The organism is Virgibacillus sp. Bac332 (assembly GCF_003667785.1).
GTDB classification, from domain to species: Bacteria; Bacillota; Bacilli; order Bacillales; family Amphibacillaceae; genus Virgibacillus; species Virgibacillus salarius.
In genome coordinates, this window is sequence record NZ_CP033046.1 from 2363457 (window position 1) to 2421127 (window position 57671).

Genomic DNA, 57671 nt, shown 5'->3' on the forward strand with positions numbered 1-57671 from the left:
TAAATAGAAACATTGCAGTGATAAACAGATTTTTGTTGGTAAAGCGTTGAATAAAGAACGCACTAGCTGGTATGAGAATGCCATTTACTAGCATATATCCGGTAGACAGCCATTGTACTGCCGACGGACTCACATCAAACTCTGTCATAATGGAAGGTAAGGCTATATTTAACAATGTTTCATTTAATATGGCAACGAATGCACCAACAAATAATATGGCAATCATCCCATAGGGTGGTTTTTGTTCAGGAGAATGTGTTTCCAATTCTTCATTCCTTCTTTCTTCAATGATAATAAATGGTGGTTGATTTAATACTTACTCATTTTATACCTACAGTACAATAAAATCAATATGTTTATTTTCAACTATTTTAAAATAGTATCATGTCAGTGTTTAATGGTGTTTTAATAATTGTACTTCGATTATAAAATGATGTTTCGTCTATGTGGATTTCGACGTTCTAAAATAAATAAATGAAAAAAACTAACTTTGTTTAATAATTCAATAAAAAAGGAAATATAAGATGTAGAACAAAAAATGGAGGAATATAATGAAAAAGCTAATTCGAAAATTAATTAAATATGGACCAATTATTTATCCGGTAATAAGAAAATACATGAATAAAAGAAAAACAAAAAAGTCAAGTCACGATTAAAAGTAAGTGAAGGTGGTTATAAAAGGATGGGCGTGGGACAACTGTATTTCATCATAATCCGAACAATTTCCATGCAGGTTGTATGGGTCATACCATGAGCAAGAAATAAAAAGGCTATCCATGTTAATACGTCGCCTAACCTGGAGACCCTACCTCCTAGCAAGTAAAATCTTAATTTATGATTCTTAAACAATGTAAACATGGTGCACTCCTAAAAACCACCTAAGGACATTAGCTGGTAAAGGTCTCCTGAAAAATTGCTAAAAAAGGTGCAATTTGTTATTAGGGTATTGACATTTTGAGGTTTAGAAACAGATTTCTTGATGTTTCCGCTTATTTTTGATAACAATGAATAGTGCAATTAACTCAAAACTACAGGAGGAATACGATATGAAAATTGTTGCAATGGTTGGTAGTAATCGCCAAGACTCATACAACATGAAGCTAACTCGCTTTTTACAAAAAAGGTATACGAATAAAGTTGAAATTGAAATTTTGCCAATTGATCAACTTCCTTTCTATAATCAGGACGAGGAATTTAACCCGCCTACAATTGTAAAAGAGATTAAAGATAAAATTCTGCTAAGTGATGGTATTCTTATCGCTACACCAGAATATAATGGTTCGATTTCTGGCATGTTAAAGAATGCTTTGGACTGGTTTTCTCGTGTAGACCAAGTAATGGTGAAGAAGCCTGTTATGATTGTAGGAGCTTCTATGGGCGCAATGGGAACGATTCGAGCACAAATGCAGCTTCGTCAGATTTTAAATGCACCTGGTATTGGAGCACTTACATTACCTGGAAACGAAGTGTTCATAGGATCAATCCAAAATAAAATGGACGAGCAAGGTAATCTTACCGATGAACCTACAATTGAGTTCGTGGATTCTGTTATAGACAACTTTGTGGATTGGACAGAAAAAACAAAAGTTTTTAGCTAATTACTTACTATTTGAAACTTGCTTTCAAGAGAATACTCTTGAAAGCAAGTTTTTTTAAAAAAGATAAGAAAGTATAAAATTTCTAATCGGGCGCTTGCGCTTTTCCTTAGGAAAAATACTGACATTTACCTCCTCCAAAAATGAGGCAAGCATTGAATTCATATAAATGAGATAATTAATTAAACGTATTAGCCTCCTCTTAAGCTGGTTGACACTCTGTCATGATAGGAGACAACAGGAGTGGACGAATGTATAGTTTGTTTGGTGAGGTGCGAATTTGCTTAAACATGCGTTGAAAGAGAGGGATGACGTTGACAATTAATGGTATTAATCATTTGCTTTTTTCAGTATCGGATTTAGGTAGGTCTATTAGCTTTTATGAACAGGTCTTTCAAGCAAAGCTTCTAGTGAGGGGGAAGCGTACAGCATATTTTGATTTAAACGGTCTATGGCTGGCTCTAAATGAAGAAATAGGAATTCCTCGTACGGAAATTCATCATTCCTATACACATATCGCTTTTTCTATTGAGGAAAAGGATTTTTTAAGTGTTTATCAAAGATTAAAGAGCCTAGGTGTAACTATTCTAAATGGAAGAAAAAGAGATATACGTGATCAACAATCCATTTATTTTACTGATCCAGATGGTCATAAGTTTGAATTCCATACAGGTACGCTTGCGGATCGATTAGACTATTATAGGGATGAAAAGCAGTATATGGAATTCTTTGATTGACAAGAGGCGTTGTGAGGGGAATACTAAGTTTTGGCTTATGAGAAGTTAAAAGCGTAACTTTGGACAGGGGTGTATATATTAGGAGCTGACCTTTAAACGTTAGATCAGCTCCTAGCTTTTTTTATAAGTTAAGAAAGTATAAAATCAGTGCAATGACTGCGTTAAGCGAAGTAGTTATTTTGAAATGTTTGATGTATATTGGCAATGCTCCGACTAATTACTTCGCTTTCCGTGGACACGGCCTCAACTAACTTTGCAAAGAAGAACACGTTGCAAAGTGGATTTTTGGCTCGCGCTATTCCCGCAGGAGTCTACGTAATTCGTCTCCGCTATGAGAAGGTGCAACAATTCTTGTCATAAGTAATAGTTGACTTTTTTACAATGGATAAAGTGAAAATCGCTATCCGTGAGTATAAAAGCAGCTGTGTTACTTCATGCTAGCGTTGTAGAGCCTGATAATAGCGAAGGTCAGCCACTTCAACTCCTGTGGGAAATGTTTGACCTGAAGATCCACTTTTTTGAGCGGGTTTTGCTAAAAAAGTTAGCTGAAGGACAAACCCCACGGAAAGGGAAGTGGGCAGCCGGAGTGATTCCATAATAGCTACTAGAGGAAGCGTAAATCTGAGCATGTAGTGATAAGGACTGAGCGAATTTTGCTCCGTTTTTCTTAGTATAGCGAAGTTCTGGCGTTACTATCTATTGGTCAAGAGCTTCAATTTGATTTTTAAGATCGGTGATATTTTCTATGGTTTGATATAAATCCGATTGTTTTAATTGTTCCACTGCTGTCTCGCCACTGTCGATGATATTATTTGTTGTATCTAACAGTACTTGGCTTTTGTTTTCTAATTCTTGATGAATATCTGTGGCAATGGTAGGTGGATCAATTGTCGTAAAATCTTCTATGGTACCTTTTAAAGATTCTAGATGAGATAATAGTGCTTGCCCTTCAAGTGAAGAGGTTTCCTCAGCAAAGTTGCTTAGTGTATTGATATAATCACTTGCTTCATTTGCATAATTCAATGAATGAGTCGTTTCTTCTAACAACGAACATCCACTAAGGAATACTAATGTAACAGTAATAAGTAATAGGAAGCTTTTTTTCATTTGCTTCTCCTTTCAGTACAATTGTGTCTTTAATTAATTTACGTTGAAATGCCTGTTTAAGTTTCAAGCATATATGTATAAATGTTTTTCTAACTAATGGGGAAACTATTTGCTTGAGAGCAACTAGAAAGGGTGTTAAAAATGAAAAAAATAATGTATTTCCTAGCAGTGCTTGTTTGTTTGGTTAGTATTGGAGGGAATGCTGTCTCTGCTGAATTTCTTGATATGCGAGTAACGGAGACAAATGATATAAAGCAGCATAAAGATGTTTATAAAGCTTTACTGTTACAAAAAGCAAAAGAGTTAGGTATTGAAGTAGAAGGGAAATCCATAGAAAAGATTAAAAAGCAAGTTGTTCAGACCAGTATAACCAATACTGCTAAGGAATTAGGGATTGCAACAGAAGGTAAGAATATAAACGAGTTAAAAAAGGAAGTCCATCATGCTAAAGTAATAAAAAAAGCGAAGGAACTAGGTTTAGATGTACAAGGAAAGGAACCAGATCAGCTAGCAAAAGAAGTCCATGAAACAATGATTAAGAAAAAGGCAGAAAAATTAGGCATAAGTGCCGAGGGAAAGGATATTCAAGAGCTTCAGAAAGAAATTATCAAAACAAAGGTAACAAAAGAAGCTGAAAAGTTTGGAATTGAGACAGAAGACGAGGATATTCGTGGCTTAATCCAAGCTATTCATGAGGCAAAATTATACCATACTGCTGAAAAATTAGGCATACTTACAACCAATAAAAGCGCAGATGAACTAATGGAAGAGATCATCGTTAACCATTCTACAGAGGCAAAAGAGCTAAACTTATATCCATTTCAGAATGGTAAGTTACATGTTCATCCTCACCATAAACTTTATTAGCTATGTAAAAAGAACAAGCGATAGAGATTAGAGGGTCTCCATCGCTTGTTCTTTTTAAGTTATAATTATGATGTGATAAGGTGGGAATCCAGCAATCCTTACAAAATGACAGTCAAACTTAACCTTTTGCTTTAAATTCGATTAATTGTTTTAATTAGAGTAAGTCGTTATTTAATATTCTTTTTCTGTACCAGTTGCAAACGTAATGTCTAAATCCAGTAAGGCATCTTCTGGAATGTTAAAAGCTTTTCGAACCGCTGCTAATACTTCCTCTTTTGAACTATTCTCATCAAAGTCAAATTGAGCGAAGTGATCATCTAACTCATGTAGCGCCTCATCGTTAGAAAGTCTTATTCCTTGATTTTTATCGTTATAACTCGCTTCGACCCGGTCAGGTACAAATTCGTATTCCACTTCAACAGCGTCTTTTATATTTTCAAAGTCAGCTTCTAAATCAAATTCTATAAAGCTGTAAGGCGCCTCGGATACGGAGGTAGTCTCACCGTTATTCTTATCTTGCTGCATATCAGCCGGTTTTTGTTCGGTTTCTTGTTGCGTATCATCTGCTCCGCAAGCAGTTATTACATTGAATAATACGATTAAGGCTAGTAATGCTATAACTCTAACCATAGCTAGTTTTTTCTGCATATGTATCGCTCCATTCTACATAAGATGCTAGTTATCATTTTAACCCTTTGTGATGGATTTCAAACCAAAAATATGTCATTTTTTATTTATCTATCCTATGACAGCTATTGAAACTTTTTAGTTTGTGTTGGTATTCGATTATGGTAAGATGATATCTATGACTAAAAATTGAAGTCTGCTTATGGAGTTATAATACAAGCAAAAAAGTTGAATAAAAAGCGATTGCTGAGGAATCCATAAGATATCAGATTATAAAAGAAAGAAGGAAGTTTTATGGTGGATAACAACATTTCAGAAGTAAATAGTCCAACTTCTGTAAATAAGGTACCGCTAATGATCGTACTGATATCCGGTGCTTTTGTTGCCATTTTAAATCAGACATTATTAGCTACAGCCCTGCCGCATATTATGATTGATTTGCAATTGGATGCAAATACAGCGCAATGGCTGCAATCTATTTTTATGCTCGTCAATGGAATTATGATTCCGATTACTGCATTTCTTATTGAACGATTTACAACGAGAGGACTATTTTTATCAGCATTAACGATTTTTGCGATAGGGACAATTATTTGTGCATTAGCACCGAATTTCGCTGTGTTAATGGCTGGACGTGTAGCACAAGCAGCAGCTGCTGGTATTATTATGCCGCTTATGCAAACCATTTTATTCCTTATTTTTCCGATTGAAAAACGTGGGTCGGCAATGGGAATGTTTGGTTTAGTTATTGCATTTGCACCAGCGATAGGACCAACATTATCTGGATGGCTTGTTGAACATTTTCCGTGGAGAAGTCTTTTTTTCGTTATATTGCCAATTATTATTGTCGATATTATTGTTGCTTATTTCATATTAAAAAATATTACAAATCGTACATTCCCCAAATTGGATATATTATCGATTATCCTTTCAACCTTAGGTTTTGGAGGACTATTGTACGGATTTAGTACTGCTGGAAATAGCGGTTGGGGAAGTTTGCAAGTAATTCTCTCCTTAGTTATAGGTGCAATTGCACTTACGCTGTTTATTTGGAGACAAATGAAATTAGAACAACCAATTCTTGAATTTCGTGTATTTAAAAATAGCATTTTTACACTTACAACAGTCTTAGGGATGGTTGCGTTTATGGCTATGATTGGGGCTGCAGTGGTCTTACCATTATTGGCGCAGAATATGCTTGGGTTTACTGCATTGGAATCAGGATTAATGCTATTGCCAGGCGCTGTTGTAATGGGAATTATGAATCCAATTACAGGTAGATTATTTGATAAGTTTGGTGCACGTTGGTTAGCGATCATCGGATTAACGATCGTAACAGTTACTACTTTTATGTTCACCGATTTATCAACAGATACGACATTTACTTACCTTGCTACAATTAATGCAATTCGGATGTTTGGTATTGCGATGGTAATGATGCCGGTTACGACTGCTGGTTTAAATCAGCTTTCCGTAAAATTAATTCCGCACGGAACAGCTATGAATAATACGATGCGACAAGTGGCTGGGGCAATTGGTACTGCTCTATTGGTTACGGTTATGACAAACAGTGCAGTACCTGATGAAGGTATAAATGGAATGATTCATGGAGTAAATGTTTCGTTTATTGTTGCAGGCGTGTTTGCGATTATTGCATTAATCCTCTCTTTCTTTATCAAGCGTTCACAACCTGATTCTGTACACATTCGTAGATAATCGGTAGTGATTTTGCAAAAACAGTTGACATTAGTAACATTTCTATCCATAATATTAAAAAACATATGTGAACGGAAAAGAAGGAATAGTATGTAATCGAATGAGTGCCAGAGAAGTGAGGTATTTGCTGGAAGCTCACATACTCTTTAGTTACAGAACGTGCCTTCTGAGTCCTACTTGAAGTAGGCGCTTTGTGTGGCGTTAAAGCAATAAGCGGGATGTTATTCATCCAATTTAGGTGGTACCGCGGAAGAAAAGGCTCTTTCGTCCTTATTCATAGGGCGAATAGGGCTTTTTTATCCTACATATAAGTGGGGTAAGACTCCCACTTCAAGCAAAAAGGGAAATCAATTCAGATAAGTGGGGGATCGCCTGCCAGTAATTGTCCGATTGGTTCAAAGGTCTTTAGATCATACCCTTGTGGTACTAACCATCCGTGGGAGATGAAAAAACCTCCAAGGGATTGAAGTTTTACTTTATAAATGGAGATGCTAGCTATTTTTTAACTTTAAAAGTCTGATGATTAAGAATTAAACGTCAGGTGATTGGGCTTAAGAAATGAGGTATATGAAAATGAGTAAAAAGAGAATTGTAGTTAAAATTGGGAGTAGTTCATTAACGAATGCGCAGGGGGAAATGGATGTGGCGAAGTTAACGGAACACGTTCAAGCGATAGCAGCGCTGCGCCAGCATAATCATGATGTTATTCTCGTTTCTTCAGGAGCTGTTGCTGCAGGATTTTCTAAAATTGGGTACGGCTCTCGTCCAGTTACCTTGAAAGGAAAGCAGGCATCAGCTGCAGTAGGTCAAGGTTTACTTATTCAAACATATATGGAAAAGTTCGCAGAACATGATTTAAAAGCTGCACAACTTTTATTAACACGCGATGATTTTACGAACAGAAGCAGATATAAAAATGCCTTTAATACCATCATGGAGCTTATAGAGCGGCGTGTCGTTCCAATAATTAATGAAAATGATACGGTGTCCGTTAATGAATTGACTTTTGGGGATAACGATATGCTTTCTGCTTTGGTTAGCGGAATAGTTCATGCTGACGAATTGATTATGCTTACAGATATTAATGGCATATATAATGGCAATCCCCGTCATCAATCAAACGCAACAAAATATGATTATTTAGAAACAATTACTCCAGAAATGATTGCTGCAGTTGATCATACACGCTCAACGGTTGGTACTGGTGGAATGAAGTCCAAATTGGAAGCCGCAAAAATGGCATTATCTTTAGGAGTAAGTGTATTCATTGGAACAGGAAAAGGAGAAAATAAATTACTGGAAATTTTAAATGGGAATGGTGATGGTACATATATTCGAAATCGATCAAAAGAAACCATTACTACAAATAGACAATGGATTGCTTTGCACTCTGAATCTATGGGGGAAATTTATGTAGATATAGGAGCAGAAGAGGCAATCTTATATCATGGTGCTAGCCTGTTATCAGCAGGCATAAATAGTGTAAAAGGACATTTTGATAAGGGGGATGTTGTAGAGGTATATGGACATAATGGTTTGATTGGAAAAGGTGAAGTAAGCTGCTCCGAGGAAGTAATTGTAAAAGAAATCGAAGCTAGAAGTCTAAAGCAAAGCTTCCAATCTTCAAGAGTCATTCATCGTGACCGCTGGGTGCGGTTAAAGTAAAAATGTAAAAAGGAGAGGAGAACAGATGGAAGAGATACAGACGAAAGGAAAATTGGCTAAAAGAGCAAGCTTTCAATTAAATGCAGTAAGTACAGATGATAAAAATAAGGCGCTGGAATGTATAGCGAAGCAAATTCTAATGGAAGAGGATTTGATATTAAAAGAGAATCGTAAAGATCTACAAGAGGGAGAAAATAAAGGATTAACAGCTTCTATATTAGATCGAATTATGTTAAATAGCGATCGATTACAAGCAATGCATGATGCTATTTTTCAACTTATACAAATAGCTGATCCTATTGGTGAAGTGCTCGAATCAATTGACAAAGAGAATGGCTTACGTATCTCGAGAAAGCGTGTACCTATTGGTGTGATTGGCATGATTTACGAGGCTAGGCCAAATGTCACTATTGACGCAGCTACGCTGGCATTGAAGACAGGTAATGCGGTAATTTTAAGAGGAAGTTCATCCGCCAAACACTCTAATCAAGCGCTCGTTTCTGTTATTCATCGAGCTTTAGCGAACAGTAGGTTACCAATTGATTCTGTTCAGCTAATCGAAAATACAAGCAGAGAATCAGCTAAGGAGCTTTTTACATTAAATAGCTATTTAGATGTTTTAATTCCTAGAGGCGGAAAAAATTTAATTGATACTGTAATACGTGAATCAACAGTCCCAGTAATTGAAACAGGAGCAGGTAATTGCCATTTGTTTATCGATGAATCTGCAGATTTCCAAATGGCGCAGGATATTGTATTGAATGCAAAACTCCAAAGGCCCTCGGTATGTAATGCAATGGAATCCTTATTAATTCAGGAGCGGTGGTTTGAAAACTATGGTGGACAGTTACTCGAGCAGCTGCATAAAAACGATGTAGATGTCATTGGGGATAAACAAGTATGTTCCAAATTTTCCTTTGCAAAACCAGCGACTGAAAAGGATTGGCAGACAGAATATCTTGATTTAGCTGTTAGTGTTAAAATAGTTAAAAGCTGTGAAGAAGCGATCCATCATATCAATTTATACGGCACGAAGCATTCTGAGGGGATCATTACAGAAAATGTAGAACATGCTGCTCTTTTTCAACAACAAGTAGATGCAGCGGCAGTCTATCACAATGCCTCTACTCGTTTTACGGATGGATTTGAGTTTGGTTATGGTGCAGAAATTGGAATTAGCACACAGAAATTACATGCGAGAGGTCCCATGGGACTTCCAGCATTAACATCAAGCAAATTCTTTATTCAAGGAAATGGACAAATTCGTAGCTAATAGAGCTTGGATAGTAGTAGAACGGCTGCATCGTGTAGCCGTTTCTATGACCTTTTTATTTCGGCCGTTTGTCCCCCATCCTCACATAAATCTGCTATTCTCATGAGTAGTTCAATAGTTCAATAGCTGTAAAGGAGTATTTACGTGTACCGACCTTGCTTCTATCAGGAAATAATAAACCTCATTCTTCGTAATACCTCATTTTTCGTTCAGACAATCCAGTAAGCCCATGTACAATTCCAATGGATCTTTATATGATGTCATTTCAACCATCCTAAAGCTATGTTTATTCTAGTATCTCATTTTGATGTTAGAGAAACTAACATATTGCTTAGACAAATGAAAAATATCAAAGGAATGTCCCAAAAGGTCGCTTTAATTGGAGTATTTCCATTCTCCGTGGGTGACGCTTCAGCATTAAACAAAATTTACTCACATCAAGCTGTGCATACGATTGTTCCCATAGTGTCTTGTATATTCCAGTCTTTTGTACTTTTTCGCTGATGAGACATCCCCCGAAACTTCTATAATTGATAAAATTCAACCATTCTTTGGAGTTCGCTTAGCGTCAATGCTTCTAGGTCGCTATCGCTTTCTAGCACTCCGGCTTTTTGTAATTTTTTTATATAGTAGCGTTTCACCTCTTCAATTCCTTCACGTAGCAGATTTTTGCTCATGTGCAAAGCACCTCCATCATTTGCAGTTGTACTTATTAAACTATGAGATAAAGGAAAGGATTGGTACGACTAAAGCTAAAAATAAGGCAGATGTCGGCATTGCGATGCTACCCATTGCCCCTTCTTCCTCACCCCGAACGAGCGAATGGTTTGCGCCAAGCATTTGTGCAGATGCTCCATAGCAAAACCCTTAGATTCCATCAATAAGATAGTAATAGAATGAGGCTGAGACAAAAGAATGAAGAAACAATAAAAACGAACCTAATTAATTTCATCAAATAATTATCGTTCGTTTTTTGATCAGAATCATCATTACAAATTACTATTTTGACAGGAAAACAGGAATCAAATGTAGAATTAGTGTAAGAGGAGTAAAAAGGAATTGGAGGGGATAGTAAATGGCAACTATTCAAGATTTTTTACAAATAGATATGCGCATCGGTACGATAAAGAAAGCGGAATCATTTCCGGAAGCTAGAAAGCCAGCAATTAAACTTTTTATTGACTTTGGGGAGTTGGGGATGAAACAATCTTCTGCTCAGCTAACAAAACGGTATACCCCAGCTGAATTGGTTGGGCGTCAAGTTGCAGCGGTAGTTAATTTTCCACCGATGCGAATTGCTGGGTTTAAATCAGAAGTCCTCGTGTTAGGTGGCGTACAAGAGGAAGGAGATGTCGTCTTATTAAGTCCTTGTGAAGAGGTGGAAAATGGCACGCGAATTTCATAACTCTTACGAGAAATACATACATTTAGATAATTATTTATAGGTAGAAGTTTCACTTTATAAAGAGTTAAAAGGCTAAGAATATCGTAGTTCGTATACATCTGAGTAAATCATCAAGGAGGGAAAAAGTAATGACGAATTATAAACCTGCAGGCTTTTGGATACGGGTTTTGGCAAGTTTGCTCGATTCTTTGTTAATTTCTGTATTAGCTGCTATGATTGCTGCTATGATTAATGATCAAGATTTTGTTTTCTTTTATTCCCAAACGGAAATAGATCCCTCTACTTCCGATACTTGGGCTTCCATTATTTATATCATTGTATTTATCATTATATTTACTGCAACAAAATGGAAGGGGAGTCCGGGAAAAATTATATGTAATATTCAAGTCGTAAATACAAACATGACCCAAATTAGTATATGGAAATCAATTGGAAGATACTTAAGCTATTTCGTTTCGGCGCTAACACTGTTTATCGGTTATTTACTGGCAGGCTGGAATGAGGAAAAAAAGGCGCTGCATGATATGATTTGTCAAACGAGGGTGGTATATCGGAATTGAAGAGCTTTTTATATGTGACGATTTGTTGTCTTGGATTAAAAAAGATACTTCCTATTGGAGCCGGCATATGAATAGGATTTTCGTAATAAATTTCCTATAGATAAAACAAATATTTTCCAAAAATGCTAATGCAATAATTCACAGATATTTTCAGCGATCCACATGTATTAAGCTGTAGGTAGTGCATGGAATGACTCGTTTACTAAAAAGAAGGAGAGAGAGGATTGACAATACTCGATGCATTAAAAAAGATACTTCCGTCTGAGCATATAAGTGATAATGACACGGTTCTTGAACAGCATAGTTCCGATGAATCGTATCATACTCCTAAGTTACCGGATGTTGTGGTATTTCCGCAAACCACTGAAGAGGTTAGCCAGATAATGAAAGTAGCTTGTGAATATAAGACACCTGTTGTTTCTTATGGGTTGGGAACAAGTCTAGAAGGTAGCGTGATTCCATACGAAAAAGGAATTGTAATCGATTATACGTTGATGAACAAGGTGTTAGAAGTACGACCAGACGACTTTCTGGTTAAAGTTCAACCTGGTGTGACGAGGAAACAACTCGAAAGGGAGTTGAAAAAATATGGACTGTTTTTCTCAGTTGATCCAGGGGCGGATGCAACGCTTGGTGGTATGGCTGCTACGAATGCAAGTGGAACTACATCGGTAAAATATGGAATTATGCGAGACCAGGTACGAGATCTAGAAGTAGTGCTCGCGGATGGGACGATTATACATACGGGAAGTATGGCAGCTAAGTCTTCTTCAGGATACCACTTGAATGGTTTATTTGTAGGATCGGAAGGTACATTAGGTTGCTTTACAGAGCTGACGTTAAAAGTACACGGTATTCCAGAGCAAATAATGGCAGGGAGAGCTGCTTTTCAAACATTAGATGAAGCTGTTGCTGCAGTGATTAGTATTTTACAGGCTGGAATACCGATAGCGAGGGTTGAATTAGTAGATGATCAATCAATGAAGCAAATCAATCTTTTTAGTGACACAACTTATAGAGAAGTTCCTACGGTATTTTTAGAATTCCATGGAAATGAAGCGGGTCTAAAGCAGGATGTGGCATTTACGAAAGATTTATTAGAAGACCACCGGTGTCAAGTGTTAGCCTTTGAATCAAACACGGCAGCTAGAAATCGATTATGGGAAGCAAGGCATAATACAGCCTATGCATTTCTTCATAGCTATCCAGGTAAAAAGCAAATGGTGACGGATGTATGTGTGCCAATTTCGGAACTAGCTGGAGCAATTAAAGATGGGAGAAAGGCAGTAGAGGCCTCAGGACTTACTGGTGGAATTGTGGGACATGTTGGCGATGGCAACTATCATATTCTGCTAATGGTTGATGCGGATGACCCAACAGATATAGAAAAGGCTAATCAAGTGAATAGGCAGATTGTTGAATATGCTTTAAAACGTGGAGGAACTTGCACAGGAGAACACGGAGTAGGAATTGGTAAGGCGAAATACCAAGAAGCAGAGCATGGTAACGCGCTTGAAATCATGCGTAAAGTAAAAAGTGTGTTGGATCCGAACAATCTTTTGAATCCTGGTAAGGTTCTATACGATTAGAGAATTCGTTTATAATTTAGTATAAAATGTCTCTTAAAGTTCATTGTAGTGCAGGGGCTTAAATAGATGATACTCCTGTGAGCAAGCAAAGGTGTGGAAAAACGGAGTAGTGGATTTAATTCATAGGGAAGCTGAAGATTAAAAAAGCTGAAAAAGTTTTATTCACCAAATAAATAAGGCGCTCTTCGATGGAAAGCTGGCGTGATTTTAATGACCCGGCTTTTTAGTCTAGGAAATTATAATATTTGCTTATGTGGATAAATAGGGGTGTGTTGGGCCGTGTCCAGCTCCAGCGCCCAGAACTAGGCGACTTCACGAATCGCCATCATCGACTCGCGAACACATCGTAATTCCTTTATCTCTGCTGGCTCGCTCCAGTCGCTACGTTTCAAATAGGGAGTTTGCGCTTTTAATCTGGTGCAGTAGCTATACGATACATAGTTTCTGCAAATAATGGGATTATATAAACAGATGTCATTTTATTTATTTGATAGGAGGGTAGCGATGTCACAACAAAACCAACATCAAATGATTGAAACATGCACGATTCAAGTAAAACAGGCTTATCAAATGATTGAACAAGCGAAAACGAATGGGGATATGCGACAGTTACAAGAGGCTGAGCAGGAGTTACGTCAAGCTGAAGAAAATTTGCATGCAGCTCAGGAACGCTTTGGAACAGCAGCTCTCGAAAATCCGCAGTTTCAACAAACGCAGGAGCACTTACATGATGCTCGTCAAGAAATTGAACATTTTAGACAGAATCACAAATAAGGAAGCTCTGCTCAAGGGCTTTCTTTTTATTGTTCGGAAATAAAATGTAAATAAGTGTAAATTGTTATTGTTTTTATGATTACATTAGGATTTATTTTATATTTTTTTGGATAACTTAATTAAATTGTAATTTTTTTTATAAAAAACGAATATTTCATTGTAATTGGAATGAGGGTTTTTTATAATAGAATCATTCACATGAAAAATACTAAACAACATGGGAGGACTTTTTTATGACAAAGAAAGTTTATTTAAATCACGACGGCGGTGTTGATGATTTAATTTCATTATTCTTATTACTTCAAATGGAAGAGGTTGAATTATTAGGTGTTGGTGTCATACCTGCGGATTGCTATTTGGAACCAGCGATGTATGCAAGTCGGAAAATTATTGATCGATTTGGTAATGGTGAGGAAATAAGTGTAGCTGCATCTACATCACGAGGAAAGCATCCATTTCCAAAAGACTGGAGAATGCACGCATTTTTAGTTGACGCATTACCAATTTTAAATGAATTTTTACCAATTAAAACAAAAGAAGCCAATATACCGGCTCATAAACATTTGATTCAAACGCTACGCCAAAGCGAAGAGCCAGTTACATTAGTCTTTGTTGGCCCTTTGACAGATTTAGCTAGAGCTTTAGAGGAAGCGCCTGATATTGAAGCAAAAATAGAAAAATTAGCGTGGATGGGCGGAACTTTCTTGGAGACAGGTAATGTAGAAGAACCGGAACATGATGGGTCAGCGGAATGGAATGCATTTTGGGATCCAGAGGCAGTGAAAACCGTTTGGGAAAGCAACATTGAAATAGATTTAGTAGCACTGGAAAGCACAAATATGGTTCCACTTACACTAGACGTTAGAAATAGTTGGGCTTCAGAAAGAAAGGATTTAGGAATTGATTTTCTAGGGCAATGCTATGCAATGGTTCCGCCACTTGTTCATTTTCAAACAAACTCTACGTATTTCCTTTGGGATGTTCTGACAACAGCAACAATTGGGAAAAGTGATCTCGTTAAGAAAAAACAAGTGAATAGTATTGTTCATACGGAAGGAAAAAGTCAAGGTAGGACAGAATTATCAGAACATGGTCGACCAGTGAACTTAGTATATGAAGTGAACCGTGATCAATTCTTTCAATACATTACAGACTTATCAAGACAAAACTGAATAGGAGTTGTAGCATCATGAGACGAGTTATTATTGATACGGATACCGCTGGCGATGACACAATCGCATTACTAACTGCTCTTTATCATTTTAAGGTTGAAGGTGTTACGATTACTGGCGGAAATGTTGATTTTGATCAAGAGGTAGAGAATGCTTTATACACCATTCAAGTATTTAATCCAGATTATAATGTACCTGTCTATAAGGGACATGAGAGGCCAATTTTGTCGATTGGGGAAACTGTTCATCGCACAGTAGAGGATGTTCATGGCAAAGATGGTATGGGAGATTCCTTTTTTGAAAAGGCAGATCAACGTCCTGAAGATGGACATGCGGTTAACTTCATCATTGAAAAAGTTAAAGCGAACCCTGGTGAAATTGAATTTTTAGCGATTGCACCATTAACAAACATTGCCATGGCCATAAAAAAGGATCCAACAATAGTAAAGGATATTCCACATATTTATATCATGGGTGGAACAAATAATGCATTAGGAAATATTACTGCTGCAGCTGAGTATAATTTTTGGGTAGATCCAGAAGCCGCAAGAATTGTTTTACATGCTGGCATCCCAATCACGATGGTGGGATGGGATATGTGTACGGATTATTCTGTAATGAATGATACCGATCACCAGGAAATTGCGGCAATCGGTACGGCACGTTCAAAATTTTTTATGGATATTAATCGCGTAGTCATGAAATTTAATAAGGAAGTTCATAAAATCGATGGGACAACCCATCCTGATACATTGTTAGTTGCTATTGCAGCAAACGAAGAACTAATGATAGCATCTAATGATTATTTTGTTGATATTGAAACAAAAGGTGAACTAACAAGAGGCTACAGTTTAGTGGATAGGAATAACCGTAGTGAAAAATCACCAAATGTGCGTGTGTGCGAAGGTGTTGATAGAGAAAAGTTTAGAAATACGCTCATCAAAGTTTTATCAACGAATTCATACTGACAACGAAGAGAGGTTTGCTACAATGGAAATTTTATGGGGAATGACTGGAATTATAATCATATTATTTATTGCATTTCTACTTTCTAAAAGCAAGAAATCAATAAACTTTCGTACAGTTATCGGTGCACTAGCCATTCAATTTATTTTTGGCTTTATCGTATTAAAATGGGAATTGGGAAGAAACTTTTTTAAAGGGATCACTTCTATTGTTGAGCAAATTATTAATACATCAAACGATGGTATTAGCTTCCTATTTGGAGGCTTGCTTGGTATGGAAGGAGTTGGAATGATATTTGCGTTTCAAGTGTTGCCTGTCATTATCTTCTTTTCTTCACTAATTTCTGTTTTATTCTATATCGGGGTTATGCAAGTGCTAACAAAGGCGATCGGTGGCTTTTTATCACTTATCTTAAAGACAACAAAGCCAGAGTCATTATCAGCAGCAGCAAATATATTTGTAGGCTTGACAGAGGCTCCACTTGTCGTTAAACCATATTTGGAAAAAATGACAAAATCAGAGTTATTTGCGGTGATGACTGGAGGAGCAGCTTCTGTTTCAGGTACAGTACTTGTCGGTTACTCGCTACTTGGTGTGCCATTAGATTATTTACTTGCGGCGGCATTTATGGCTGCACCTGCAGGTTTGTTAATTGCTAAAATGTTAGTACCAGAGACAGAAGTGCAAGAAGAGCAACTAATTAAGATTGATGCAGAAAAAGATGCACAAAATATTGTTGATGCAGCTTCTAACGGTGCTTTAGTTGGACTTAAACTTGCATTGAACATTGGCGCATTGTTATTGGCGTTTATTTCACTTATTGCATTGGTGAATCTTGGGCTAGACTGGGTTAGTGGCCTGTTTGGATTTGAGGCAATTACCATTGAGCAAATACTTGGATACGTGATGGCACCCCTAGCTTTTATTATCGGAGTACCTTGGGATGAAGCGGTACAAGCCGGTTCTTTTATTGGTCAAAAGTTCGTTTTAAATGAATTTGTTGCGTTTAGTAACTTTGGAGCAGAAATTGAACATTTCTCAGATAAAACAGTAGCAGTTATTACGTTTGCCTTATGCGGATTTGCTAACCTAGCAAGTATGGGGATGCTCATTGGAGGAATTGGTGGGCTTGCTCCATCGCGAAAAAATGATTTAGTAAGGCTGGCATTTCTAGCCATTATTGGTGGAACGCTAGCAAATTTATTGAGTGCAGCAATAGCAGGAATGCTAATTTGATAAATATGAATGAATTAGTGGTGAGCAGAAAGAGGATGAGGAAATGGATAAGATAATTCTGGATGTTGATACCGGAGTGGATGATGCCCTTGCTATTTTAATGGCAGTAGAAAGTGGACAATTAGAAATAGCAGGAATAACAGCTGTTAATGGGAATGTACCACTCGAACAAGTTATGGTAAATAGCAAAAAGGTATTACAATTGGCTGGAAGAAGTGATATCCCAGTTTATCGTGGAGCTGGCCAACCACTTTTGAAAGGAGCCTTCCATGAGTTTGGTGTTCATGGAGATGATGGAATAGGTGGATCGCTTCAAAACATCGTTCCACGAGTAGAGGATCCAGTATTATTTGCTCCTGATTTTATGATTGAACAGGCAAAGAAATTTCCAGGAGAATTAACATTAATTATGGTTGGCCCGTTGACTAATCTTGCTTTAGCTTTACGTAAAGAGCCAACTCTCCCTCAGTTAGTGAAGCAAGTTGTTGTGATGGGGGGGCTTGTTTCTGAAAGCGGTAGAGGAAATACGCTACCAACTTCAGAATTTAATATCTTTGCAGATGCAGAGGCGGCAAAGATTGTATTTCATTCTGGAATGCCTATAAAATTAGTCAGCTTAGACGTAACCATGAAAACCTTTCTTACGAAAGAACACATTGAACAATTGCAAGGGTCTTTGTATTATGATTTTGTAATGAAAAGCACGGAGGTTTATCGTAAGTATAGCATGGATAATTATGGACAGAATGGTTGCGCACTTCATGATCCATTAACCGTCGGGGTTGTTCTTGATCCTTCGCTTGTTAAAACGGCAAAATACTTTGTGGACATTGAAACAAAAAGTGAGTTGAGCTACGGACAAACCATTTGTGATTTTCTCCACCTATGGAAAAAAGAACCAAATATTGAAGTGTGCTTTGCAGTAGATGCAGATCGATTTACTACTCTCTTTTTAGATACGTTAAAGAAGCAATTGTGACCCGTGAGCTTGGGGAAATATATGTATTTGTCTTAGAATAGGGTTGGAATATAGCTAAAACGGTCCATTAAAAAGGCGAACAATGTAATACGCTATCACTTGAAATATATGTAGACGCCTTGAAAAAAATGCGATGTATCGCTGCCCTTCCATATATGAGGGAGAAAAGGCATCGGTGAGTCTCCAAAGTAAGTTAGGCGAGGAGACTCACCAGCCATTCGCAGCACAGCGAAGTATATTTCCGGAATAGCTTAGTTATATTTTTCTTTAATGAAAACACGTTTGATTCCGTCTTTTTTACTTAATCATAAAAAGTCATATACGCTTTGACGTTTGTACTGTGAAGTTTTTTTTACATAAAATTCCGCTTCATTATTAGATCCATCCACATATCCACCAATATTCCTAAAGATTGCACATTCATCATGAGATAAATACCTTTCGCCTACAAAGTCGTCTCCAACAGGATCATCTTCCCATAATTTATACCACCCCGATGGCCCAGCTGTTAAGCAATACTTAAAATCACCACCAGTGGACTCGGCAATGCCAGTAGTATTAAAAAATATGGAAGAACCAATATAATCCCATGTTCCAGTAACGTTTGATTTTGCTGAAATCAATGAAAGCGATGCAAAGAAAATTGTTGCAAATGCTATCAGAATCGCTACTACTTGTTTCATAAATTCTCTTTACATTATTAAAATGAATGGTAAAATGTTTCGGACGGATATTATAATTTTAATTATTTTCCGCCTATTTAGTTATAATAATAGACAATTAACTAGATTATTGACAGAAGATATAGATTATGATATTTAAACTATGATATTATTAATTATTCAGAACCGATTAAAAAGGAGAGAAGCTAAAATGGAAAAGAAGCAATTCAAAGCCGAATCTAAGAGATTACTAGAGTTGATGGTGAATTCGATATATTCCCAACGTGAGGTGTTTTTGCGTGAGTTAATATCCAACGCTAGTGATGCCATGGATAAAATGTACTATCGAAGTTTGACGGATGAGAATTTATCTTTTAATAAGGATAGTTATTACATACAGATCATTCCAAATAAAGAAGAGCGTACACTGAAAGTAATAGATACTGGAATTGGAATGACAAAGGATGAATTAGAAACAAATCTTGGTACGATTGCTAAGAGTGGATCATTCGCTTTTAAAAATGATACAGAATTAAAAGATGGGCATGACATTATTGGTCAATTCGGTGTGGGTTTTTATGCTGCATTTATGGTTGCTGATGTAGTAACAGTCATTAGTAAAGCCTTGGACAGTGAAGAAGCATATAAATGGGAATCAACTGGTACAGAAGGATATTCAATTACTTCATATGAGAAGGAAGAGATTGGAACCGAAATCATTTTAAAGATAAAGGATAATACGGAAGACGAGTCGTATGATTCCTATCTAGAAGAAGCTCACTTAAAAGAAATTATTAAAAAATACTCTGACTTTATTCGTTATCCAATCAAAATGGATGTAACAAAAAGTAAGCCAAAGGATGAAGAAAGTGATGAGTATGTTGATTATGTAGAAGAAGAAACGATAAATAGTATGGTTCCAATTTGGAAGAAGAATAAAAATGAATTAACAGACGAGGATTATGAAAATTTCTATCAGGAAAAGCGATATGGCTTTGACAAGCCTTTAAAATCCCTTCATATAAATGTAGATGGTACTGTTAGGTATAATGCTATTTTATTCATACCTGAAAATACACCTTTTGATTATTACTCAAAAGAATTCGAAAAAGGGTTAGAGTTATATTCCAATGGGGTACTAATCATGAATAAATGTGCGGACCTTCTGCCTGACTATTTTAGCTTTGTTAAAGGAATGGTAGATTCAGAGGACTTATCACTGAATATTTCTCGGGAAATGCTACAGCATGATCGTCAATTAAAGGTAATAGCGAAAAATATAACGAAAAAAATAAAGACTCAACTATTGCATTTGTTAAGAGATGATCGAGAAAAGTATGAAAAATTCTATGATTCATTCGGTAGACAATTAAAGTTTGGAGTATATAACGAGTTTGGAGCAAATAAAGAAACGTTAAAAGATTTATTATTATTTTACTCCTCTAAAGAAAAGAAATTAGTCTCACTGGATGAATACGTTAAACGCATGCCTGAAGACCAAGCCTATATTTATTATGCTTCTGGTGAATCCATTGAACGAATTGAGAAATTACCACAAACTGAAATGGTAGCAGATAAAGGGTATGAAATACTATATTTCACTGAAGAAATTGATGAATTTGCTATTAAAATGCTCATGAACTATCAAGATAAGGAATTCAAATCTGTTTCTAGTGGCGATCTTGGTTTAGATGAAGAGACAGATAACGAAACAGATAAAGATAAGCAGGAAGAAAATAAAGAACTCTTTACATTTATGAAGGAGAATTTAGCGGGTAAGGTAAAGGATGTGCGTGCATCCAAACGTTTGAAATCTCACCCTGTTTGTCTATCTGCTGATGGAGATATATCTTTAGAAATGGAAAAAGTGTTGAATTCCATGCCAAATAACCAGCAAGTTAAAGCGGATAAAGTATTGGAGATAAACACGAACCATGATATTTTCCAAGCATTACAAACGACATTTGCGAATGACAAGGACAAAACAGCCCTGTATACAAACCTATTATATAATCAGGCTTTACTTATAGAGGGGATGCCTGTAAATGATCCAGTTGCATTTACGAATGATATCTGCAAGGTTATGATTTGATAGATTAGTGATAGGTCTCAGACAATACACAACTTCTATACCATACGAACAATCATATTATCCAACATATAACTGGCAGTAAGATCCACACTTCAAACAATAAAATAAAACCAATATTGGTAAGTGTGGACTAACTACCAGTAAATATCCGATGGATTCAAAGGCATTTAGATATACCATTGTGGTACTAGCAATCAGTGGGGGGTAAGTACCCCCGACTGATTGAAGTTTTACTTTATAAGTTAAGAAAGTATAAAATCAGTGCAATGACTGCGTTAAGCCAAGTAGTTATTTTGAAATGTTTGATGTATATTGGCAATGCTCCGACTAATTACTTCGCTTTCCGCGGGCACGGCCTCAACTAACTTTGCAAAGAAGAACACGTTGCAAAGTGGATTTGCGGCTCGCGCTATTCCCGCAGGAGTCTACGTAATTAGTCTCCGCTATGAGAAGGTGAACAATTCTTGTCATAAGTAATAGGTTGACTTTTTTTACAATGGGTAAAGTGAAAATCGCTATCCGTGAGTATAAAAGCAGCTGTGTTACTTCATGCTAGCGTTGTAGATCCTGATAATAGCGAAGGCCGGCCACTTCAACTCCTGTGGGAAATGTTTGACCTGAAGATCCACTTTTTTGAGCGGGTTTTGCTAAAAAAGTTAGCTGAAGGACAAACCCCACGGAAAGGGAAGTGGGCAGCCGGAGTGGTGGTCAAGCAGTAGCTATTATTCCATAATAGCTACTAGAGGAAGCGTAAATCTGAGCATTTAGTGATACGGACTGAGCGAATTTTGCTCCGTTTTTCTTATTCTAGGAAGCTTTTGTCAACCAATCCTTCTAAATTAGGCTTCTCTTTTAAAAATGCTAATTCATAGGATGAGTTGGAAAATTCTTCAAGAACTTCTGGTTCAATATTGAATGTGAAATCAATTCGTTCCCACGCATTATCAATCACCGTTTTGGATAGATCCTGATCCGTAATTTCTTTTATTTTATTAATCGCTATTGTTTTTGCTTCTTCTGGGTTTTCTTGAATAAATGCTGTTGCCTTTTTATGTCCATCCACAATACGTTGAACAAGTTCTGGGTTATTCTTAATTAAATCCTGAGAGGTTACAAAAACAGCCGCAGGTAACGTATCTCCCCAAGCTACTTCTGGCGTGTCAATTAATACCTTTCCGCTACCTTCGACTTCAATGACTGAAGCCCAGGGTTCAGGTACAGTAGCTACATCAATTTTCCCTGAAGTAAACATACTATGATAGGTCGCCGGTTTACCTGTTACATGTTTCATCTGACCACTTACCCGATCGGATGTTAAATGATATTCTTCTTTCATTTGTGCCTCGAATTGCACATCATGCGTACAGCCAACTCGCGGGGAAATAAATGTCTTACCAGCTAGATCTTCTGGACTTTCTATCTCTGCGTTATTTCTAGCCATTATTACGGTTCCTCCAGTAGATCCAGCTGCGACAATATTAATGTTCGCTCCACTAACAAAATGATTCATAGCTGGACCAGGGCCAACCAATCCACCTTCAATTTCACCTGTTTCCAATGCTGTCATAAATGCTGAACCATCAGGAAAATATTGATAGTTCACTTTTGTTCCACTAGGTAAAGTATCTGCGTATAAATCTTTTTCTTCAGCTACCATTCCTGCAACATGATTAATGTTTGGGAAATAACCAATCGTTATTTCCACTTGATTACTGTCTGATTGATTATTTGCACATGCTGTTAATAAGCTTGCAAGCAATGAAAATAAGAAAATAAATCCTGTGATTCTTTTCATTTTTTAATCATCCTTTCATCTTAATAATCCCCATCGTTTCATTACAGTATGCTCCAGCTTTGAGAATACGAAATGATCGACAATAGCGCCAATAACTCCAATGATAATGATGATACCTATTACTTGATCCATTCTGGCATAATCTTGAGCGTAGCTTAAGGAGTATCCTAGACCTGGTCCATTACTTAATAATTCTCCAGCCATTAATGCACGCCAGCTAAAAGCCCAGGCAAGTCGTATACCTGTCATAAAGTAAGGGATTCCAGCAGGTACCTCTACTCGGTAAAATAACCTTAGTCCTTGCGTTCCCATTGTTTTAGCTGCTCGAATAAGCTGAGGTGAAACATTTTGAATAGCAGACCTTACATTAATAGCCATAACGAAAGTACCACCTAAAACAACTACAAATATAACCGAAAATTCCGTAAATCCAAATAACATAATGGCAAGCGGTACCCATACAATACTTGGAATACTTTGAAGAGCTATCAAATACATACCAGCTGTTTCATCTGCTTGCTTTGATTTTCCGAGAATAACCCCAATAATTGTTCCAAAGAGAATAGCTAATGACATTCCAAAAAGTAAATGTTTAAAGCTAGCTCCTAGAGCCTTTACTAAATCACCACTTGTAAAGCCTTCGTATAAGGCGGTAGCAACGGTAATTGGGGAAGGGAACACAATTGCTTCAAAAATATTTAGAGAATAAATAAATTGCCATATACCTATAACAACAATAAGAAACATAATACGTTTAGCTGCTATGCTGAATTTCATCTGCTAATTCTTCCTTTAACACTTTATTTATTTCCGTTTTCAACAGATTCATAATTTCTTTTTCTAACGTAATTACTTGCTGATTTTCACGATCACGAGGCCTTGGAAAGTCTATGGTAATATCTGAGATAATTCTCCCGGGACGAGTTCCCATTACAATGATACGATCAGATAGTTTGATAGCCTCATGAATACTGTGCGTAACAAATAAAATGGTTTTCTTTGTTTGTTGCCAAATTTCTAATAATTTGTCTTGAAGGATATGACGTGTTTGTTCATCTAGTGCCCCAAATGGTTCATCCATTAGTAACACTTTGGGATTCATTGCTAAAGCACGGGCAATAGCCACACGTTGCTGCATTCCACCGGACAATTCATAAATATAATGATGCTTAAATTTGCTTAACTGTACCAATTTTAAAAAATGGTCGGCTTCGAGTTCTGCCTGCTGCTTATTCATGCTTTTTTTTAACGGAAAGGTTACATTACCTTTAACATCAAGCCATGGGAAGAGAGAGGGTTGCTGAAAGACCATACCTCGGTCGGGTCCTGGCTTTTTTATTTCTCGTTTTTCTAGTGTAATGCTACCTTCTGTCGTATTTTCAAGCCCCGCAACCATGGATAATAAGGTTGATTTTCCACAACCAGATGGCCCAAGAATGGATACAAACTGATTTTCAGCAATCGTTAAATCAATGTCAGAAAAAACTTCAAATGAAGTATGTTTTTGCTTATCGATAAATGTTTTCCCAACGTTTTGTAGTTTGAGTAGCAAGTTGCAACCTCCTATTCATTAAATTCCTATAAGAAAAGTATGATTTGTTTGGATTGCTATCATTATACGCAACCACGAGTAAATACGTCAATTGTTTTTTAGTTTCCTTTCATTTTAGTTAACGATGGTTGGTTTGATTTTTTAGAGGTTAAATTATATAATTATTCAAAACAATTATTATATTAGGAGTTTAATAGTTGAATGATTGGGGTAGACATCGTTAATGTAGGAAGGTTTCCCTTGGAAATCTAGGGATACTTAATTATATACAATCTTATAATAGTAATTTAATAGTAGGAGGAGTGTTACTCATGGAAGATCTTTATCCTTCAAGGCAAAATAACCGACCGGAAATTTTGAAGCGGAAGGATCCTGTTATTTATACAGATCGATCCAAAGATAATCAGGCTCCTATTACAAAAGAACAGCTTGATTCTTATGAAAAAAATGGGTTTTTGCAGATTAAAAACTTCTTCTCAGATAAGGAAGTAGTGGATATGCAGAAAGCCATTTTTGAATTGCAAAAGTCTCATCACAATGTTTCTTCTGACAAAATTATTCGTGAGCCAGAGAGTGATGAGATTCGTTCTATTTTTCACGTGCATCATGATGATAACTACTTTAAGAATATAGCAAATGACAAGCGACTTCTTGACATAGTTGAATATTTATTGGGAAGTGGCGTATATATACATCAATCTCGAATTAATTATAAACCAGGTTTTAAAGGAAAAGAATTTGATTGGCATTCTGATTTTGAAACATGGCATGTTGAGGATGGTATGCCACGGATGCGAGCAATAAGTGTGTCGATTGCGTTATCAGATAATTATAGCTTTAATGGTCCTTTAATGCTGATACCTGGATCCCACAATTTCTATGTTAGCTGTGTAGGGGATACTCCAGAAGATAATTATAAAAAGTCACTTAAAAAACAAAAACTGGGTGTTCCTGATGAAAACAGTCTACGCTGGTTATGTGATAAAGGTGGAGGTATTACTGCCCCAACTGGAAAAGCAGGTGCTGTAACATTATTTGAAAGCAATACAATGCATGGATCATCTAGTAATATGACGCCATATCCACGTAATAACTTATTTATGGTATATAATAGTATTGAGAATCGATTAGTAGAACCATTTTCTGGAGGAAAAGAACGTCCAGAATATATTGCAGTTCGTCAGAATGAATTGAGTTTAAGCGGTTGAAAAGAGGGTAACTAAGGGAAACTTTCCTTAATTAAGTATTCCTAGATGATTAGAAGCTGGCTACAAGTTATGCCTTGTAGTCAGCTTTATTATCTAGGAAATATTATCGTAGGGAGATTCTAGAAGTCTCCTCGTATCTGGCGCAGGAGCTGGACGCGGCTCAACACGCCATTATTTATTCACATGGTCTTATTTTGAACTATGACTATAGGTTTCTACAAGATTTCTCTTAAATGAATCGTCACAGTAAACCATTCAATGGTTGATACCAAATGTAATGATGAGAATTCTATCACAACAGTGGGAAATAGAGGCTATGGATTATGGTGAGATCTATCAACAAGTTCTTTCAAAAAATGAATATTCGTTCACAGAATATATGGTGAAACTCTCCGTAGTTACTTGATGGTATGTAAGCTTAGGGAGAGGATAGAAGGAAATCAAAAAAGATGATTAATTCTATTTCTCATCGGAAAATGGTGGGAAAGATAATCTTTAATTCAAAAATAATTTGGCATAAAAAAGAGAGAACTAGTATTCATCTAGTGCTCCCTTGTATAGCTATAATAAAAAATAAGTTCGCTTATTGTTTAACTGTATTTTTTTTCGTTACTTTTTCAATCCAATCAAAAGGATCTTTTTCTCTACCGTACTGAATTCCAGTTAGTGTATCATAAAGAGCTTTTGAAATTTTTCCTGTCTTACCTTCATTGATATAAAGATCTTTATTCTCCCAACTAAGTTGGCCAATTGGTGAAATAACTGCTGCTGTTCCTGTACCAAAAGCTTCCTCCAACGTTTCATCTAAATAAGCTTGATATAAATCATCGATTGCGAGTTTTTCTTCAATCACCGGTATATTCCAATATTGAAGCATTTGGATAACAGAATTTCGCGTTACTCCTTCTAAAATACTACCATTAAGTGCTGGTGTGTAAACTTTTCCATTAATCTTAAAGAATACATTCATGCTACCAACTTCTTCAATATATTTCTTTTCTAATCCATCTAACCATAGTACCTGAGTAAATCCTTTTTGTGCACATAATTCTTGTGCTTTTAAACTGGCAGCATAATTTCCACCGGTTTTTGCTTCACCCGTACCACCTTTTACTGTCCGAACGTATTGATTTTCTACAGCGATTTTAACGGGATTTATCCCTTCTTTGTAATAGGCCCCTACCGGTGATAGGATAACGATTAATTTGTATTGATGTGATGGAGCCACGCCGATAAATGGTTCCGTAGATATAATGAATGGACGGATATAAAGAGATGTTCCCTCAGCGGTTGGAATCCACTCTTTATCTAAATATACTAGCTGCTTAATCGCCTGCAGAATAAATGCTTCGTCAATCGGAGGAATACATAGCCGATCATTTGACCGATTTAGACGCTGCAGGTTTTTTTCAGGTCGAAACAGATGAATATCGCCTTCTGGTGTATAGTAGGCTTTTAATCCTTCGAAAACGGATTGACCATAATGAAATGTCATTGCGGAAGGATCAATCGTCAAAGGCTCGTAAGGTACAATCCGTGGATCGTGCCAGCCTAATGGTACAGAATAATCCATAATAAACATATGGTCTGTAAATACTCTTCCAAATTCTAGTTGATCGGTTTTCGGTTTTTCTTTTTTCACTGCACTATGGTTTACCTTAACTGTCCATTCTTCCATGTCACTATCCCCTTGCTGTAAAAATTTTAATAACTATATTAGTCTATAATTCTAATAAAAGCAACCCTTAATTTTCAGTTTTTTTTATTTAATTAAAATGTTGTATACTTTTTATAAGGTATGCAAGATGAAAGGGAGATGTATAGATGCGCAAAGCAATTATTTTTGATTTAGACGATACGTTATTATGGGATAAAAAAAGTATAGAAGAATCGTTTAAAGATACTTGTAAACTAGCGAGTAAGGCTAATACCAAAATTGATCCTATCATCCTGGAAGAAAGAGTAAAGGAAAAAGCTCGTAGGTTATATGCTTCCTATCCTACCTATTCTTTTACTAGAATGATTGGTATTAATCCATTCGAGGGATTATGGGGGGATTTTTTTGATAAGGGAGAAGTCTTTGAGCAGCTTCACAAGCTGGCTCCAGATTATCGTAAATCGACTTGGACAGAAGCATTAAGAGAAGTTAGTGTCGATGATCCATACCTTGGTGCTGAGCTAGCTGAAGCTTTTCCAAGGATTAGAAAGGAGAAGGCGTACGTCTATAAGGATACCTTTGATGTGCTTGATCAGTTAGCTAGTGAATTTACATTACTATTATTAACAAACGGTTCTCCAGATTTACAGGAAACAAAGCTAGACTTAACCCCTAGGCTAAGGTCATATTTTGATGCGATTATAATATCTGGAGCATTTGGTAAGGGAAAGCCGGATGCTTCTATATTTCAACATGCATTAGATATACTTGAAGTGGAAAAAGATAAGGTAATCATGGTTGGTGATAATTTAAATACAGATATATTGGGAGCTTCTCGAATTGGCATTGATTCGATCTGGATTAATCGAGAAGATATAGAGAATAATGGATTACCAACTTTCGAAGTAAAGGATTTATCGTCCGTATTAGCTCTAATTCGTAAAGGTGTATAAGAAGGGTAAGCTAGGCTGTCGCGAACGACAGCCTAAGCTTGAGATGTAACAAGCCTCCAAATGATTCTATAAATCTATCGCTGTAGCATCGTGAATTTCATCTACTTCTTCGATGGCTGATAACTCATGTTTTTCAATGTGTCGATCTACAGTCATCACCATAATGGCATCTCCACCAATATCTGCACGGTCTACTTGCATTGTTGCAATATTGATTTGATGTGTAGCAAGTAAGCTTCCCATTTTTCCGATTACCCCAGGTTGATCTTTATGGTGGATAACTAATAAATGACCTTTTGGTGTCACATCTACACTGTAATGGTCAACTTTAACAATTCGGGGACCTAAACCATTTAATAATGTGCCGGAAACACTACGTTTTTCTGATTTTGTTTTGATTTCAACATTTAACAGGTTTGTAAAACCTTTGGTTGATGAGGTCTTATTTTCATGAATAGTTATACCTCGTTTTTCGGCAAGATATAGTGCATTAACATCATTCACATGCTCGCCAAGGTGTCTTGTTAATAATCCTTTTACTGCGTTACGCGTAATGGGAGCTATTTTGGTTTTTGATAGGTCACCGGAGTAGTAAAGGTTAATTTCTTCAACAGCTTCATTTGTTAGGTGAATAAGAAATGTTCCGATTTTCTCAGCAAGATGGAAATAAGGTTCAATCTCACTTAATATTTCTTTTGATAAAGAAGGAAGATTTACTGGATGACGTACGACATCACCAGCCAGAAAACGAATAACGTCTTCACTGACATCGATGGCTACACTTTCTTGTGCCTCAAATGTACTTGCTCCAAGATGGGGGGTTGCTATGACTTCTGGTAATTCCAATAATTTATTATTGTAAAATGGCTCCTCTTCAAATACATCTAATGCTGCTCCAGCCACTTGATTGGATTGAATGGCCTGATAGAGAGCATCCTCATCAATTATTCCACCTCTAGCACAATTAATAATTTGTACACCAGGTTTGACAAGCTTAAAAGCTTCTGCGTTCAATAAGTGACGCGTTTCTTTTAAAAGCGGTGTGTGTATTGTTATAAAATCAGCATCTTTTAATACATCTTCAACTGTGCCATATCGTATATCCATTTTTTCTGCCTTGTCCTCTGTTAAAAATGGATCATATGCAATAATAGTCATGCGTTGACCTTTCGCTCTGTAAGCTACCTCAGCACCTATACGACCAAGTCCTATGATTCCCAGTGTTTTATTCTTTAATTCCGTACCAACATACTTTTTTCGATCCCAATGTTTGTTTTTAAGTGATAAATATGCTTGGGGAATCTTTCTTGAAAGGGCCATTATCATGGCCATCGTATGTTCGGCTGCTGAATTCGTATTACCATTTGGTGCATTGACAACAATAATTCCATATTCAGTAGCCGCATCCAGATCGATGTTATCTACACCCACTCCAGCACGTCCGATAATCTTGAGTTTGTGCGCTTTCATGATTAAGTTTCGCGTAACCTGTGTCTGGCTTCTGACTAATAGGGCATCGTATTCCGCTATCCGATCTTCTAATTGCTCTTGTGACCAGTCAATTGCCATCTCAATGCTGATATGATTTGCTTGATTTAAAGGATATATACCTTCTTTACTTAATGGATCTGAAATTAAAACTTTAAACATTTTATTACCTCCTAAGGGTATCGGACAAAGTTAGATTTTTATCCTAATTAATTCACTAGTAACTAAAATTAACTGACTTCAGTGGATTTTACAGAGATCTCACTCGTGAATTAATTGAATATAGTATGTCAACGGGGAATGACTTTGCAATGACGAATGGTGAACAAACCGAAACTTTACTGAAAGAAATAACTTTATTCTATTTGTTGTTTAAATATACATTTTGCGCAGCACGAACACCTTTTCCTAGCTCAATATTTTTGTTAATCTTTCGCAAACCAATCTCCATTAAACTAATAATTTGTAGGACATCAGCGGGATTGCAATACCCCATATGACCGATACGGAAAATGGCTCCTTTTAAATGCTGTTGTCCCCCAGCGATGGTTAATCCAAATTCTGAACGAAGTACCTTTCTTAGTGCTTCAGCTGAAAAATCGGCAGGTCGAACAGCAGTAACTGTAGGTGACCCATCAGTATCCTTTGTCAGTAAAGGAATATTCAATGCATGAAAAGCATTTCGAGTCATTTCTCCCATGAGCTGATGGCGTTTATAAATAGTGGATAGTCCTTCATCTTCCATTAATGCAATAGCCTGTTTAAGCCCTAATAATAATGAAACAGCAGGTGTAAAAGGACTTGAATTTTCTTCTAACTTATTACGGTATTTTCGCATGTCTAGATAAAAACGAGGTTGCTGGTTATGTTCAATTGCCTCCCAAGCACGTTTACTGGCAGCAACAAAAGCTAGACCAGCCGGAAGCATCATTGCCTTCTGTGACCCAGTCACAACAATGTCCAATCCCCATTCATCCATTTGCGTTTCGGTAGCACCGATACAAGAAACACCATCCACAATAAATAGCGCGTTTGAGTACTGATGGACTACGCTTGCTAAGTCCTTTATGGGGTTTAGCACACCAGTAGATGTTTCACAAAATGTAGCGAATACAGCTTTTACATCTTGATGTTTTTGTAATAAATGTTGTAATTGATCTGGGCTAGCAGCTTCTCCCCATGTGACGTCATAACGATGAACTAAAATGTGATATTCCTCACATATTTTCGTAAACCTATCACCAAATGCACCAGATACAATTACAATTACTTCTTCACCTGGTTCCACAGCGTTTACGACAGCAGTTTCTAGAGCGGCTGTGCCACTTGATGTGAATAGCAATACCTCTTCTTTTGTACCAAAGACTGGCTTCAACTTACCCTTTAAAGCTTCAAGCAACGCCTGCATTTCTTGCCCTCTATGTCCAATCATTGGCTGAGACATAGCTCGTTGAACACTTGGGGGAATAGGGGTGGGCCCAGGTATTCTAAGTATTTGCTGTTCCATTTGCATAATTTACTCCTTTCTAGACAAATTCCGTCTATTTCATTTGTTCTGAAATAATATTTTTCAGCATAGCAGAACTTTATATATTGTCAATCAATTTCCTGTATTTAAAATATTAAATTTGTAAAATGATTCTTTTGGCATGTTCAAACCAATAGCTTCTAAAGATGAAAGATAAAAAAGGTTGCTTTATTTAATTTTCCAATATAGAATATTCTTTAAAATTCTAAAAAAGGATAAAGGAAATCTATCGAATAGATTTTTGGACAAGGAGGGGACAGCGGTGGTTACTTTTGTAGCATCCATCTTGTTATTACTTATTGGTTATTTCGTATACGGAAGGGTGGTTGAACAAATTTTTGGCATTAACGATCAGCGGCCTACTCCTGCATATGCGAATCAGGATGGTTTTGATTACATGCCAATGAGCTGGTGGAAAGCAATTTTAATACAGTTGTTGAATATCGCTGGAACCGGACCGATTTTTGGTGCAGTAATGGGAGCGTTATATGGTCCAGTTGCATTTATTTGGATTGTAATAGGTTGTATATTTGCTGGTGCTGTTCATGACTATATGTCAGGTATGCTATCGCTACGTCAAGGAGGAGCGCAATTTCCATCACTTGTTGGGAAATATTTAGGAAAATATGCTAGAGCATTTATTACGCTTTTATCTATATTATTAATGATATTAGTGGCAGCAGCATTTACTGCTGCGCCCGCACAATTATTGTCACAAATAAGTCCACTTAATTTCTTGACATCTATATTAATTGTGTTTGCGTATTTTCTATTAGCTACCGTTCTACCAATCAATAAAATTATTGGTAAGATATATCCGTTATTTGGTGCCATCCTTATTTTTATGGCTATTTCTATAGGTGTTGGGATATTCTTTTTTGACTATACCGTTCCTAATTTAACGTTGACTAATCTTCATCCTAATGAGCTACCTATCTGGCCGTTATTAATGGTGACAATTTCTTGTGGTGCAATATCAGGATTTCATAGTACACAAAGTCCGATTTTAGCTAGAACCCTTAAAAAAGAAAGCGAAGGAAGAAAAGTTTTTTATGGAGCTATGATAGGAGAGGGGATCATTGCTCTTGTTTGGGCGGCAGCAGGGATGGCGTTTTATAACGGAACAAATGGACTGCAAACTGCTCTTGGGTCAGGTGGCCCGGCAGGTGTTGTCAATGAAATTAGTATTGCTACATTGGGAACATTTGGCGGTATATTAGCAGTGTTGGGTGTAATGATACTGCCAATTACTACAGGAGATACAGCATTACGGTCATCAAGAATGATGTTAGCTGATTTACTAAGGCAGTTATCGAATAAGCAAGTGTTAGGAAAGAGATCGCTTATATTATTGGTTATTCCTGTAGCTATACCTGCATTTTTATTATCCTTAATAGATTACAGTTTTTTATGGCGATATGTGGGTTGGTCAAATCAAGTTGTAGCTACATTTATGCTTTGGACTGGTGCCATGTATTTACTTAAGCATCAGAAGTTTCACTGGATATGTAGCATACCAGCATTATTTATGACTGGAGTAGTAAGTACGTATATATTTTATGCACCTGAGGGATTTCATTTAGAATACAGACTTTCAATGGTTATTGGAACAGTGATTTGGGCTGTTGTATTCATTTGGTTTATTTACCAGCTAGTTAAAAGTAAAACGGCAAATAAAGAAAAAAGGCTTACTAATACTTACGTTGGTTAGATGGGATGAAACAGAAACGAGATTCTATATATTTACCAACGATAAAGAATTATCAAAACAACAAATAGAATAGAACGAACAAAAAGCCGAATGGATTCAAATTTCTTAGTTCGGCTTTTTGCTTTAATGAAAATTGCCAATTAATTTCTCGCTTTAGGAAATATTTTGAAAAAAACATTGACAGCATTTGTAAAACGAACTATGATGATCTCTGTAACGGGTTACATATTAAGAATAAACAAAGAAATTACTTACATGAAAGGGTTTAAATAATGGCAACGATAAAAGATGTAGCAAAGCTTGCAAACGTCTCCACGGCAACAGTTTCAAGGGTGCTAAATAATAATGGATATGTAAATAAGGATACAAAAGAACGTGTGACAAGAGCAATTAGGCAATTGGACTATCGACCTAATGATATTGCTAGAAGTTTGTTCAAAGGGAAGTCCAAAATGATTGCGTTATTTGTACCAGACATTATGAATCCGTTTTTTCCAGAGCTAGCTCGTGCAGTAGAAGATATAACAAATAAACATAATTATACATTTGTACTATGTAATACTGATGATGATCTTGAAAAAGAGATAACGTATCTAAATGCATTACAACAGAAGTCAGTTGATGGTTTTATTATTGTTTCAAGTAATTTAAAGGAAGATTATCTTCATAATATGAATGCCCCTGTTGTTGCACTTGATCGGATTGTTAGTAAGCAGTTATCTTCTGTTACGGTTAATAATCGCGAAAGTGCTAGGGAGGCAACGAATTATCTGAAAGCAATTGGCTGTAAACGAATTGCGCATATATGCGGACCGGACTATGCGATGAATACATTGGAACGACTTGGTGGCTATTTAGATATAGTTAAAAAAGAGAAATGGTTTCTATCAAGCTATGTTGTTTCTGGTGAATATAACTATGAAAAAACAATTGCAGTAACGAAAGAATTACTTACTAATCATCCAGAAATTGATGGTATATTTGCAGCAAATGATAAGATGGGAGTAGGAGTAATAAAAGCAGCAGAAGCATTAGGTGTGAAAATACCAGAGGAATTGGCGGTAGTTGGATTCGATGGAATAGCTATGGGGGAGACAACTACCCCTTCGTTAACAACGATGGAGCAGCCGATTTATGATATTGGGGCACAGGCTGCAAAGCTTTTATTGGAGCATATTCATGACTCAAATCGTAGCATTGAGCAAGTCAACCTAAAGACAAAGTTAATAGAGCGTGATTCAACTAGAAAACGGAGGTAAACTGCAAATGACTAATAAACCAATTGTAACCATTATAGGTAGTATTAATATGGATTTAACGATAACTACACAGACGATGCCTATGCAAGGAGAAACGGTGCTTGGAAAGCATTTTTCAACATTTCCAGGTGGTAAAGGTGCGAATCAAGCCGTTGCGGCAGCAAGACTTGGTGCTAATGTTAACATGATTGGAATGGTAGGTGCGGATGCCTTTGGAGATAAACTTTCTAAGCATTTACGGAAAGAGGGTATCAATGATTCGGGCATATCAATTGATAACGAAGCGTCAACTGGGATCGCTAATATTATTTTATCGGAAAATGATAATCGAATTATTGTTGTACCTGGTGCGAATTATAGTCTATCACCGAATATTATAGATCAACATCGTCATTTGATAAAGGAGAGTGATGTTGTTCTTGTACAATTGGAAATTCCAATGGAAACAGTTAACTATACCGTGCAAGTAGCGAAAGAATTTCAGGTTCCAGTTATTTTAAATCCTGCTCCGTATCAAGATTTACCTGATGAGCTGCTAGAATTAGCAACCTATTTGACCCCAAATGAAATAGAAGCAGAAGCATTGAATAGTAATCCATTATTTATGAAGATTCAAGAAAAAATAATCATGACACAAGGAGAGAAAGGTGTCCATTATTTTCTAAATGGGAAGGAGTACCATATTCCAAGTTATCAAGTTGGTGTCAAAGACACAACAGGTGCAGGTGACACATTTAATGGTGCACTTGCTACCCAACTCGGCCAAGGACATTCTCTTCCTGAAGCAATTAGATTTTCAACTGCAGCTGCAGCATTATCTGTTAGTAAAATTGGTGCACAAGGTGGGATGCCGACGAAGCAAATGGTTGAACAGTTTTTGCAAGAAAGAGGTAGCGTTCAATAAATTTAACGAATCTTTAGTGGAGGTTTTATGGTCTATCGACGGTACGAATTTCATTCGTACAATTGTATCTTTGAAAGTACACAGAGGCGATTTTAGTGTATCTTATCGGGAATTTTCGGATAATTAATCCTCCACTAATCCTTGATGACTCCTGTTAAAGTCTTGAAGTCGGTGTCATCTTACACATAGATGTGAGATGAAAATTGTAAGGATTAACCATTTAACTAGGAGCAGAGTTATTTAATATCAATTGCTGGTACAGCTGTACATAGAGGCTTACCCTCAAATGAGATAGTCTTCGTTTCTAACAGTAGATTACTAGACATAGGCTGGTAGTTGTATTTTCTACAAGTACGCATACGATTGTAGCACCACATAAGTAGGTATCTTTTTATACCATGGGGGGATGAGAATGAAGGCATCACCAATCATAGAAATGGCTAATATTGATAAGTATTTCGCAGGCAATCCTGTTTTAAAAGCAGTTGATTTTCAAGTGTTACCTGGTGAAATTCATGCACTTATGGGAGAGAATGGGGCAGGCAAGTCTACGCTAGTAAAAATATTAACTGGTATTTATAGACGAGATCAAGGTGTAATAAAATGGAAGAATAAAGAAGTTGTTTTTAAGAATCCGAAACAAGCTGAACAGAACGGAATTATTGTAATTCATCAGGAATTAAATATTATTCCGCATTTAACTGTTTCACAAAATTTGTTTTTAGGAAAAGATATTACATATGGTAAGACAGGTATACTTAATAAAAAAGAAATGCACCAACGTACGAAGCGACGTTTATATGAGTTAGGGGTAACGAACATTCACCCAAATGATATAGCGGGCAATTTATCGATAGGCAAGCAGCAACTGGTGGAGATTGCTCGGGCTTTGGCGGCGAATGCAGAGATGATCATTATGGATGAACCAACCGCAGCCTTAACGGAACGTGAGATAGAACGGTTATTTCATGTAATCCAGAAACTCAAAAATCAAGGTGTTAGTATAATTTATATTTCTCATCGAATGGAAGAAATTTTCGATATATGTGATCGCATTACGGTACTAAGAGATGGTCAAACCATTGGAACAAAATTAATCGCGGATACATCTTTTACTGACATAGTAAGAATGATGGTGGGAAGGGAATTGGGAGATCGTTTTCCTGAAAGAGTAAACGTTCCTGGTAAAGTGATCTTTGAAGTAGAAAATATATCAAAAGAAGACCTGTTTGAAAATATTTCTTTTTCTGTAAGAAAGGGGGAAATTCTTGGAATAGCAGGTTTGATGGGGGCAGGCCGTTCAGAAGTAATGGAAGCTATTTTTGGTTTTAGTAACAAGGACCATGGTGCAATTAGAATAAATGGAAAATTAGTAACAATTAAACATCCAAGAGATGCAATCGAAGCAGGAATTGGTTTTATAACCGAAGACAGAAAATCTAAAGGACTAATCATGCATGCACCGATTAGAGAAAATATTGCATCAGCAAATTTGAAAGCGATATCAACATATGGTGTTATCGTAAATTCAAAGGAAACATTATTAATTGAAGCATTAATAAATAAATTACAAATTCGAGCTATAAGTAGTGAGCAGGAGGCGAAGTCGTTAAGTGGTGGAAATCAGCAAAAAGTTGTTCTAGCAAAATGGTTAGGAATTAACCCAAAGATTTTAATATTAGATGAACCTACTAGGGGGGTGGATATTGGGGCAAAGAAGGAGATTTATAAAATTATCAATGAGCTTACTAAAAGTGGTGTTGCTATCATAATGATTTCATCTGAGCTTCCCGAAATATTAGGTATGAGTGATCGAATTATGGTAATGCATGAAGGGAAAATAGCGACGTTTTTAGATAGGCAGGAAGCGAATCAAGAGAGAATTATGGCAGCTGCGACTGGAGGTGTAAGGCATGACTCAACTTACTAGATTTAGCTTAGCAAAAATCGGCCCTCTATTAGGATTGGTTGTAATCACATTTATCTTAGGTATACTGAGTGATAATTTTTTTACGCTAGATAATATTTTAAACCTTCTTAGACAAGTATCCGTAAATGCACTTATTGCATTTGGCATGACCTTTGTCATCCTAACAGCAGGTATTGATTTGTCTGTAGGTTCTATTTTAGCTTTGGGAAGTGCTTTAACGGCAGGGCTACTGACAAGTGGTATGGATCCGTTATTGGCAGTATGCATGGGCTTAGTTATTGGGCTCATTTTAGGTGCGGTAAATGGCATTATTATTACAAAAGGAAAGGTTGCGCCATTTATTGCCACACTTGCAACAATGACAATATACAGAGGAGCTACGCTTGTATTTACAGATGGTAAGCCGATTACTGGATTATCAGATAGCTTTCTATTTGAAATGATTGGAAAAGGTTATGTGTTTGGAATTCCCTTTCCAGCGATCGTTATGGTCATTATGTTCTTTCTTCTTTATTTTATCCTTCAACAGACCGTGTTTGGTAGACAAGTTTATGCAGTTGGGGGAAATGAAGAAGCTTCTACCTTATCTGGAATAAAAGCAGATCGAGTGAAAATCTGGGTTTATTCGTTGACGGGTATGCTATCTGTCTTAGCTGGAATTATAATTACAAGTCGTTTAAATTCCGCACAGCCAACTGCTGGAAGCATGTATGAGTTAGATGCGATTGCAGCAGTTGTCATTGGAGGTACCAGCTTAGCTGGAGGGAGGGGGAGAATCACTGGAACGTTAATAGGTGCTTTAATAATTGGAGTCATCGATAATGGTTTAAACCTATTACATGTTTCTTCATTTTATCAGCAGATTGTAAAAGGCGTTGTTATTTTATTAGCAGTCTTACTAGATAGGAAGTCACCCTAAATTGGAAAATAGTATTAAATACAACCATTTATAAAAAATTCTAAGAAAAGGTAGGGGAAAAAACTATGATTACTTATTTTAAAAGAATAGGAGTTATTACACTAATACTACTTTTATTAGCAGCTTGTTCAACAGAAGCACCTGGTTCAGCGAATGAAACAGAGGAGAATACGGATAAACAGGGTGAGGAAGGTGTAAAAGTTGGGTTCTCTGTCTCTACATTAAACAATCCATTTTTTGTAACTTTACGTGACGGTGCGAAAGCAGGGGCAAAGGAAGCAGGTTATAAATTGGTCACGGTTGATGCTCAAAATGATCCATCCACTCAACTGAGTGATATTGAGGATTTATTACAGCAGGATATTGATGTATTGTTAGTGAATCCAGTTGATTCGAGTGCTATAGTTTCAGCTATTGAATTAGCAAACGATAAAGAAGTTCCAGTTATTACGGTTGATCGAAGCGCTGAAGGTGGAGAGGTTAAAACACATATTGCTTCTGATAATGTGAAAGGGGGAGAAATGGCAGGAGAGTTTATTGCAGAGCAATTAGGAGAAGCGGGAAATGTTGTTGAATTGGAAGGAATCGCAGGTGCTTCAGCAACTCGTGAACGTGGAGAAGGTTTTCATAATAGGATTGATCAATTAGATAAAGTTGAAATAGCTGCTAGTCAGTCTGCTGATTTTGATCGGACAAAAGGGTTAGCTGTTATGGAGAATATCATTCAAAGTGTAGGCGATTTTGAAGCTGTATTTGCCCATAATGATGAAATGGCATTAGGGGCAGTAGAGGCATTAGCAGCACAGAACTTATTAAAAGATGTTATTGTTGTTGGCTTTGATGCGACGGATGATGCGGTAGCAGCTGTAGAAGAAGGAACAATGGCTGCAACGATCGCCCAACAGCCAGAACTAATTGGTGAGCATGCAATTGAGGCCGTGGAAAAAATAATAAATGGAGAAGAAGTGGAGGCTTTTATCCCTGTCGAGCTACAATTAATAACCAAATAAAAATGTAATTTATCCTATCTACAAGAATTTCATTACAGGGAACTGTACCCCAGCTTGTTAAAGGGGCAGTTCCTATTATAATGGTTTAAAAACCCATGACTATGCCGGTGGGTACTAGTGAGCCTATAGCCATGGAATGGTAAGTATCATACTTCGGTAGTTGTCAAAATTTACGAAAGCTACGCTCACCTTTTCTATTTTTTATACAGCCATTTTTAAGAATTGTCTTTTTGGAACCCGTAGCTCCTATGGGGTTTTTATAGCAAGTATGCTGTGTGAATATTATAATCATATCCCTTTCCATGATCCGAAGTATCTTACTTACTATGATCGTTATTTTGAATGAGATGCTTGGCTATCCTTAAACTTTCTCTATAAGCAAATATGGTTTAGAATAATGAAAAGAGGAAAATAATGACTATGCAAGATGATTTAGCTAAGCATATTTGTACAGGAGAGATAAAGTGAGGTAGGAGTAATAGTCATGTATAAAAACTCAGAACGATTTTTGACAGCATTTAACCGAATTGAGAAGTTGCTACGAGCTTTATTAATACATAAAAAAGACGTCGGCTTTTCAAAAGCTGTAAAAATATTAAGAAATTCGAATGCTTTAGTACGGACGTACAGTGATGATTTATTAGAGTTTGCTGAATTAAGAAATGCAATTGTTCATAATAAAATCGACATGACGCATGCAATAGCCGAGCCACACGATACAATTGTTGAACGAATTGAAGAAATAGAGAAAGAACTAAGTGAACCAAAACGTGTAATTCCTCTATTTTCTAGAAGTGTTTATTGTTATCAATTAACGGACCCATTAAATAAGCTGTTAACCATTATTCATGAGAAACAATTGTCAAAATTCCCGGTATATCAGGGAGAGGAATTTAAAGGTCTGCTCACTCAAAAGGGCATTACTAACTGGCTAGCCGGAAGGAAAAATCAGGACAAGCTTAATGGAAGTTGTGCGCTGGAAGAAGTCCTTCCATTTGAAAATCAAGATAACACTCGATTTATTCATCAGGGAACGACAATTTACGAAGCAATTGAAATCTTTAAAGAGCATACAAGTAAAGGAGAGCGACTGGAGGCATTGCTAATTACGAGAAATGGCAAGCCATCGAGCCACCTACTAGGTATTATTACAACATGGGATATATTAGAAATTTCCTAATGTCAGAATTTAATTAGAAAGCGTGATGCAGAAATGGACTTCGTATCTATTGATTTCGAGACAGCGAACGAAAAGCGATCTAGTCCTTGTGCGGTTGGGATTGTCGTTTCGGATGGAGAAAATATTACGGACGAATATTATAGCCTTATTAATCCCATGATGAATTTTCGTTCTATGAATATACAAGTACATGGGATTAGGGAAGATGATGTAATCGATGCTCCGACATTTCCTGAAATATGGTCAACGATTCATCAATATTTATCAAAAAGTGTCGTGATTGCACATAATGCTAGTTTTGATATGAGCGTGATCAGGCATACGCTAGACCATTTTCAACTTACTTACCCTGAAATAAATTATCTTTGTACGGTAGCTATTTCTAAAAGTATGTGGCCCGGTTTATACAATTATAAACTAAATACATTAGCAGAATATCATAAAATAATGTTTAACCACCATAATGCATTAGAAGATGCGAGGGTTGCAGCACGCGTGTTTTTAGAGGCGATAAAGGTAAGTAAGACAAACTCAATGGAGCAGTTTTTAGAACGATGTCACCTACAAACAGGAAAAATCTATGAACGTGGCTATCATGCACCTAAAATGAAAAGATCTCGACAACGTAAGCAGATCTTCATAAAATAAAGACTTTGTTCTTATGAGGCTGAGACAAAAGAATGAAGAAACAAACGAACGATGATTAGTTGAAATTAATTATCGCTCGTTTTTTGATTAGAATCATTCATTTAGCACCTGAAATAAGCGAGACTCCGGCGGGAACAGCACGCGTCCGGAAATCCACTTGGTAACGTGACTTTCTTTACCAAGTTAACTGAGGCCTTGCCCGCGGAAAGCGCTTATAGTTTCACGGTACGGCTATGCTACTCCTATTGATAACATGACTATTCGTATTTTGAGTAAAGAAGTTGTATTTTGTCCAGCCTCTTTTTTATTGTCTCGGAAATTAAAGGAAATTATAAAATTAGCCTATGTGGATAAATAAGGACGTGATGAGCCGTGTCCAGCCCCAGCTCCCAGAAACGAGGCTACTTCATGAATCGCCCTAATCTCATCATCGGCTCTTAAGCTCACCGTGATTCCTTAATCTCCGTTGACTCACTCCAATCGCTACGTTTCTAATCGGCCGCTGGCGCTTTTGTTATCCCACGTATAACTGGAAGTAGTGTTTTTCATAACGAACTACTAGTCCGTATAAAAGGGTAAATTGGACTGGTAGTTCGCATATATGTTAGCTTGCTTTTAGTAATTATCTGAATTAAAATAAAAAAAAGAATATTCAGCTAGTGGAACATTCATCATTTTACCATTTGAGGAGTGGGATAATGAGAACACAAACAAATGTGCATGATGGACTAGGGAAAATTATACAGCAGGCGAGAAGAAATACGCTGGGGGATATACTTGCGCGAACCACAGATCGATTCCCAGCTAAAATAGCGATCACTTACAAAGGTAAGGAAGTAACTTATCAGGAATTAGATAATATAGTTAATCAAACAGCTCATGCTTTTATCGCTGATGGTATGAAGAAAGGCGACATGATTACATTAATGTCAAAAAACAGCTTAGACTTTATTGTAGTAAACTTTGCTCTTGCGCGAGTCGGTGCTGTTTTCATTCCAATTAATTATATGCTAGGTAAAGAAGATGTTTCGTATATTCTAGAACATGCAGGATCTATAGGTTTGATTGCTTCAGATGAATATGTAGATTTACTCGATCAGGCTTCAGAGCAATTGCATATTCAAATTAAGTACCAATTGGGTGCTGTTCATGTGATGAGAGAAGGATGGAAAGCATTTAATGAAATAAGGATAGGACAGCCTATATCTAGAGTTGAAAATGAAGTTTATGATGAGGATCTCTGCCATGTGCTTTATACAAGTGGAACAGAATCACGACCAAAGGGTGTTATGCTTACACATAAAAGCATTGTCAGTGAATATGTAAGCTGTATCGTTGATGGGAAAGTGGAAGCAGATGACGTTTTTATTCATGCACTGCCACTCTATCATAGTGCACAGCTTCATGTGTTTTTAGGTCCAAGTATTTATGCAGGCTGTAGCGGCGTGGTACTTGATAAAGCTAGCCCTGAAAAAATTTTAAAAACAGTTGAGGAATCAGGGGCAACGCAGCTTTTTTGCCCACCAACTGTTTGGATAGCACTACTAAGACATCCTGATTTTAATAAGCGTGATTTATCCACATTACAGAAATGCTATTATGGAGCTGCTATTATGCCAAAAGAGATTCTAAGAGAATTATCCGAACGCTTACCTCATGCGAGACTTTGGAATTTATACGGTCAGACAGAGGTAGCTCCCTTAGCAACAGTCTTGCAACCAGAAGACCAACTACGTAAGCTTGGTTCAGCAGGATTACCGTCATTAAATGTACAAACGAAAATAGTTGATGAGAACGATCAAGAAGTGGCTCGAGGAGAAATTGGCGAAATTGTTCATCGGACGCCGCATGCAATGGTCGGATATTTGCACGATCCTAATAAAACAAAAGAAGCATTTCGTAATGGCTGGTTCCATAGCGGTGACCTAGGTGTCATGGATGAGGAAGGATATGTAACGATTATTGACCGGAAGAAGGATATGATTAATACTGGGGGCGTAAACGTATCAAGTCGTGAAGTAGAGGAATTGATATATCAATTGGATGGTGTATCAGAGGTCGCTGTTATAAGCTTACCAGATCCGTATTGGATTGAAGCTGTGTCCGCCATAATTGTACCAAAAAAAGATAGCGTTTTAACAAGGGAAATAGTGGAAGCATATTGTAAAGATCGTCTATCTACATTTAAAATTCCAAAATATATTGCATTTACAGAGAACCTACCCAAGAATCCTAGTGGAAAGGTGTTGAAGCGATCTTTACGAGAACAATATCAAGGATGGAGCGAAAATAGTAACGAATAGAAGCATACAATTTGAAAAAAAATGTAACACTATGAATGGAGGTGTTGTAATTGGCTAAAGATAAAGATCAGTATAGTAAACGGCAGGTACAAAGTAGTGTAAATCCACAAGGTTTATCAGAGGATGCTCAAGAACAACGTCCAAAATCTCAATTGGAACAGCGAGCAAAAAAGAAGAATACAAAAATCTAAGAGGTGAGAAAGATCGATCATACGTTAGATTATTTAAGAGAATCGTTATCTAACTATATAAATAATGATACTTGTCGGCAAATCGTTCGAAAGCTCGAACGAGGCAACTATGCAAATGAGTTGGATTTTGTTAAGAGAATAAGTGAAGAGGAAATGACTTATTTAAATGATGTATTGGAAAATGAAATTGCTTATGCTAAATCGGTTCAATACGACAGAAGAGTAAAAGAATTGACAGAAGTGTATGAGCAATTATTTTGAAAAATCTGATATAAAATAGGGATAATTTCCCATTGAAAAATAGCGAGATAACATATAAAATGTTATTACAAGCTACATTGTACGTATTAAATTAAGTTTTAACCTCTAATGTAGGAATAGGGAGTTTTATATCGAAATTTAAATGCCGTGCCGTCAAAGAACGGAAGGCAGGACAGTTTCTGCAAACACCCACTTAGCGAAGTGGTGGTTTAAAACTTTTTATGACAAATACGGCAAATGTGGCCTGTTATATTTTATAATTAAACTAGACCAGTTTCAGTAGAATGAAACTGGTCTTTTGGTATGTCATCACATTTCATGTATGCCGAATCGATTCGCTAGAAGCTGTTGAAAAACAGTTGGGTTTATTTCTTGCTTGTTCTTTATTCCCTGTCTGATTTCTGTAATTGTATCTTTCGTTAATGTAATATGTCCTTCTTCTGTTAATTTCGTTACTAATATGGAACGGTTAAACGGTGATCGTTCATCCTTCGTTATGATTTCTTTCACTTTCGTAAGATATTCTTCATCAACTGCATCAAGCGTGAAGGTATAGCTGGCTTCGATTTTTCCATTGGTTATTTTTTCTAATGCGTAGATGGCTTTATCATCATGCTGTTCGACGATCCGATAGTTACCAGTTCTCGAGGAGATCGTTTCCCCTGTTAACGGAATAGGTTGTAACGCTAAATGTGATCCAAACCCTACATCAACAATGTAGGTTCTCTCATCATACGTTAAAATAGTAGAGATATGTGTACCTTGTAGTCCGTTTTTTGGAACGATAACGGATGCAGCTATCATTTTTACGTTATACCCCACTTCTCGGAGAACATAGTAAAATAATGGATTTAACTCATAGCATAGCCCGCCTCGGGGATTATCTAATAATTTCTGCTGCAACGTATGTTTACTGACTTGGCTTCTCTCATTATTTATGACATCTAAATTCTCAAATGGAATATGTTTAGCAAATTGAAACATAAGAGTGGGTATGTCGTTGAAGCTTATATGAGTACTACCATTGTACTTAATCCGTTTAAAAAATCCGTTAATAAAATGATTCATGCTAAAACTCCTTCGCTCAGTGGTTACTCATCCATCATATATGTTATACAGCAATTATGAAATGCTAGTGACTTACCTAGATAAAAAAATACGATACAAGTCGATTTGTCATCCGTATTATCTTTTAATTCACCCATGATGTATGCTAGAAATTGGGAGGGATACTATGACTTTTCAATACGTAAAAATAGATCATGTGCAATTGGCCGCACCTCGTAATTGTGAACAAGAAGCAATTGCATTTTATCACGGCATTCTAGGGTTTCGTATTCTAGAAAAACCAGATACACTTCAGGGAAACGGAGGAGTTTGGTTCCAAGCAGGTGATGTGCAGCTGCATATTGGAATAGACGAAGCATTTTCACCAGCTCGTAAAGCACATCCCGCCATTTCTTTAACGAATTTAGAGGCGTTGAGCAACCACCTTTCAACAAATGGCATACCTGTGATTCATGATAGTCGATTACCTGGGGCAAATCGTTTTTATTTGTCTGATCCATTTGGTAACAGAATTGAATTTCTAGAATGGAAATGATTACCCTATCAAAATTATTGGAATCTTAGTTATATTAGATTAGGGGTTGTTTATTCATAGTCACATGCTATACTAAATACATTCAAATATTCCTATTTTCATATAATAGCAGGAATAAGGCCTGCAAGTTTCTACCGGTTTACCGTAAATAAACCGACTATGAAAAACTACTGGAATGATTAGACTTTGTTCTTTAAACATTGTCTTATCGTTTTTTCGACATTTTATAGTTCGAGAACCAGTTCCGTTCATGGTCAACACGGAAATGGGTCTCGGACTTTTTTGTAGTCTAGGAAATTATAAAATTTGACCCTATGGATAAATAGGTGCGTGTGGAGCTGCGTCCCGACCAGCTCCAGTGCCCAGAAACTAGGTGACTTCACGAATTGCCTTAATCTAAGTCATCATCGGCTCGCAAGCACACCGTGATTCCTTTATCTCTGTTAAATCGCTCCAGTTGCTACGTTTCTATTCGGGCGTTTGCGCTTTTGTTCTTTGGCTGGTTTCTATAGGTTTGTTGTGTTTAACGAAGTAAGAATAAGACATATGCGCTAAGCTATGATACACGTAGATTCCTTGAATATACACACATATTTCCTATGTGTCATATAATCTTGTTCAGTGTGAAGTTTATGATGGGCATCGTTTGCGTATTCTGGCTACGGACTAACCAACAATAATTTGTACAAAAAGTACCTTTTATTTGAATCTTACACCATTTGCTAGAAAGGAAGATATACATGGACGTTTTAAAGCAAAAAATCTTATCAGAAGGGAAAGTCTTATCAGACACTGTATTAAAGGTTGATTCTTTCTTAAATCATCAAATAGACCCCGTGCTTATGCAGGAAATTGGCAAAGAATTTGCTCAGCGCTTCAAAGGTTTCGATATCACCAAAATTTTAACATTGGAATCCTCTGGGATTGCACCAGCTGTAATGACTGGATTAACACTAGGTGTGCCAGTTGTATTTGCTCGAAAAAGAAAATCATTAACGTTAACGGATCATTTGTATTCGGCAGAAGTATATTCCTTTACGAAAAAAGAATCAAATGAGATTTCGATCTCTCAGGATTTTATTTCAAGTGAAGATACGGTTTTAATCATGGATGATTTCTTGGCAAATGGACAAGCGGTATTTGGTATGATTGATATTTTAAAGCAGGCAAAGGCTCGAATTGCTGGAATAGGAATAGTTATAGAAAAAGGTTTCCAAGAAGGCGGCAAAAAAATTCGCCAACAAGGATATCACGTTGAGACTCTCGCAAATATCGCTAAATTATCTGATGGCAACGTGACATTTAAGAAGGAGGAAACGTGCATATGAAGAATGCAGCTCTAGGCTTTCAACACCTGTTAGCTATGTATGCAGGGGCTATTTTAGTTCCGCTTATTGTTGGCGACGCACTTGGACTAACTTCTGAGCAGTTAACCTATCTTGTTGCAATTGATATTTTAATGTGTGGTATTGCAACAATACTACAGGTACTCAATAATCGCTTTTTTGGAATTGGTCTTCCTGTCGTGCTAGGCTGTACGTTTACTGCCGTAGGACCTATGATTGCAATCGGTGGGCAGTTTGGTGTTTCTGCTATTTATGGTGCTATCTTAGTGTCTGGATTAGTCGTGATTTTAATTAGCGGAGTTTTTGGTGGCTTAGTACGTTTCTTCCCGCCAGTGGTTACCGGTTCTGTTGTGACGATTATAGGGATAACACTTATTCCTGTAGCTATAAATAATATGGGAGGTGGAGAAGGAGCAAGTGATTTTGGCTCCTTAGTGAATATTTCCTTATCTTTTGGTACATTATTGTTTATTATTCTTCTATATCGATTCACAAAAGGATTCATTCAATCTATCGCTATTTTATTAGGATTAATCGCGGGAACCATCGTTGCTTCTTTTTTAGGGAAGGTTGATTTACAATCTGTTGCAGAAGCATCCTATTTTCATATGCCTCATCCATTTTATTTTGGTATTCCGACTTTTGAATGGTCAGCCATTCTTACGATGATACTTGTCGCTATTGTCTCATTGGTAGAATCAACAGGAGTTTATTTTGCGTTAGGGGATATGACTGAACGTAAATTAAAAGGGAAAGATCTTGCAAAAGGATATCGAGCGGAAGGATTAGCTATTCTATTAGGGGGTATATTTAATGCTTTCCCATATACTGCTTTTTCACAAAATGTAGGGCTAATGCAAATAACAGGTGTTAAGAAGAAAAACGTCATTATGATTACTGGAACCATGTTAATTATTCTTGGTTTCATCCCAAAAATTGCTGCATTAACGACAATCATTCCATCGGCAGTATTAGGTGGAGCAATGATTGCTATGTTTGGTATGGTAATATCTCAAGGGATTAAAATGCTAGGTTCAGTAATTACCGAGTCATCGGAAAATGCAATGATTATTGCTTGCTCCGTGGGTATGGGATTAGGGGTAACAGTTGTTCCTGAATTATTTGCTAAACTACCAGATAGTATTCAAATCCTAACAAGTAATGGTATTGTAGCTGGAAGTGTAACAGCTATTTTGTTAAATATTCTATTTAACATGATCCCTCATCGAAAAGAAAGCAAAGCAGTTATTTTAAAAGAACAAGAAGCGTAACATCTTCAAAACTACGCCATACTAAAAAAGGTGTACGAAAATGACCGATGAAAGTCCGGCAAGGGGTTTCATTGGTCATTTTTTATTATAGAGTGTAGTCCATATCTCGCGTGAAAATTGGTGTAAGATACTTGTTTTACCGTAGTAATGGTAGCTCACCAGTTCTCCTTTATTGTAAAAAACGAGAAATCTGTTAGAATGGAAGGTACTTTTTCATGTGGAATTCGGCCGTCAACAAGGATGATGCTCAACTAATCCTGCAATTTTAATAGGAAAAGGGGGAATACGGATTGAAGCAGAAAAACATAGAAAATATGGAAGAAATAAATAAATTGCCGATCGTTATTGTGCTTATCACAGGTGCTTTTTTAGCAATTTTAAACCAAACACTGTTAGCGACGGCAATCCCTCATATAATGGAGGACTTAGAATTAACAGAAAATACGGCACAATGGGTTACAACGATTTTTATGTTAGTTAATGGAATTATGATACCCATTACCGCTTTTCTAATCGAAACATTTACAACGAGGCGTTTATTTATTACAGCAATGAGCACCTTTGCAATCGGCACATTCATATGTGCAATCTCACCAAATTTTTTCATACTTATGACAGGAAGAGTTGTTCAGGCAGCAGGAGCAGGTATTATGATGCCATTAATGATGACAATTTTTCTACTTATCTTCCCTATCGAGAAGAGAGGAACTGCAATGGGTACTGTAGGATTAGTTATTGGTTTCGCTCCTGCATTAGGGCCGGTTGTCTCAGGCTGGCTAGTGGAGCAATTTCCGTGGCGATCTCTATTTTATATTGTATTGCCATTAGCTGTCATTGATGTAATTGTCGCTTATTTTGTAATGAAAAATATAACGAAACGGACCTTTCCTAAGGTTGATATCCTATCTATTATAGTTTCAACGTTAGGATTCGGAGGTATTCTTTATGGATTCAGTAGTGCAGGAAACACTGGCTGGTCAGATAGTGTAGTTATTTTGTCATTGCTGGTAGGAACAATTTCATTAGTTATTTTTATTACTCGGCAGTTTACCTTGGCACAGCCAATATTAGAGTTTCGCGTGTTTAAAAATAAGCTATTTACAATCACGATGATTATTGGCATGATTGGTTTTATTGGTTTAATTGCAGCTGAAACGATTCTCCCTATCTATATGCAAAACATGGCTGGGTACTCAGCTTTTGAATCAGGGCTGATGATCTTACCTGGTGCCCTTCTTATGGGAATTATGTCACCAATTAATGGGAGGATCTTTGATCGGTTCGGTGCAAGATATTTGGTTATTATCGGATTATTACTTCTAACCATAACATCCTTTTTATATACGAGACTGACACCAGATACTTCGTTACCTTATTTAACAATTGTTTTTGCCATTCGAATGTTTGGAATATCGATGATCATGATGCCTTCTACTACAGCGGGATTAAATCAACTATCACATCGTTTAATCCCACATGGTTCTGCAATGACAAATACAATGCGTCAAGTAGCTGCTTCCATCGGCACCGCATTGTTAATTACAATAATGACAGCTACCGCATTGAATAGTGGAGAAAGTGCTTCCGCATTAGAACAAATTCATGGGGTAAACATTTCCTTTTATGTAGCTACCGGTTTATCCTTGTTTGGCCTGGTTCTAGCATTCTTTATTAAAGGGACAACACCTGCAGAGGATAGAGCGAAATTAACCACAGAAAGGGAATCCGAAAGGTGAATCTGTCTCATATTAGTGATGAATAACTGGCAGTAATAACCCCACGTTTCACTTTATTGACTTTCTGAGGGGTTAGATAGAAGAAAGGCTTTGATAGTCATTGTTCATGAGAAGTATGATTTTTTAGATATGAAGCTGCCCTTTTGGCGCAGCTTCATTTTTTTTAAAAGTTAAGAAAGTATAAAATCAGTGCAATGACTGCGTTAAGCCAAGTAGTTATTTTGAAATGTTTGATGTATATTGGCAATGCTCCGACTAATTGCTTCGCTTTCCGCGGGCACGGCCTCAACTAACTTTGCAAAGAAGAACACGTTGCAAAGTGGATTTTCGGCTCGCGCTAATCCCGCAGGAGTCTACGTAATTAGTCTCCGCTATGAGAAGGTGCAACAATTCTTGTCATAAGTAATAGGTTGACTTTTTTACAATGGGTAAAGTGAAAATCGTTATCCGTGAGTATAAAAGCAGCTGTGTTACTTCATGCTAGCGTTGTAGAGCCTGATAATAGCGAAGGCCGGCTACTTCAACTCCTGTGGGAAATGTTTGACCTGAAGATCCACTTTTTTGAGCGGGTTTTGCTAAAAAAGTTAGCTGAAGGACAAACCCCACGGAAAGGGAAGTGGGCAGCCGGAGTGGAGGTCAAGCAGTAGCTATTATTCCATAATAGCTACTAGAGGAAGCGTAAATCTGAACATTTAGTGATAAGGACTGAGCGAATTTTGCTCAGTTTTTCTAAATGTTTTTGAAAACCCTTGGCTGTGCCCGCGGAAAGCGCGTATAGTTTCACGATGCGGCGATGATACTCCTATTAATAATATGATTATTCGTATTTTGAGTAAAGAAGTTGTGTTTTGTACCAGTCTCTTTGATCAGAAAACTTAGTCCTATAATGGCGTTTTTGACGATCAGAAATGACGCTACTTCATAGCATCCAGACTATAATTGCTCTTTAAGTTAATGGATAACGGGCATGACATTAAGCTTAAAGCCAACTATAATAAGTAGCAAAGGAATAAAAACAGAGGCGAATAACTCTATACCAAACTGGCGACTTGAAGTTCCATAGATCGATTAAGAATAACGGTAAAGAGGCTAGGATATTAAAAGCGATAGATTCATCATTTTTCCTGGCATTCAGATTTCTATCATCATAACAAAACAACAATAATTTTGGTACAATTATGAAAATAAGCAGTAAAAAATGTTAATCTTAGATGTATACAGATCGCTTCAATTACGTTACGCTCGGGTATAGGTTGAAAAAGGAGAAATAGATAACTAATGGAATTATGAATGAGCGCCCTTTTACAACAGATAGGGGGTACATACATGGCAAAACTTCACATCAAACATACGCTAATCGATGAAGCATCAATAGAGGAAGTAATCTTGAGAAACTATCCGATTAAAGATTTACATTACTGTGTTTTGTTAACGAGCGGTTTGAATGACCTCCTACATCGTTAAGGGAGATGAAGGGACATATGTATATCGCGTTTATCGTCATCAGTGGAGGGATAAGCCCGCCATTCAGTTTGAACTAGATGTCTTGCAACATTATATAGTAGCCGATTTAAATTATCCAAACCGATGTTAAATAAAGACGATACATTATTAAGAGGATTTACTAAATAAACCGATAACTCGAATTCTCCCCGTAATAAGGCATTTTCTTGGTGGTGAATCGGCGGCATTATTATGTAAAGTTGTAAATGAAATAAAAGAGGAATTGGCTGAGAAAAATTTGGAAATAGGTCTTTGTCATGGAGCTTTTCATAATCATCATTTGAATAATGGAGAATTAGAAGTATTTGACTTTGATTTTACTGCAATTGGCTACAGATCTTATGATGTCGCAGTTTCTTGGTGGAATTTATTACATAACGATAAGCGTCAAGAACAAGAATGCTGGGATAGCTTCCTACAAGGATACCTCTCACAAAGAGAATTGACTAAAGATGATCTTCAGAGTGTTCCGCTATTTACACTATACGCAGAATATGGCTGTTAGGCACAATGCTTGCTAATGGTGATGTGTGGGGGACAAATTGGTTAAATAAGAATGCTTTAAAATTGTTTTTGTTACAGGTTCAATCAGATCGAATAAAGGAAGAATCTAGTAGTAGTCAATAGACAAGTTATTTATTATATAAAGGAGTGAAGGTAATTTGGAAGCATTACCGACATGGTTTTTGGTTATTTATTTTAGTTTTATTATTTTCAATTTAGTAACTGCAATTATTAGTAATATTCGAGATAGATGGATACCCTTTGCATATACGACCATTATTTTAACTATCGCTATTCCTTTCATTAGTTTTATTTATTCGGTTGAAAGACCTGTGGAAGTGAATCCAATAGCCTATATTTTCTCGCAAATGGCAAATGGAAAAATAACAGCAATCCTACTAATTATGGGTCATTTATATTTACTATTCTGGTTCATTCTATATATGAAGGATAGCTTCGGTAAACAGTTAGTAAAATACTACCGAACGATTGTCAAAAAAATACAGGATAAGGGTTTTCTTAATAGAGAAAAGTCAAGTTAAGAAGTTGAAATAAGATTAGAGGTGCATCTATGCGAATTTTATCTTTAGCAGTCATACTATTATTATTATTTCTAATAGGCTGTGATGTAAGCAAATCAAATTCAAATTTTTATTTATCCTTAATGGGAGAAAGCGAGAATTGGAGATTAAAAAACTACGAGATTGAATTAACAGATCAGACATTTCGAGCAGGAAATGGAACTTTAGATATGAAAGGGCAAGAGAAGTATGTAACAGATACATTTTATATAGAGGTCCATGCGGTTATTAATGAAAAAGATAATATTATTCAGGCCTCTGTTAAAAATGGCAAGGTTGACATTTCAGAAGAGCGAACTGGCTCAACCAAAGGTGATTCTCTTGTTAATCATGAAGGTAAACCTATATCATTAGAAGAAATCAACAATATTTATGTAGTACTAGAATGGTGGGACGATCGGAAAAAGAAAAAAGTAAAGGAAGTAATTGAATTATATCGTTCAAGCAGTGAATGGACTTGAAGTTCCATTTAATAAATGAGGAAGGAGAAATTCATTGACTATGTTAATGCTCGGAGGATTTTATGTGGGGGATGCGCTACTACAGTTGTTCATGTTCGTTCTAATTTTGAGTATTGCTTTTCTTCTAGTGAAAGGTATTAAAATGTACGTTACAAAACAAAAGCGATTAGCGCGTATTGAAGAAAAAATTGATAAATTAATGTGCGACAAGGTCGATAAGTAGTAAGGAAGAATGCTCTCATGTAAGCGTAGCTGGATAACGATCAACCGTTTTCATAAACTTTTTCGTAATGGTACATCCATATCTATATATGATATATCAGAAAGCTAGTGGATGATAATGAGGTCTTCTACTAGTTTTTTCGTTTATCTAGATAAGTATTGTATGTGCATACTAGAAAGTAAACAATAAGGAGTGTAGTCATTGGACCTAAAGAATCAGCTAACATCATTTCAACCAATCGTACCGAAGCGGCCGAATGTACTTATATTAGGATCGATGCCCGGAGGTATATCGTTAGAGAAGCAGCAATATTATGGTAATCCTCGTAACCACTTCTGGAAGATCCTTTTCACACTATTCAATGAACCGTTTTTGGAGAGATATGAGGATAAAATTATCTTTTGTAAACAGCATGGTATTGCGCTTTGGGATACAATTGCGACATGTTATCGTAAAGGAAGCTTAGATGCAGCAATTAAGGAGGAGGTTCCTAATGACATTATTGGATTTATAGCTAAACACCCTTCCATTAAACTAATAGCCTGTAACGGTGGGAAGGCTTATGACATACTTCATAAGCATTTCTCAATAGAAACCATACCCCATGTCACTGTTTTGAAACTTCCATCCACTAGCCCTATACCAGGACGCTATACGAAAACGTTTGAAGGAAAAGTAGAAGCATGGCGAGTGATTCTTTCATATATTAATGATTAACGTATTTATGATGTAGATAGTCAAATATCCATGTTTTTTGTCGATTATCTATGTAAAAATAGGGTATAATAAAAGTAAATAGATATTTAAAAGTACTTTGTGTGAATCATGAATATTTTTCATCGTTTTGTAATAGGATTAAATTGGTTGTTTAACTGGGAACGGTACCGCAAATGAGTCGCAAGCGGCAACTTGCGACTCAGACAGTTATCCGCAAGGGGCGGCGACTTCGTTACAAAGGACAGCAAATCCTTGTTAACTCCGTCGGCAGGGTGATTACTTGTTTTCTCGGCTATTAACAATCAACAATACAAGCGTTGCGAACGAAAACATCAACTCAAGCGTCTTGTCAATTGGAATCACAAATTTCAGCCCCTTTCCCTTAGGGGATTACCAGTCGCCAAGTAAAGAGAAGCAGTTTGCTTAGCTTCCATTCTACACCCTGCAAGTCCTGTCCCCACCATTATACTACAATCCGTGTAAAAATTGTGGAAATTATTAGGAAATGGTATAAAATTCACAGAGTTCTGTCTATTACGTATAAACTTCCTATTGATTTTTGGGGCATGAATAGGGGTGAAGCCCTGTGTAACAAGTAGGAGTAAAGGGTTTCATATCAAACGAAAGCTTGTATATTTAAATGGAGAAAATGAGTAATTTGCCTTATTTTCTGTGATAATTCTAATAATTTTCTTGAAATATTTTTTACAGCTTCGTATACTAAATGTTAAATCTTTAAATCAATAGTAAATTCCATTTTGAACAATGGCCAAGAAGCTGTGTGTGTGCTGAAGTATTTTATATTGTAAATTAGTAGGTATCAACGAGGTATGGTACTCGTTACAACGCTAGAGTATGAGTTTATATTATACTTTATGAAGCTGTATGTGTGAGCGTACAGCTAAAATAAGGTGATACCACGTAATGAAACGTCCTTATCAAGTAATTGATAGAGGCGTGTTTTTTTATAGTCTAGGAATTTATAAAATTAGCCCATGTGGATGTGTGTGTGCAGCTCGAGCGCCCAAAAGCGAGGTGATTTCATGAATCGCCCTAAGCTAAATCAGTATCGACTCGCAAGCTCACCGTGATTCTTTTATCTTCGTTGATTGCTCCAGTCGCTGCGTTTCTGCTTTAATTAAATATGGAGGGATTCAGATGTGTAAGCATTTAGTATTACAAACAGATTTTGGTATTGGTGACGGAGCTGTAAGTGCAATGTATGGGGTTGCTATTTCCGTTGATCCTGAGTTACGAATATTCGATCTAACCCATGATATTCCACCATACAATATTTGGGAGGCTTCTTATCGCTTATACCAAACCATTACATATTGGCCAGAAGCAACCATATTTATATCTGTTGTAGACCCTGGTGTTGGAACAGATAGATTAAGTGTCGTTGTTAAGACGATGGATAATAAATACATTGTGACACCAAATAATGGTACATTAACCCATATTAAAGAACATCTAGGTATTGCTGAGGCACGTGTTATTGATGAAAAAATAAATCGTTTACCACGTTCTGGTCATTCTTATACATTTCACGGACGTGATGTTTATGTTTACACAGGAGCAAGGCTTGCTTCTGCAATCATAGATTTTGAGGAGGTTGGCCCAAAAGTAGATGTTGATGTGATTATTCGTATGCCTAAGCCAGAAGCTAAAATAGAAGAGGAGATTGTTAAAGGGCATATTGACATCTTGGACATCCGTTTTGGTAATCTGTGGACGAATATTAATCGTACACTGTTTGCTGAGGCGGGGATTAGATATGATGATGTACTCGATGTTACCATTACGAATCATTCACAACAGGTCTATAAAAATAGCATGACATTTAGCCAGTCATTTGCAAAAAGTCGGTTAGGAGAGCCATTGGTGTATGTGAATTCCTTAGATAAATTAAGCATCGCACTAAACCAAGGTTCATTTGCTAAAACCTATCAGATAGGGACAGGAGAGAATTGGGAAATTTGGATTACGAAAGTATCATCTACGTAAAATTATGACTGAATGAAGCAGATTGGAGTGAAATAAAACAGCCTATTCAAATAACATGAGAATAGTGAGCTATGCAGTTAGCAATACGTATGATTAAGATGTAGGTATCGAAAACGAGCTTACCAAGTGGATCTTCGGACTCGTGCTGTTCCCGTCGGAGTCTCGCATATTTCAGGTGCTAAATGAATGATTCTAATCAAAAAACGAACAATAATTAATTTTTGAAGTGGTGCCCCCTATCAAGTAGACAGTGGAAATAATAAAAACTGACTTAAGCGGTTTTAGCTCTAAATTCGATAGAGCTAAGGCCGTTTAGTTGTTTTTGATATCTATCATCATTGTAGAAAGAAGAAGCCCTGTTTTTTATTCGAATTCGTAATCCCTGAGCTTTGATCGGGCTTTCTTTCACTCCTCACTATAACTTAAAAAAGAAATAGTGGGTAAGATCACTCGTCGATGACCTTACCCACTAATCTTAGTATGTTTTTATTTTTGAAATAGCATACTGTGCAGGAGCTTGTTACGTCAAAATAAGGATTGGTAGAACTGTTCATTAATTTGTGACATATGTCATAGTTCCTTATGCTGTAAGTGTTTTATACTTTTAGTAAGTGACTATAAAAAAGAAGGTGAATGGCTTGGAAGTGATATTAAATCAATTTGATTTTACGACAAAATGGAACGGTGGTATTTTACTGCTCGTATTGTTTTTAATTAATATCTATCTTTTTTTGCTACCTAAGGGAAAAGAAGATTCGATTAAAAAAACAATACTATTTATAAGTGGGTTAGTCGGGTTATTCATTGCTCTCGGGACACCTGTAAATATTTTAGGTAGAGTTACGTTTAGCTTTCATATGATTCAATTAGTTATGCTCTTACTCGTTGTTCCTCCACTCTTAATAGTTGGGTTTAAGAAAGGAATATTGGAAAAGATTCCTTCCATAGCACCTGTTCAAAAAGGATTGTATTGGTTGACTAATCCTTTTATTAGTTTGTTCTTATTCTATGGGATGTTTTATCTATACCATCATCCCCCTATTTTTGATTATGTAAAAGTTGACTATTATTTAAATTATTTTTATTTGTTTGCATTATTTTTTGCAGCGATCTTATTATGGTTGCCACTTCTATCAAAAAATGCCCTCATGGCAAAAGCAAAACAAAGGTATTGTTTAGCAAATATCATTCTAATTATTCCGTTGTTTTTGATTTATCTCTTGTCCAAAGAAAGTTTATATACCGTATATACAGATATTGGTATGCTTACGGCTGCCTTAGAGTACTGTATACCGGATTGGGATACATTGCCAAAGGAATTTTTCGCAGAACTCCTACCATTTAATCCACTTAACGAACAAAAAATCGGTGGAAGTATACTAATTAGTGGTCATGCTGTCGTGTTTGGTGGTGTAATGATTAAAAATTTTCGTGTAAAAGAAAATTAAAAATATGTTCTAATAAGCAAAGATATTTGTTATCTTTAATTTATCCCACATATAACTGGCAGTAAGACCCTCACTTCAAGCATTAAAGTAAAACCAATATGGATAAGGTGGATGATCGACTGCCAGTAAATGTCCGATTGGTTTAAAGGCCTTTAGGTACCCTTTAGATACTATTAATCCGTGAGGGGTAAACAAAACCCACATCGATTGAAGTTTCACTCATTCATTTACACAATGTCATCCTTCTTATCGCAGAAGCATTCTTAAAAAGTAAAAAAATGTATGACATGAAAAGAAAGACAATCCCTAGAGAAGCAAGTTGGTGGAAAAAATTATTGAAATATGAGCTTAGCTTTGGAAAAGGTTGGAGTAGAAAAATGATGTACTTTTGGATAAGAGGTTCTTTCATCAGCGGTTTTTGGGTACTTTTTATAGTTCAGGATAGTACCAACATTGCTGTAAGTCTTCTTGCGTTTGCTATAAGTTTTGCTTTATTCTGTTTACTTTCATTAAATCGAGCCCTGCTTACTCATTATCTTATATTATCAGTAATTGGGTTATCCCATGGATGGGTGATGATGGAATCTTTGCTACCGATTCTTTATTTACAAATGTTGGCAATTGATGCGAGCTATCGTCTCTCTACAAAAAATTTATATTATTATCTATTATTTAATGGAAGCATGTCCATTCTTTATGCGTACTCGTTAGGAGATTTTTTCATTGAAATCATCATTAGTACTGTTTTATGT

General features: G+C 36.6%; 57 protein-coding genes, 1 other RNA gene, 1 pseudogene and 1 riboswitch (2 of these 60 cut by a window edge). Of the genes and pseudogenes, 45 read left to right on the top strand and 14 right to left on the bottom strand.

Annotated elements, in window-relative coordinates:
* On the bottom strand, positions 1-226 hold the 5' end (the start) of the coding sequence (locus tag D9782_RS11195; RefSeq protein ID WP_051388366.1) for a DHA2 family efflux MFS transporter permease subunit. Its footprint begins 1292 nt before the window's first position; 226 of the gene's 1518 nt are visible here — the first part of the coding sequence; the start codon lies at positions 224-226; the stop codon falls past the left edge of the window.
* Positions 227-1046: 820 nt separating this feature from the next.
* Here D9782_RS11195 and D9782_RS11205 point away from each other — a divergent pair.
* From D9782_RS11205 to D9782_RS11215, 3 genes are all read left to right on the top strand, one after another.
* Positions 1047-1598: an NADPH-dependent FMN reductase gene (locus D9782_RS11205; protein ID WP_026682062.1), complete on the top strand. Its 552-nt coding sequence runs from the start codon at positions 1047-1049 to the stop codon at positions 1596-1598.
* A 305-nt stretch (positions 1599-1903) separates the two neighbouring features.
* Positions 1904-2332, top strand: coding sequence for a metallothiol transferase FosB (gene fosB / locus D9782_RS11210; protein ID WP_371413947.1), 429 nt, complete (start codon positions 1904-1906; stop codon positions 2330-2332).
* A 406-nt stretch (positions 2333-2738) separates the two neighbouring features.
* Entirely contained in the window at positions 2739-2930 is a 192-nt protein-coding gene (locus D9782_RS11215) for a hypothetical protein (protein ID WP_121604787.1), read from the top strand.
* A 98-nt stretch (positions 2931-3028) separates the two neighbouring features.
* Here D9782_RS11215 and D9782_RS11220 read toward each other — a convergent pair whose 3' ends face one another.
* On the bottom strand, positions 3029-3439 hold the full coding sequence (locus D9782_RS11220; protein WP_121604788.1) for a DUF6376 family protein: 411 nt from the start codon (positions 3437-3439) through the stop codon (positions 3029-3031).
* Positions 3440-3580: 141 nt separating this feature from the next.
* On the opposite strand from D9782_RS11220, the gene D9782_RS11225 reads away from it, so the two are divergent.
* Positions 3581-4306 (top strand): hypothetical protein, encoded by a 726-nt coding sequence (locus D9782_RS11225; protein WP_026682065.1) that lies wholly within the window; start codon positions 3581-3583, stop codon positions 4304-4306.
* A 171-nt stretch (positions 4307-4477) separates the two neighbouring features.
* On the opposite strand, the gene D9782_RS11230 is transcribed toward D9782_RS11225, so the two are convergent.
* Entirely contained in the window at positions 4478-4936 is a 459-nt protein-coding gene (locus D9782_RS11230; RefSeq protein ID WP_162986384.1) for a YusW family protein, read from the bottom strand.
* Positions 4937-5287: 351 nt separating this feature from the next.
* Here D9782_RS11230 and D9782_RS11235 point away from each other — a divergent pair, with 351 nt between their 5' ends.
* The 3 genes from D9782_RS11235 (at position 5288) to D9782_RS11245 (ending at position 9587) form a co-directional block, all read left to right on the top strand.
* Entirely contained in the window at positions 5288-6649 is a 1362-nt protein-coding gene (locus D9782_RS11235) for a DHA2 family efflux MFS transporter permease subunit (RefSeq protein ID WP_371414012.1), read from the top strand.
* 573 nt (positions 6650-7222) lie between these two features.
* A complete protein-coding gene (proB, locus tag D9782_RS11240) occupies positions 7223-8314 on the top strand; it encodes a glutamate 5-kinase (RefSeq protein ID WP_026682068.1) in 1092 nt (363 codons plus the stop codon).
* Positions 8315-8339: 25 nt separating this feature from the next.
* Positions 8340-9587, top strand: a complete 1248-nt coding sequence (locus D9782_RS11245) for a glutamate-5-semialdehyde dehydrogenase (protein WP_121604790.1) — start codon at positions 8340-8342, stop codon at positions 9585-9587.
* Between the two features lie 50 nt (positions 9588-9637).
* Here the strand turns inward: D9782_RS11245 and D9782_RS23590 are convergent.
* The 3 genes and pseudogenes from D9782_RS23590 to D9782_RS11255 form a co-directional block, all read right to left on the bottom strand.
* Positions 9638-9831, bottom strand: a pseudogene (locus tag D9782_RS23590) (MerR family transcriptional regulator); the annotation flags it as partial.
* Positions 9832-10111: 280 nt separating this feature from the next.
* The gene (gene fbpA, locus D9782_RS11250; RefSeq protein ID WP_121604791.1) at positions 10112-10264 is read right to left on the bottom strand and encodes a Fur-regulated basic protein FbpA; all 153 of its coding nucleotides are present in this window, start codon (positions 10262-10264) and stop codon (positions 10112-10114) included.
* Between the two features lie 40 nt (positions 10265-10304).
* Positions 10305-10427 carry a hypothetical protein gene (locus D9782_RS11255; protein ID WP_121604792.1) on the bottom strand — a complete coding sequence of 41 codons (123 nt, stop codon included), beginning with the start codon at positions 10425-10427 and terminating at the stop codon, positions 10305-10307.
* Between the two features lie 235 nt (positions 10428-10662).
* Between D9782_RS11255 and csaA the strand changes: the two genes are divergently transcribed.
* The 8 genes from csaA to D9782_RS11295 all read left to right on the top strand — a co-directional run bounded on the left by csaA (position 10663) and on the right by D9782_RS11295 (position 18268).
* Positions 10663-10992 (top strand): chaperone CsaA, encoded by a 330-nt coding sequence (gene csaA / locus D9782_RS11260; RefSeq protein ID WP_026682070.1) that lies wholly within the window; start codon positions 10663-10665, stop codon positions 10990-10992.
* A 128-nt stretch (positions 10993-11120) separates the two neighbouring features.
* Positions 11121-11552 carry an RDD family protein gene (locus tag D9782_RS11265; RefSeq protein WP_121604793.1) on the top strand — a complete coding sequence of 144 codons (432 nt, stop codon included), beginning with the start codon at positions 11121-11123 and terminating at the stop codon, positions 11550-11552.
* A gap of 224 nt (positions 11553-11776) precedes the next feature.
* The gene (locus D9782_RS11270; RefSeq protein WP_026682072.1) at positions 11777-13141 is read left to right on the top strand and encodes an FAD-binding oxidoreductase; all 1365 of its coding nucleotides are present in this window, start codon (positions 11777-11779) and stop codon (positions 13139-13141) included.
* 504 nt (positions 13142-13645) lie between these two features.
* Positions 13646-13915: a hypothetical protein gene (locus tag D9782_RS11275; RefSeq protein WP_121604794.1), complete on the top strand. Its 270-nt coding sequence runs from the start codon at positions 13646-13648 to the stop codon at positions 13913-13915.
* Between the two features lie 233 nt (positions 13916-14148).
* Positions 14149-15087: a nucleoside hydrolase gene (locus D9782_RS11280; protein WP_121604795.1), complete on the top strand. Its 939-nt coding sequence runs from the start codon at positions 14149-14151 to the stop codon at positions 15085-15087.
* Between the two features lie 17 nt (positions 15088-15104).
* The gene (locus tag D9782_RS11285) at positions 15105-16055 is read left to right on the top strand and encodes a nucleoside hydrolase (protein ID WP_026679672.1); all 951 of its coding nucleotides are present in this window, start codon (positions 15105-15107) and stop codon (positions 16053-16055) included.
* A gap of 22 nt (positions 16056-16077) precedes the next feature.
* Positions 16078-17289, top strand: a complete 1212-nt coding sequence (locus tag D9782_RS11290; RefSeq protein ID WP_026679673.1) for a NupC/NupG family nucleoside CNT transporter — start codon at positions 16078-16080, stop codon at positions 17287-17289.
* 43 nt (positions 17290-17332) lie between these two features.
* Positions 17333-18268, top strand: coding sequence for a nucleoside hydrolase (locus D9782_RS11295; RefSeq protein WP_121604796.1), 936 nt, complete (start codon positions 17333-17335; stop codon positions 18266-18268).
* Positions 18269-18573: 305 nt separating this feature from the next.
* Here D9782_RS11295 and D9782_RS11300 read toward each other — a convergent pair whose 3' ends face one another.
* Positions 18574-18951 (bottom strand): hypothetical protein, encoded by a 378-nt coding sequence (locus D9782_RS11300; protein ID WP_121604797.1) that lies wholly within the window; start codon positions 18949-18951, stop codon positions 18574-18576.
* A gap of 190 nt (positions 18952-19141) precedes the next feature.
* Between D9782_RS11300 and htpG the strand changes: the two genes are divergently transcribed.
* Both htpG and D9782_RS11310 read left to right on the top strand, forming a co-directional pair.
* Positions 19142-21022: a molecular chaperone HtpG gene (gene htpG, locus D9782_RS11305; RefSeq protein ID WP_121604798.1), complete on the top strand. Its 1881-nt coding sequence runs from the start codon at positions 19142-19144 to the stop codon at positions 21020-21022.
* Between the two features lie 521 nt (positions 21023-21543).
* Complete coding sequence (locus D9782_RS11310; protein ID WP_121604799.1) at positions 21544-21741, top strand: hypothetical protein; 198 nt, start codon at positions 21544-21546, stop codon at positions 21739-21741.
* 83 nt (positions 21742-21824) lie between these two features.
* Here the strand turns inward: D9782_RS11310 and D9782_RS11315 are convergent, their stop codons facing one another.
* Genes D9782_RS11315 through D9782_RS11325 form a run of 3 tightly spaced genes read right to left on the bottom strand, consistent with a single transcriptional unit; the run spans position 21825 to position 24369 of the window.
* Positions 21825-22817, bottom strand: coding sequence for an aliphatic sulfonate ABC transporter substrate-binding protein (locus D9782_RS11315; protein WP_121604800.1), 993 nt, complete (start codon positions 22815-22817; stop codon positions 21825-21827).
* A 15-nt stretch (positions 22818-22832) separates the two neighbouring features.
* The gene (locus D9782_RS11320; RefSeq protein WP_026682680.1) at positions 22833-23594 is read right to left on the bottom strand and encodes an ABC transporter permease; all 762 of its coding nucleotides are present in this window, start codon (positions 23592-23594) and stop codon (positions 22833-22835) included.
* Positions 23572-24369, bottom strand: coding sequence for an ABC transporter ATP-binding protein (locus D9782_RS11325; RefSeq protein ID WP_026682681.1), 798 nt, complete (start codon positions 24367-24369; stop codon positions 23572-23574). The genes D9782_RS11320 and D9782_RS11325 overlap by 23 nt, the downstream gene beginning before the upstream one ends.
* 311 nt (positions 24370-24680) lie before the next feature.
* Here D9782_RS11325 and thpD point away from each other — a divergent pair, with 311 nt between their 5' ends.
* Positions 24681-25577, top strand: a complete 897-nt coding sequence (gene thpD, locus D9782_RS11330; RefSeq protein WP_026682682.1) for an ectoine hydroxylase — start codon at positions 24681-24683, stop codon at positions 25575-25577.
* Between the two features lie 583 nt (positions 25578-26160).
* On the opposite strand, the gene D9782_RS11335 is transcribed toward thpD, so the two are convergent.
* The gene (locus D9782_RS11335) at positions 26161-27255 is read right to left on the bottom strand and encodes a branched-chain amino acid aminotransferase (RefSeq protein WP_026682683.1); all 1095 of its coding nucleotides are present in this window, start codon (positions 27253-27255) and stop codon (positions 26161-26163) included.
* A gap of 146 nt (positions 27256-27401) precedes the next feature.
* On the opposite strand from D9782_RS11335, the gene D9782_RS11340 reads away from it, so the two are divergent.
* Positions 27402-28187 (top strand): HAD family hydrolase, encoded by a 786-nt coding sequence (locus D9782_RS11340; protein WP_026682684.1) that lies wholly within the window; start codon positions 27402-27404, stop codon positions 28185-28187.
* Between the two features lie 66 nt (positions 28188-28253).
* Here the strand turns inward: D9782_RS11340 and serA are convergent, their stop codons facing one another.
* Both serA and D9782_RS11350 read right to left on the bottom strand, forming a co-directional pair.
* A complete protein-coding gene (gene serA, locus D9782_RS11345; RefSeq protein ID WP_121604801.1) occupies positions 28254-29837 on the bottom strand; it encodes a phosphoglycerate dehydrogenase in 1584 nt (527 codons plus the stop codon).
* 199 nt (positions 29838-30036) lie between these two features.
* Positions 30037-31188, bottom strand: a complete 1152-nt coding sequence (locus tag D9782_RS11350) for a pyridoxal-phosphate-dependent aminotransferase family protein (RefSeq protein ID WP_121604802.1) — start codon at positions 31186-31188, stop codon at positions 30037-30039.
* Between the two features lie 277 nt (positions 31189-31465).
* Here D9782_RS11350 and D9782_RS11355 point away from each other — a divergent pair, with 277 nt between their 5' ends.
* The 12 genes from D9782_RS11355 to ssrS all read left to right on the top strand — a co-directional run bounded on the left by D9782_RS11355 (position 31466) and on the right by ssrS (position 43769).
* Positions 31466-32914, top strand: a complete 1449-nt coding sequence (locus tag D9782_RS11355; protein ID WP_034679590.1) for a carbon starvation CstA family protein — start codon at positions 31466-31468, stop codon at positions 32912-32914.
* A 272-nt stretch (positions 32915-33186) separates the two neighbouring features.
* The gene (locus D9782_RS11360) at positions 33187-34173 is read left to right on the top strand and encodes a LacI family DNA-binding transcriptional regulator (protein WP_026682688.1); all 987 of its coding nucleotides are present in this window, start codon (positions 33187-33189) and stop codon (positions 34171-34173) included.
* Between the two features lie 7 nt (positions 34174-34180).
* A complete protein-coding gene (gene rbsK / locus D9782_RS11365) occupies positions 34181-35077 on the top strand; it encodes a ribokinase (RefSeq protein WP_121604803.1) in 897 nt (298 codons plus the stop codon).
* Between the two features lie 412 nt (positions 35078-35489).
* Entirely contained in the window at positions 35490-37007 is a 1518-nt protein-coding gene (locus D9782_RS11370) for a sugar ABC transporter ATP-binding protein (protein WP_121604804.1), read from the top strand.
* Positions 36991-37926, top strand: coding sequence for an ABC transporter permease subunit (rbsC, locus tag D9782_RS11375; RefSeq protein ID WP_121604805.1), 936 nt, complete (start codon positions 36991-36993; stop codon positions 37924-37926). The genes D9782_RS11370 and rbsC overlap by 17 nt, the downstream gene beginning before the upstream one ends.
* 65 nt (positions 37927-37991) lie before the next feature.
* On the top strand, positions 37992-38936 hold the full coding sequence (gene rbsB / locus D9782_RS11380) for a ribose ABC transporter substrate-binding protein RbsB (RefSeq protein WP_121604806.1): 945 nt from the start codon (positions 37992-37994) through the stop codon (positions 38934-38936).
* A 484-nt stretch (positions 38937-39420) separates the two neighbouring features.
* Positions 39421-40116: a CBS domain-containing protein gene (locus tag D9782_RS11385; RefSeq protein ID WP_121604807.1), complete on the top strand. Its 696-nt coding sequence runs from the start codon at positions 39421-39423 to the stop codon at positions 40114-40116.
* Between the two features lie 33 nt (positions 40117-40149).
* The gene (locus tag D9782_RS11390) at positions 40150-40764 is read left to right on the top strand and encodes a 3'-5' exonuclease (RefSeq protein ID WP_121604808.1); all 615 of its coding nucleotides are present in this window, start codon (positions 40150-40152) and stop codon (positions 40762-40764) included.
* A gap of 698 nt (positions 40765-41462) precedes the next feature.
* The gene (locus tag D9782_RS11395) at positions 41463-43067 is read left to right on the top strand and encodes a fatty acyl-CoA synthetase (protein WP_205388375.1); all 1605 of its coding nucleotides are present in this window, start codon (positions 41463-41465) and stop codon (positions 43065-43067) included.
* 50 nt (positions 43068-43117) lie between these two features.
* The gene (gene sspL, locus D9782_RS11400; RefSeq protein ID WP_080668749.1) at positions 43118-43258 is read left to right on the top strand and encodes a small, acid-soluble spore protein L; all 141 of its coding nucleotides are present in this window, start codon (positions 43118-43120) and stop codon (positions 43256-43258) included.
* 3 nt (positions 43259-43261) lie between these two features.
* Positions 43262-43519, top strand: a complete 258-nt coding sequence (locus D9782_RS11405) for a sporulation protein (protein WP_371413948.1) — start codon at positions 43262-43264, stop codon at positions 43517-43519.
* A gap of 66 nt (positions 43520-43585) precedes the next feature.
* A non-coding RNA gene (gene ssrS / locus D9782_RS11410) (6S RNA) lies at positions 43586-43769 on the top strand.
* Between the two features lie 59 nt (positions 43770-43828).
* Here ssrS and D9782_RS11415 read toward each other — a convergent pair.
* Positions 43829-44587 carry an arylamine N-acetyltransferase family protein gene (locus D9782_RS11415; RefSeq protein WP_121604809.1) on the bottom strand — a complete coding sequence of 253 codons (759 nt, stop codon included), beginning with the start codon at positions 44585-44587 and terminating at the stop codon, positions 43829-43831.
* 166 nt (positions 44588-44753) lie between these two features.
* On the opposite strand from D9782_RS11415, the gene D9782_RS11420 reads away from it, so the two are divergent.
* From D9782_RS11420 to D9782_RS11480, 14 genes are all read left to right on the top strand, one after another.
* Positions 44754-45122 (top strand): VOC family protein, encoded by a 369-nt coding sequence (locus D9782_RS11420; protein ID WP_026682698.1) that lies wholly within the window; start codon positions 44754-44756, stop codon positions 45120-45122.
* Between the two features lie 78 nt (positions 45123-45200).
* Positions 45201-45302, top strand: a riboswitch (purine riboswitch).
* A 560-nt stretch (positions 45303-45862) separates the two neighbouring features.
* Complete coding sequence (locus D9782_RS11425) at positions 45863-46450, top strand: xanthine phosphoribosyltransferase (RefSeq protein WP_026682699.1); 588 nt, start codon at positions 45863-45865, stop codon at positions 46448-46450.
* Complete coding sequence (locus D9782_RS11430) at positions 46447-47739, top strand: nucleobase:cation symporter-2 family protein (RefSeq protein WP_026682700.1); 1293 nt, start codon at positions 46447-46449, stop codon at positions 47737-47739. Before D9782_RS11425 ends, D9782_RS11430 begins: the two co-directional genes overlap by 4 nt.
* A gap of 314 nt (positions 47740-48053) precedes the next feature.
* Positions 48054-49475 (top strand): MDR family MFS transporter, encoded by a 1422-nt coding sequence (locus D9782_RS11435; protein WP_121605871.1) that lies wholly within the window; start codon positions 48054-48056, stop codon positions 49473-49475.
* A 449-nt stretch (positions 49476-49924) separates the two neighbouring features.
* On the top strand, positions 49925-50122 hold the full coding sequence (locus D9782_RS11440) for a hypothetical protein (protein WP_121604810.1): 198 nt from the start codon (positions 49925-49927) through the stop codon (positions 50120-50122).
* A 679-nt stretch (positions 50123-50801) separates the two neighbouring features.
* A complete protein-coding gene (locus tag D9782_RS22895; RefSeq protein ID WP_161629260.1) occupies positions 50802-50939 on the top strand; it encodes a hypothetical protein in 138 nt (45 codons plus the stop codon).
* A gap of 262 nt (positions 50940-51201) precedes the next feature.
* Positions 51202-51483, top strand: a complete 282-nt coding sequence (locus tag D9782_RS11445; protein WP_162986385.1) for a phosphotransferase — start codon at positions 51202-51204, stop codon at positions 51481-51483.
* Between the two features lie 157 nt (positions 51484-51640).
* A complete protein-coding gene (locus tag D9782_RS11450; protein ID WP_026679964.1) occupies positions 51641-52024 on the top strand; it encodes a hypothetical protein in 384 nt (127 codons plus the stop codon).
* 29 nt (positions 52025-52053) lie between these two features.
* Positions 52054-52524 carry a hypothetical protein gene (locus tag D9782_RS11455; protein WP_121604812.1) on the top strand — a complete coding sequence of 157 codons (471 nt, stop codon included), beginning with the start codon at positions 52054-52056 and terminating at the stop codon, positions 52522-52524.
* 34 nt (positions 52525-52558) lie between these two features.
* On the top strand, positions 52559-52747 hold the full coding sequence (locus D9782_RS11460) for a DUF4083 domain-containing protein (protein WP_121604813.1): 189 nt from the start codon (positions 52559-52561) through the stop codon (positions 52745-52747).
* Between the two features lie 201 nt (positions 52748-52948).
* Entirely contained in the window at positions 52949-53464 is a 516-nt protein-coding gene (locus tag D9782_RS11465; protein WP_121604814.1) for a DNA-deoxyinosine glycosylase, read from the top strand.
* A gap of 1158 nt (positions 53465-54622) precedes the next feature.
* Positions 54623-55471: an SAM hydrolase/SAM-dependent halogenase family protein gene (locus tag D9782_RS11470; protein WP_121604815.1), complete on the top strand. Its 849-nt coding sequence runs from the start codon at positions 54623-54625 to the stop codon at positions 55469-55471.
* Between the two features lie 644 nt (positions 55472-56115).
* The gene (locus D9782_RS11475) at positions 56116-56919 is read left to right on the top strand and encodes a cytochrome c oxidase assembly protein (protein WP_240455857.1); all 804 of its coding nucleotides are present in this window, start codon (positions 56116-56118) and stop codon (positions 56917-56919) included.
* Positions 56920-57206: 287 nt separating this feature from the next.
* Positions 57207-57671, top strand: partial view of a sensor histidine kinase gene (locus D9782_RS11480; protein ID WP_240455728.1) — the beginning only. It continues 699 nt past the right edge of the window; 465 of the gene's 1164 nt are visible here — the first part of the coding sequence; its start codon is at positions 57207-57209; its stop codon lies beyond the right edge, outside the window.

Coding starts and splice junctions, on each gene's coding strand:
- D9782_RS11290 (WP_026679673.1), top strand. CDS start 16,078: ATGGAAATTTTATGGGGAATGACTGGAATTATAATCATATTATTTATT.
- D9782_RS11235 (WP_371414012.1), top strand. CDS start 5,288: ATGATCGTACTGATATCCGGTGCTTTTGTTGCCATTTTAAATCAGACA.
- D9782_RS11335 (WP_026682683.1), bottom strand. CDS start 27,255: ATGGAAGAATGGACAGTTAAGGTAAACCATAGTGCAGTGAAAAAAGAA.
- D9782_RS11425 (WP_026682699.1), top strand. CDS start 45,863: ATGGACGTTTTAAAGCAAAAAATCTTATCAGAAGGGAAAGTCTTATCA.
- D9782_RS11415 (WP_121604809.1), bottom strand. CDS start 44,587: ATGAATCATTTTATTAACGGATTTTTTAAACGGATTAAGTACAATGGT.
- D9782_RS11285 (WP_026679672.1), top strand. CDS start 15,105: ATGAGACGAGTTATTATTGATACGGATACCGCTGGCGATGACACAATC.
- D9782_RS11220 (WP_121604788.1), bottom strand. CDS start 3,439: ATGAAAAAAAGCTTCCTATTACTTATTACTGTTACATTAGTATTCCTT.
- htpG (WP_121604798.1), top strand. CDS start 19,142: ATGGAAAAGAAGCAATTCAAAGCCGAATCTAAGAGATTACTAGAGTTG.
- fosB (WP_371413947.1), top strand. CDS start 1,904: ATGACGTTGACAATTAATGGTATTAATCATTTGCTTTTTTCAGTATCG.
- D9782_RS11395 (WP_205388375.1), top strand. CDS start 41,463: ATGAGAACACAAACAAATGTGCATGATGGACTAGGGAAAATTATACAG.
- D9782_RS11470 (WP_121604815.1), top strand. CDS start 54,623: ATGTGTAAGCATTTAGTATTACAAACAGATTTTGGTATTGGTGACGGA.
- D9782_RS22895 (WP_161629260.1), top strand. CDS start 50,802: ATGGCAAAACTTCACATCAAACATACGCTAATCGATGAAGCATCAATA.
- D9782_RS11360 (WP_026682688.1), top strand. CDS start 33,187: ATGGCAACGATAAAAGATGTAGCAAAGCTTGCAAACGTCTCCACGGCA.
- D9782_RS11205 (WP_026682062.1), top strand. CDS start 1,047: ATGAAAATTGTTGCAATGGTTGGTAGTAATCGCCAAGACTCATACAAC.
- D9782_RS11300 (WP_121604797.1), bottom strand. CDS start 18,951: ATGAAACAAGTAGTAGCGATTCTGATAGCATTTGCAACAATTTTCTTT.
- D9782_RS11435 (WP_121605871.1), top strand. CDS start 48,054: ATGGAAGAAATAAATAAATTGCCGATCGTTATTGTGCTTATCACAGGT.
- D9782_RS11455 (WP_121604812.1), top strand. CDS start 52,054: ATGCGAATTTTATCTTTAGCAGTCATACTATTATTATTATTTCTAATA.
- D9782_RS11385 (WP_121604807.1), top strand. CDS start 39,421: ATGTATAAAAACTCAGAACGATTTTTGACAGCATTTAACCGAATTGAG.
- rbsC (WP_121604805.1), top strand. CDS start 36,991: ATGACTCAACTTACTAGATTTAGCTTAGCAAAAATCGGCCCTCTATTA.
- D9782_RS11315 (WP_121604800.1), bottom strand. CDS start 22,817: ATGAAAAGAATCACAGGATTTATTTTCTTATTTTCATTGCTTGCAAGC.
- D9782_RS11280 (WP_121604795.1), top strand. CDS start 14,149: ATGACAAAGAAAGTTTATTTAAATCACGACGGCGGTGTTGATGATTTA.
- csaA (WP_026682070.1), top strand. CDS start 10,663: ATGGCAACTATTCAAGATTTTTTACAAATAGATATGCGCATCGGTACG.
- D9782_RS11340 (WP_026682684.1), top strand. CDS start 27,402: ATGCGCAAAGCAATTATTTTTGATTTAGACGATACGTTATTATGGGAT.
- rbsB (WP_121604806.1), top strand. CDS start 37,992: ATGATTACTTATTTTAAAAGAATAGGAGTTATTACACTAATACTACTT.
- D9782_RS11225 (WP_026682065.1), top strand. CDS start 3,581: ATGAAAAAAATAATGTATTTCCTAGCAGTGCTTGTTTGTTTGGTTAGT.
- D9782_RS11430 (WP_026682700.1), top strand. CDS start 46,447: ATGAAGAATGCAGCTCTAGGCTTTCAACACCTGTTAGCTATGTATGCA.
- D9782_RS11320 (WP_026682680.1), bottom strand. CDS start 23,594: ATGAAATTCAGCATAGCAGCTAAACGTATTATGTTTCTTATTGTTGTT.
- D9782_RS11255 (WP_121604792.1), bottom strand. CDS start 10,427: ATGCTTGGCGCAAACCATTCGCTCGTTCGGGGTGAGGAAGAAGGGGCA.
- D9782_RS11245 (WP_121604790.1), top strand. CDS start 8,340: ATGGAAGAGATACAGACGAAAGGAAAATTGGCTAAAAGAGCAAGCTTT.
- D9782_RS11265 (WP_121604793.1), top strand. CDS start 11,121: ATGACGAATTATAAACCTGCAGGCTTTTGGATACGGGTTTTGGCAAGT.
- proB (WP_026682068.1), top strand. CDS start 7,223: ATGAGTAAAAAGAGAATTGTAGTTAAAATTGGGAGTAGTTCATTAACG.
- D9782_RS11350 (WP_121604802.1), bottom strand. CDS start 31,188: ATGCAAATGGAACAGCAAATACTTAGAATACCTGGGCCCACCCCTATT.
- D9782_RS11370 (WP_121604804.1), top strand. CDS start 35,490: ATGAAGGCATCACCAATCATAGAAATGGCTAATATTGATAAGTATTTC.
- D9782_RS11295 (WP_121604796.1), top strand. CDS start 17,333: ATGGATAAGATAATTCTGGATGTTGATACCGGAGTGGATGATGCCCTT.
- fbpA (WP_121604791.1), bottom strand. CDS start 10,264: ATGAGCAAAAATCTGCTACGTGAAGGAATTGAAGAGGTGAAACGCTAC.
- D9782_RS11420 (WP_026682698.1), top strand. CDS start 44,754: ATGACTTTTCAATACGTAAAAATAGATCATGTGCAATTGGCCGCACCT.
- D9782_RS11230 (WP_162986384.1), bottom strand. CDS start 4,936: ATGGTTAGAGTTATAGCATTACTAGCCTTAATCGTATTATTCAATGTA.
- serA (WP_121604801.1), bottom strand. CDS start 29,837: ATGTTTAAAGTTTTAATTTCAGATCCATTAAGTAAAGAAGGTATATAT.
- thpD (WP_026682682.1), top strand. CDS start 24,681: ATGGAAGATCTTTATCCTTCAAGGCAAAATAACCGACCGGAAATTTTG.
- D9782_RS11390 (WP_121604808.1), top strand. CDS start 40,150: ATGGACTTCGTATCTATTGATTTCGAGACAGCGAACGAAAAGCGATCT.
- rbsK (WP_121604803.1), top strand. CDS start 34,181: ATGACTAATAAACCAATTGTAACCATTATAGGTAGTATTAATATGGAT.
- D9782_RS11275 (WP_121604794.1), top strand. CDS start 13,646: ATGTCACAACAAAACCAACATCAAATGATTGAAACATGCACGATTCAA.